Origin of the sequence: Salinirubrum litoreum, from assembly GCF_020567425.1 — an archaeon.
In the GTDB taxonomy this organism is placed as follows: domain Archaea; phylum Halobacteriota; class Halobacteria; order Halobacteriales; family Haloferacaceae; genus Salinirubrum; species Salinirubrum litoreum.
Genome location: NZ_JAJCVJ010000002.1, coordinates 392,641 through 449,918, shown reverse-complemented (window position 1 = coordinate 449,918; position 57,278 = coordinate 392,641). Strand labels below are relative to the sequence as shown.

The window sequence follows — 57,278 nt, the reverse complement described above, 5'->3', positions numbered from 1 at the left end:
CGGATCTCTTCTGCCAACTCGGCGAGGTCGGCACGCTCGTCGCCCGTCAGGCGACTCTCGGTCACGCTCGCCAGTCGTTTGGCAGAGCTCTCGGCGTTCCGGCGGGAGTTGACGAAGACGAGCGACGACCCGCGATTCCCCTCGTCGTCCGTCTCGTCCAGTGCGTCGGCGACGAGCGCAGATTCGGCCTTCTCGCTTCGGTCGGTCTGGACCTCACGCTGGCTCCCGTCGCCGAAGTTGACCGCGTTGCGGAAGTGGACGCCCATCTTCAGGTCGATGGGTCGCCAGTCCGACTGGACGAGTTCGGCGTCCAGCCACTCGGCCACGGTGTCGGCGTTGCCGACCGTCGCCGAGAGCGCGACGGTCTGGAGTCCCGCGTTGATCCGCCGGAGTTTGGCGAGGGTGACTTCGAGGGTCGGGCCCCGGTTCCGGTCGTCCACGAGGTGGACTTCGTCGGCGACCACGCAGGTCAGATCGTCGATCCACGGCGCGTTGTTCCGGATCAGCGAGTCCACCTTCTCCGAGGTGGCGACGATGATGTCGCGGGTCGCCAGCCACTCGCCGTCCGACTCGTAGTTGCCGGTCGAGACGCCGACCGTGACCCCGAACTCCTCCCAGCGCTCGAACTCGGCTTTCTTCTCGGAGGCGAGCGCCCGCAGGGGGACGATGTAGAGCGCCTTCCCGCCGCGCTGGACCGCCGAGAGCATCGCCAGTTCCGCGATGAGCGTCTTCCCGCTGGCGGTCGGCACGCTGGCGACGACGCTGTCGCCGTCGGTCACGCCCGCCTCGACTGCCGCGGCCTGCGGGGGGTACAACTCCGCGATGCCCTCGTCGCAGAGCGCCTCGGGGACCCCCTCGGGCAGGCCGGTCAGGTCCTCGGTTCGCATCTACCCGGAGTTGGCGCGTGCCGTGGTTTAAACTGTCGGGACGCGGGCGGCGGCCCGGACAGGCGGGCGGCAGGACCGAGCGCGACGTTTTTGCGCCTGCCGTCCGTCTCTCCCGACGTGCGCGAGTACGCCTTCGAGTTGGCGCTGTGTGCCCACCTCGAAGAGACGACGGACTGGCTCCCGGCCCGACAACTGGGTGGCGCGGTCGCCTCGCCGGGGAGTCGGATCGTGGACGTCTGCGGCGTGGTGCCGGGGTTCGACTTCGACGCTCGCGCCCGGATCACCAGCGAGACGATTCCCGCACTCGCCGTCGAGAGCGACGTGGGCACCGGGCAGGCAGTGTCCGCACGGTCGGCACTCGACTGTCACCCGGACCACGCCCGCGACGTGGTCGAGACCGCTTGCGAGGTCGGCTTCTTCGAGCGCGAACGCCGGGGGAACCGGGACTACGTCCGCCGGGCGACGCGCTACCCCGAGAACTGGTTCGCCGAACTCGTCGCAATCGAGAACAAACCCGACCTCGGCACGCCCGGCGACCTCGACCGGCAACTCCGGATCGACACCGCACTCGGCCTGTTCGATCGGGTGATCCTCGCCACCGAGAGCTACGTCACGCGGGCACACCTGAACCGGCTTCCGGACGCGGTCGGCGTCTGGCGGTTCGATCCCGAGTCGGGCGACAAGGAGATAATCCGAGAGCCGACTCCCTTCGATCCGACCGACCCGGGCGTCGAACCGGTCGCAGAACACCCACTTCGGACCGACGTCGAACTCGTCTCACCCGCCGAGAAGGCTCGAAAGCGCCGACGAATCGCGGAGAAGGCCTACGGAAAGGGGTGGCGACCGGACGAGTATCCGGCCTGTGCGAACGCCGGTGTCACCGACACCGGACTCCCCTTCTGCGACCACTTCGACCGCGTGGTCGATCCGGCGAGCGACTGCGGGGCGGACTGCCCGGCCCACGAGTCCGCCGACCCGCCGGCCGCCGACACCGACCGACTGCGCGCCGAGCGAACGCGGTGGGTCGCCGACCCGCCCGGTGTCGCCCGGCGGCAGAGCGGGCTGGACCGCTGGCGGTGACGGGAGTGATGGCGTCGTTCAATCGTCGGCCGCGTCCGGCGTGGACGGCGACTCGTCGGACTCCCGCAGATCCGCAGGCGGGACCGACTCGTGGTCGACGATAGCGTCGACGTGATCCAGCGGCCGCCGGTTCTCGCTCGTGATCCCGCGAACCGGCCGCTCCCGGAGGTGTTGGTCGACGAACTCGCGGGCGACGAGGACGCCGCGTGCGTCCCCGTCTGCCAGTCCCGTACTCGCCGACTCGACGAGCAGACTCCCAGCCGTTACGTCGTACAACAGTTCGACGAGTTCCTTCGCCTGCGTCTGGGCGTAGTCGCGGTCGGCGGTCGCCAGCGTCCCGAGTGCGGTCCGGCAGTCGTCGCGCGCGGCCGCGACGGCCGCGACCGTGTCGGCTAGCAGTGGGTCGTCGGCCGCGTCGAGGCGGGCACTCACGTCCGCGAGCAGTGGTTCGTGTGCGCCTTCGCGGGCGAGGACGCGGAGCGTCTCCAGTGCGAGGACGTTCGTCGCCCCTTCCCAGATGGGCAGCACCTGCGCGTCCCGGAGCAGTCGGTGGGTGACGAACTCGTCGACGTAGCCGTTCCCGCCGAGAACTTCCATCGCGTAACTGGCGTGATCGACCGCCAGTCGACCGGTGCGGTTCTTGACTACCGGGACGAGCAGGCGGACCAGTCGCCGGGCACGGTCGGCGTCGGTCGTCGGGGCCGCTTCGCTCGTTTCGGTGGTGCCCGCGACGCCGCGCTCGAAGGCGTCGAACTGCCGGCCCGCCTCGAACGTCGTGGCGACTGCGGCCTCGTGGTCGACCGTCAGTTCGACCAGGTCACGCGCCATCAGGGGATGCTCGTCCAACGTCCGGCCGAACGCCTCGCGGTCGGCGGCGTGGGTCCGTGCTTCGAGCAGACACCGGCCCATCAGGCCGACTGCGGCGGCCGCGTTGGCGAGGCGTTCGAGGTTCACCATCCGGGTCATCTGCGCGAAGCCGGCGTCCAGATCACCGACCGGGTGTGCGAGCGCGCCGTCGAGTTCGAGTTCGCCGGTCGGCACCGACTTCGTGCCGAGTTTGTCCTTCAGGCGGCGGTAGTAGACGCCCTCGTCGGGGTCGGAGTCGCGCTGTGAGAGGAGGAACAGCGAGAGGCCCTCGGTGCCCTCGGGGGCGTCGGGTCGCCGAGCGAGCACGAGCGGTGCCCCGGCGTCGATATTCGAGCAGAACCACTTCTCGCCGGTGAGCCGCCAGTCCCCGTCGGCATCCCGTTCGGCGGTCGTCTCGTTTTTCCCGACGTCGCTCCCGCCCTGTTTCTCGGTCATGAACATCGCGCCCTGGATCCAGTCGTCGGGGTCGCGGGCGACCAGTCGGTCGCGGAACTCGCTCAGACTCCCGTCGTCGAACGTGTCGAGGACGAGCGCCACGCCGGAGGTCATGGCGACCGGGCAGGTCAGGCCCACGTCGGCGTAGGTCAACAGGGCCAGCATCCCGAGGTGGTGGGTGAAGGGGAGTGGCTCGTCGCGGCCCTCGGGTGCGGTGAAGCTGTCGGCCACCACGCCGTGTTCGACCACGAGTCGTTCGTTCTCGGCCTGCGCGGGGTGGTACTCGACCTCGTTCACCACCTCGCCGTGGGCGTCGTAGGTGTGCAGTGCCGGCGGGTGGCGGTCGATTGTGTCGCTGTTCGGTGCGATGGTCTCGGCGACCGCCCGGCCGAAGGCGGCGAGACGGGGTTCGCTGTCCGACCAGTCCGCCTCGGGGAGTGCGCGTTCAACTGCCTGCCGGAGGGCCGGGTCCGCATCCCAGTAGTTCGCGTCGGGGTCGCTGGCGTCGGCGGTGTCGTCGTCTGCGGTGCGCATGCGCGGGGTATTCGTGTGCAGGTGCATAACCTCGTGGGCGTGTGACACGTGAGCAACGCACGGTTCGTGTCGACTCGCTCTGGTCGTCACCCATCGCGGTGTCACTGGTCGTCACCCGGCGAGTCGTCGTAGAGTCGGAACCGGGTCGTCGCAGTCACTTCCCCTCACCTCCCCGCCTGCTGGCGTGTGATCGGGTCACGAGAGTTGCGTGCGCTTTCACCTCGAAACGGCGCGCGCGACTCCGACGCGCGCGAGGGAGGGGCGCGCTCTCGGGCGCGCCCCGAGGCTGGGGAGGACCGAGGTGCGTTGCTGTCGTTGTCGCGGATGCGGTCGCGGTTACTGTCGCGGTCGCGGATGCGGTCGCGGTTACTGTCGCGGTCGCGGATGCGGTCGCAGTGCCGTGCAGTCGTGGGGTCGTCAGAGTGTCCGGGCCAGCCAGAGTGTCCGGGCCAGCCAGAGTGTCCGGGTCAACCAGAGTCGCGACTCCAGTTCGCTCACGACCCACAGTCGGCCAGCAACGTTCGCCCGTGAGCGGCACTTTAAGCATACCGGGGAGCAAGCACCACGACATGAGCCAACAGGACCGACGAAAGGACCCCGATCTCCCGAGTTCGGAGGTCACCGAGGGGACCGAACGCGCCCCCCACCGGGCGATGTTCCGCGCGATGGGCTACGACGACGACGACCTCTCTGCCCCGATGGTCGGCGTCGCCAACCCCGCCGCCGACATCACGCCCTGCAACGTCCACCTCGACGACGTGGCCGACGCCGCGATCGAGGGCGTCGAGTCGGCCGAGGGGATGCCGATCGAGTTCGGGACGATCACCATCTCCGACGCCATCTCGATGGGCACCGAGGGGATGAAGGCCAGCCTCATCTCGCGTGAGGTCATCGCCGACTCGGTCGAACTCGTCGCCTTCGGCGAGCGCATGGACGCCCTCGTGACGGTCGCGGGCTGTGACAAGAACCTCCCCGGGATGATGATGGCCGCGATCCGGACCGATCTCCCCTCCGTGTTCCTCTACGGCGGGTCGATCATGCCCGGCGAACACGACGGGAGAGAAGTGACCATCCAGAACGTCTTCGAGGGCGTCGGCGCGGTCGCCTCGGGCGACATGAGCGAAGACGAACTGGACGACCTCGAACGCCACGCCTGCCCCGGTGCGGGCTCCTGTGGCGGGATGTTCACCGCGAACACGATGGCCTCCATCTCCGAGGTGCTGGGGCTCGCCCCCCTCGGCTCCGCCAGCCCGCCCGCCGAAGACGAGTCGCGCTACGCGGTCGCCCGCGAGGCCGGCGAACTCGCGCTCGAAGCGGTCCGCGAGGATCGCACCCCCTCCAGCATCCTCTCCAAGGAGTCCTTCGAGAACGCCATCGCCCTCCAAGTGGCAGTCGGTGGCTCGACGAACGGCGTGCTCCACCTGCTCGCACTCGCCGCCGAGGCCGGCATCGACCTCTCCATCGAGGAGTTCGACGACATCTCCCACCGGACGCCGAAGATCGCCAACCTCCAGCCCGGCGGGACGCGCGTGATGAACGACCTCCACGAGATCGGCGGCGTGCCGGTGGTCCTCCGCCGCCTGCTCGACGCCGGCCTGCTCCACGGCGACGCGGAGACGATCACCGGCCGGACCCTCGCCGAGGAGATCGAGCATCTCGAAGAGACGGGACAGCTTCCGCCGGACGAGGAGATCGAGGCCGACTTCCTCTCGCCGGTCGACGACCCGATCCACGAGGAGGGGGCGATCAAGATCCTCACCGGCAACCTCGCCCCGGACGGGAGCGTCCTGAAGGTGACCGGAGAAGACAACTTCCACCACCACGGGCCCGCCCGCATCTTCGAGGACGAGGAGACGGCGATGGCCTACGTGCAGGAGGGGAACCTCGAATCGGGCGACGTGCTCGTCATCCGCAACGAGGGACCGCAGGGCGGCCCGGGGATGCGCGAGATGCTCGGCGTGACGGCGGCGGTCGTCGGCCAGGGACACGAGGACGACGTGGCCCTGCTGACCGACGGGCGCTTCTCCGGCGCGACCAGAGGCCCGATGATCGGCCACGTCGCCCCGGAGGCGTTCGTCGGCGGCCCCATCGGCCTGCTGGAAGACGGCGACGAGATCACGGTCGACATCCCGAACCGGGAGCTGTCGGTCGATCTCTCGGACGAGGAACTGGACGCGCGCCGCGAGGCGTGGGAGCGCCCCGACCCGAACTACGCATCCGGCGTGCTGGCGAAGTACGGCGCGACGTTCGGATCGGCGGCGAACGGTGCGGTGACGAACCCCGGTGCGAAGCGGGACGACTGAACACCACTCGCGGTCTGCGTTCACGCGTCTCGTCGGGTTCGCACCCACAGTTGCTGGCCGACGATCAACAGCATCACTCCGAAGGCACCTGCCATCGACAGCACCCACGGACTCTGTTCGCCCGCGAGGATCCGGGCGAGCGTGGAGAATAACCCAGCACCGACGAGTACAGCGACGAGTACGAGTCGGCGCGTACTCGGTCCTCGAACGTCTGCCACCGGTCACTCCGCTCCGCGCCACGCATCCCGCAGAAGCCCGTACCGCAGGCTGTCGGTCCACTCGGCGTCCACGTAGGCCTCCGACTCGGGGCGTCCCTCCTCGCGGAAGCCGAGCGTGTCGAGCAGCGCCCGCGGGGGGTCGTGGAGCGCCGGGTCGAGGAAGTCGAGGTCGTCGGTCGTCGCCGGGTGCAGGATGAGACGGTCGGTGCGGAGGACGGGACTGCCGGGCATGACGTGGTGGTCGGCCGGCGTCGTCGTAGCGGTGACGGTCGTGGTGCGGGTGGCGGTCGCGGCGACACCTCACCAGCCGGTGCCGTCGTCGCTCGTCCCGTTCGTGTCGGTGCCGTCGCCGAGCGAACTGTTCCCGTCGCTCGAATCATCGATCGTGCTGTTGTCGTCGGTCGAGTTCCCGAACGTCGTGTTACCGCTGGTCGAGTTGCCGGACGTGCTGTTGCCGGCGACGGTCTCGCCCGTCTCGGCCGTGACGGTCGTGCTGGTGACCGTCTTCAGGGGCGCTTCGACGGTGTAGCTGGGCGTCTCGACCTGGACGACGCTGTCGGCGTCGACCTGCACGAACTTCAGTTCCATCTCGTAGGAGCCGTCGGACTCGATCTCGGTCGCCTCGACCTGGTCTGTCGGCGCGTGGATGGTCCACGCCGTCTCGCCGGCGTCGCTCGCGTCCGTCTGGCCTCGGACGGTGCGGACGGTGTAGTCGCGGTTCGTGTCGCTCCCGGCGAGGGGGTAGTTCCGGTCGAGCCACGCCTGGAACCCTTCGTCGATGGCGTACACCTGCTCGAAGCCGCTGTCGAGGAGGTCGGCCGCGCGGAGCGACGAGAGGTGGTGCGGGCAGTGACAGTAGGTGACGACGGGGGCCTGCTCGTCCCAGTCCGAGGGCGGGTCGGAACGTCGGCCGTCGGGGGCGGGCGAGAGCACGGAGCCGAAGACGTGCTGGACGTCGTAACCGGTCTCGCTCCGGGCGTCGACGAAGCGGGCTTCCCCCCGTGCGTACATGTAGTACGCGTCCTCGATGGGGATGAGCGGGACTTCGACAGTCGTGCCGTCGGTCGTCTCCCGAGAGAGCGTGTCGTAACTCTCGGGAGTCAGCGACCGCTGCTCGGGAACCTCGTCGAACTCGGGCGGGTAGCCGTCGTCCGGCTTCGGGTCCGGAGGGAGGTCGTCACCCTCGCGGGGACCACGCATCCGGTTCTCGGGTGCGGGCGTCGGCGAGTCGGTCCCGCCGGCAGTCGTGTCGTTCGCCGTCGCGTCGGTCGGTTCCGTCTGTCCGCCGTCGCTCGCACAGCCAGCGAGACCTGTCGTGACGGCGGCCCCGGCGACGCCGAGGAACCGCCTGCGCGTCGACTGGTTGTCTGACATCGACTCAGGCTCGGGTCGGTCGGCGGTTTATTATACGGACGATAAGGCGACGAGGGGGGCGTTCACTTCCGGACGAACTGTGACTCCCACTGGAGTCGTCTGTGGAGTCGTTCGCGGCCCGTCTCGGTGACGGCGTACTCGTTCGTCCGGCCGGTCTTGCTTCGCTTGTCGACGAGGCCCGTGTCAGCGAGGTCGTCGAGGTTGCTGTACACGTGCCCCGCGAGGACGGACCGGTCCTGCGTGGCCTCCAGTTCACTTTTGATAGCCTGTCCGGACGGGTCGTTCATCCCGTAGACGACGAACAGCAGGTCGCGCTGTATCGCCGAGAGTTCGTGGACTGTCACGTCGAGTCGCTCTCGGTACGGGTACAAGTACGGTCGACATCGTTCGCGACTCTAGTCACCGCCTATCCTCTGTCCCGCGATTTCTGGCCGTCCCGTCCGGTGACAACTGACCGGATCCCGGCCGACCACCCGGCTTACGGGGCACATAAGCAAGTGGCCGCGAGGTCACTCTCCGATGGATCGTCGGGACACGCCCTACCGTGTCGACGGCGACCACCGGCACAGCCGAGTCTGCCACCCACCATCCCATCGTCTGGGCCGCGACCCGTCTGCGCCGATCCACATCCCTGCTGTCCCTTTGCCCCGGGCCGGTCACCCGGCCCACCTGCTGTCACTGTCATCCAGCGGCGGAACACCGGTCGACCTGGCGTCGACTCTCTCGTCGGGCCGGTCACCCGCCGCTCTCTCGTGTACTGTGTCTCCCGGCGGGGACCCGACCCCCTTGCTGTCACGACCGTGCCGCGTCGGTTATCCGGTCTATAGTAAGGGGCACGCGCGAACTGCGACACTGTATGTTCGGAACCAGCGGCATCCGGGGACCCGTCGGGACGGAGATAACGGCGACGCTCGCCAGCGACGCGGGTCGGGCGCTCGCCAGCGACGGCTACGACCGCGTCGTCGTCGCACGGGACGCCCGCGAGAGCGGGCAGATGCTGGAGAACGCACTCGTCGCCGGCCTCCAGGAGTGTGGCGCGACCGCCGTCCGACTCGGCGTCCAGTCGACTCCGGCGCTGGCGCGGGCGGTGGGCTGGCTGGACGCCGACGCCGGTGTCGGCGTCACCGCCTCTCACAACCCCGAGACCGACAACGGCCTGAAGTTCTGGCTGCCGAGCGGTATCGCCTTCGGCCCCGAGGAACGTGACGCACTCGCTGACCGCATGGAGTCCGGCGAGTACGACCGGGCCGCCTGGGACGGCCTCGGCGACGACCGACGCCGTGACCTCGGTGACCGCCACCGGGCGGCGCTCCGCGAGCGACTCGCGGGCACGGACGGCCTCGACGGCCTCTCGGTGGTCGTCGACGTCGGCAACGGGACCGGCCGGGTGACCGCAGACGTCCTGGCCGACGTGGGCTCTGCGGTGACGACGCTCCACGGCCAGACGGACGGTCGGTTCCCCGGCCGCGAGAGCGAACCGACTGCGGAGACCTGCCGGGCGCTGCGCGACCACGTCGCCGCCACCGACGCCGACCTCGGGGTGGCCCACGACGGCGACGCCGACCGGACGATGGCCGTCACCGAGACGGGGTCGTTCGTCGCCGGCGACCAGTTGCTCGCGCTGTTCGGCCGCGAGGTGGCCGGCGAGGGGGACGCGGTCGCCGCACCGCTGAACACCAGCCTCGCCGTCGACGACGCCCTCGCGACCGTCGGGGCGGAGGTCGTCCGGACGAAGGTGGGCGACGTCTACGTGGCAGACGCCTGCCGCGACGACCGGGTCGTCTTCGGCGGGGAACCGAGTGGGGCCTGGATCTGGCCCGGACAGACGATGTGTCCCGACGGGCCGCTGGCCGCCTGCACGCTCGCCGGGATGGTCGCCGCAGGCGACACGCTGTCCGCGTTGCTCGCGGGCGTCGACACCTACCCCATCGAGCGCCGGAGCGTCGAGACGACGGCGAAGTCGGCGGTCGTCGAGACGGTCGCGGACCGCGTCCGCGAGCGGTACGACGACGTGCAGGAACTCGACGGCGTCCGCGTCGAGACGGACGACGGCTGGTTCCTCGTCCGGGCCAGCGGGACGCAACCGCTCGTCCGCATCACCGTCGAGGGGCGGTCGCGGGCACAGACGGAGGCGCTGTCGGCGACGGCCACCGAACTGGTAGACGAGGCACTGGCCGACGTCACGGCCTGAGTTCGCGCGGACCTCTGGAGAGTACCGTCGAAGACGGCGACCCTCGACGTGGCTGATATGCACTCGACGATCAATCAGTTGTATATTCGATTTAAGCTGTACGTAAGAGGTGATAAACGCTGCACATGTGAAGGGGACCGCTGAGCACCCCCAGGTGAGACTAGCTGGTATGGAAGCATCACGCCCCACAACCACGACGGCTCGCCGAACGTTCCTCGCTGGCGCTCTCGGTACGCTCGGTCTGCTCGCCGGGAGTAGACGGGTCAGCGCGGACTACGTCCCCGGCGTCGTCGCCACCGCACCGTCGCTGCCCGACCGGCAACACCCGACGATGGGGACCGACGAGTCGAACCCCACTGCCGTCGTCTTCCTCACCCTCTCTGACCCGGCGGCCCGGACGTTCGTTCGGGGTCGCCTCGAAGACGTCGTCGAGACCTACGTCCGACCCGGTCACCTCAACGTCGAACTCCGGTTCCTCGCGTACGATCCGGCCGACCCCGCGCGGGAACTCGACGGCGGCGCCGGCGAACTCGCGCTCTCCTCGCGGACGGCCGCCGGCGTCTGGGCACTGGAGCCGGGGAACTTCTGGCGATTCTTCGAGTACGCCTTCTGGAACTTCTCGACGTGGCCGTACACCGAGCGGCGACTCGAGTCCCTGCTGCGAGCGGGCGGCGTCCGCAACCACGTCAAGATTCCCTCGCTGGCCGGCGAGGGTCGGTGGGACGAGACGGTCCGGGCCGCCACCGAGGAGGCGCGCCGGTTCTCGCTCCGGGCACCCTACGTGCCGACGGTTCGCCTGCTGGCCGACACCACAGACGGACGCGACTCCGGGCTCCTCGACTGGCTCGCGGGCCGACTCGACCGCGTTGCCGAGGGGTCGGTGACCCGCCGGACCCTCCTCCCGGGCACGAAGTACGCGACGCCACTGCACGTGATCGACTCGGGTCGTCCCGGTCCGACCGCGCTCGTCGTCGGCGGCGTCCACGGCGACGAGGAGGCGGGTTTCGCGACCGCGAACCGTCTCACCGACCTTCGCCCCGCCACGGGCCGGGTCGTCGTCCTCCCCGAGGCGAACCGCCCCGCCATCGCCGCGGGACGCCGTGCGACCCGCGAGGGGGACCTCAACCGGCAGTTCCCGACCGGCCGGACGCCGACCTCGCGGCTGGCCCACGCGATCTGGGACGTCGTCGAGCGGTACGACCCCGACGTCGTCGTCGACTGTCACACAGCCCGCGGCATCTACAACCACGACTCCAGCGTCGGGCAGGCTATCTTCCCGACGGTCGCGGGTGCCGGCATCGCCGGCGACGCCTGTGACCGGGTGAACGACCTGTTCTTCGCCCACGACGACCGCCCGCACTACTACGACTTCGACCGCGGGAACCTGCTCGACGGCGACCGACCGATGCTGGTCCACAAGTGCTACGGCGACCGCCGCCTGCCGGCCTACATCGTCGAGACGACGCGGAAGCGAACCCGACTCGAAGAGCGCCTCGTCTGGGAGTTCACGGCGGTCGTCTCTCTGCTCGACGCGCACGGCGTCCGGTGCTGCTGAGCCGCCTGCGAGACCCCCGTCGAGGTGACCGCTAGGCTGGGGGTAAACCGGCGACACCGGGGCGACGTTCCGCTCCCTCCGTCGACTTACCGCACGGATAATAAGGGCGGTTCCCCGTCTCTGCGCAGCCATGCACGCGATCGTTCTCGCCGCCGGCGAAGGCACCAGGATGCGCCCGCTCACCGAGACCCGACCGAAGCCGATGCTCCCCGCCGGCGACCGGCCCATCGCGGGTCACACCGCCGCGGCCGCCGTCGCGGCCGGCGCGGAGCAACTCACCCTCGTCGTCGGCTACGGCGAGGAGTACGTCCGCGACTACTTCGGCGACGAGTTCGCCGGGGTGCCCGTCGAGTACGTCGTCCAGGAGTCACAGCGCGGGACGGCCGACGCCGTGCGGGCGGCCGCACCGCACCTCGACGGCCCCTTCGCCGTGCTGAACGGGGACAACCTCTACGACGCCGGGAGCCTCCGGGACCTGTTCGCGGCCGGCCCGAGCGTCGCGACCGTGCGGGTCGACGAGCCCTCCAACTACGGCGTCGTCGGCGTCGACGACGGCGTCGTCACGCAGATCGTCGAGAAGCCCGCCGATCCGCCGACGAACCGGGTCAACGCCGGGGCATACGTCTTCCCCGAGGCCGCGACCGAGTGGCTCGACGTCCCCGAGAGCGACCGCGGCGAGGCCGAGATAACCGACGTCCTCGCCCACGTCGTCGACGAACACGACGTGACGCCCGTCTCGCTGGACCGGTGGCTCGACGTCGGCCGGCCGTGGGAACTGCTCGCGGCCACGGAGTGGAAACTCGGTGCGCTCGACCGGCGTGTCGAGGGGGAGGTCAGCTCCGACGCCCGACTCGAAGGCGACGTGGTCGTCGAGGAGGGGGCGACCGTCCGCGCCGGGTCGGTCCTCGAGGGGCCGGTGCTCGTCGAGTCGGATGCGGACGTGGGGCCGAACGCCTACGTCCGGGGAGCCACCCGCATCGGCCCGGACGTCCACGTCGGCCACGCGGTCGAGGTGAAGAACAGCGTCCTGCTGGCCGGGGCCAGCGTCGGCCACCTCTCGTACGTCGGCGACAGCGTCCTCGGCCACGACGTGAACCTCGGGGCGGGGACGAAGGTGGCGAACCTGCGCCACGACGGCGCCGACGTGACGCTGACGGTGAAGGGCGACCGGGTCTCGACGGGCCGCCGGAAGTTCGGCGTCGTCCTCGGTGACGAGGTGAAGACGGGTATCGACACCTCGCTGGCCCCGGGCGTGAAGCTCTCCGGCGGCGTCTACACCGAGCCGAACGCGACGATTTCGCGCGACCGGTAAGCGAACCACTCGCGATACATCTCTCTCGGCTGTTCTGCCTCGGGTTTGGGATCGTCAGGAGTCGGTCGCCTCGGCGTCGACACTCGTCGTCGGATCGCTCCGGTGTGCGTTCAGCCCCCGCCGACACTGCTCACGGTGCCGAGTCAGGCACCGTCCCTCGACGGGACCGCGCAGGGAGAGAGAAGAGGCTTCGCGGCGATCACGACTCTATCTGCGGGCCGCCGCCGGGACAGAGAACGTCGTTCGCGGTGACGGTGCGGTGCTCGAACCGGTCGTCCATCCACGTCGCGATGTCGTTGACGCGGAGCTTCATCCTGACCGGCAACTCGTGGACGCTCGGGTAGCCGGGGAACAGTTTCGTGTCGAGCGACTCCGCCTCGTACTGCTCCGCGAGGTCGGGCCACGGTCGCTCGAACGTGTCGACGAACGGGAGTCGCGCCCGGAGGAACTTCTCGATCTGGTTCTTGCGGAAGGAGTCGTGTGGGCGGTTCGGTGGCCGGTGCCTGAAGATGTCGTCGTCGAGACGACGGAGCGCGGCCCGGAACGTCTCCGTCGAGCGTACGTCCGGAGGTGCCCGGCAGTGCCAGTCCAGCAGTTCCGTGTCGGCGGCGACGAACGACTCGATGAAGTTGTCGCTGAGGTGGTAGTGGAACGACAGCGTGGGTTGGTTCTGGATGCCGAGCAGGGCGATACTGTCGTAGACGTTCTCGTACCGGTCGTCCCACTTGTCGAGTTGCTCCTGAATCACGCCCTCTGTGAACTCGCGGCTGGTGCCGAACTCGCTGAAACACTCCGAGAGAACCCGGTCGCGGGTGGAGTGGTAGCCGAACTTCGAGGTGAGCGTGTCGGTGACGTCGGGGTCCGGTTCCAGCCCCTGTCGTGGCACGCTGTAGTCGAGCACGTCGACCGTCTTCCGCGGCAGGAAGTGGCCACGGAACAGCGTGTCGAAGAAGAGACAGTGGTAGACGGTGTCGGCGTCGACCCCGTCGAGACACCCCGCCTGGTGGATGTGGATGGACTCGTTGATACCCATCCCGTACTCTATCGTCTCGGCGTCGGTGTTGAGGTAGTCGTCTCCGAGCAGCAACGTCTCGTGGTCGACGCCGTACTGGGCCGCCACGTCGCCGGCGACGTCCACCTCGGGGTGCCCTTCGCGACCGAGCGTGTAGCAGACGTCGAGTTGCGGATGTTCGACGGCGACGACCCGGGAGTCGTACCCCGCGCTCAACATGAGTCCCTTCTTGCCGGGGTAGACGGTCCGCCGGCGGATAGCCCGCCGCAGTCGATCGGCCAGTTCGCCGACCCAGTCTACCTCCTCGCTTCCCGTGTGGTCGTAGACGAACCGGTCCAGTGTCCCCGTGCCGGTGCCGGTGAGGTAGCCGTCGAAGGGGGCCCGCGAGAGTTCCTCGAAGGCCGTCCGTTCGTCGAGCACGACGCTCAGGTGGACGAACTCCAGGACACCACGGGGGTCGATCGACGGCTCCTCGACGGTGTCGAGGACGTGCTTCGGGTCGGTGCCGAAGACGCGACCGTACGAGGTGTCGGCGTAGAAGCACTGCCACGTCCGGACGGGGTCCGTGGCGACGAGGGCCTCGCCGTCGTACTCGACGAACGCGAGGTACGACCCGTTCAGTTCGTCGAAGGCGTCCGTCCCGACCGCCGCGTAGCGGTCGAGTGTCCGCTCGGCGACCGGCGACGTCGCGCCGTCCGGCGGCAACACCTCGCCCCAGAGCAGACAGGCACCGCGCTCGTCCGCGTAGGCGGCCGTTCGTCCCGGGAGCCCGAGTGCGGGGTCTCTGACGGCGACCGTCGCCCGTTCACCCTCGTGGACCCAGTCGTAGCTCCCGGTCGCGGTGTGCTCGTCGAACACCGCTCTGTCGCCGAAGACGCCGAACAGTTCCTTGTTCATCGTGGTGGTGGATGTCCCGGGAGGACGGTCATTCGACAGTAACACTCTTGGCGAGGTTACGGGGTTTGTCGATTGCGCGACCCAGCGTCGCCGCACAGTGATACGACAGCAACTGGAGCTGTACGTTCGCGAGCAGGCTCCGACAGACGGGGTGGACGTCCGGGACCGACAGGTGGGCGTCGGCCTCCGAGACGGCCTCGTGGCCGGCGGGGGCGACGGCGACGATGGGGGCGCCCCGCGTCTGTGCCTCCATCGCGTTCTTCACCGTCCGCTCGCCGGATCGGGTACAGACCGCGACGATTGGCGTGTCCTCGGTGACGAGCGCGAGTGGTCCGTGTTTCAGTTCGCCCGACGCGAACCCCTCGGCGTGCTCGTAGGTGATCTCCTTGAACTTCAACGCGCCCTCCTTGGCGACCGAACAGCCGATGCCGCGGCCGATGAAGAAGAACGCGTCCTTGCCGAGGTAGTGCGTCGCGACCGCCTCGGCGTCGCTCGACGCCAGCACCTCCTCGACCGACTCCGGGAGCCGTTCGAGGTCCGTCATGAGTCGCTCGACGTCGTCGACGGTCGAGGCTCCGTCGGCGGCGTCCGCGACGACCTGACTCAGCAGGGTCAGCATCACGGCCTGTGAGGAGAACGTCTTCGTCGCTGCGACGCCGATTTCGGGGCCGGCCCGGATGTACAGCGGCGTCTCGGCGATGCGGGCGGCCGTGGACTGGACGACGTTCGTCACCGCGATGGTGTCGATACCGTTCCGCTTGGCCCGTCTGAGTGCGCCGAGCGTGTCCGCCGTCTCCCCGCTCTGGGTGACGGCGACGAACAGGGTGTTCGGCTCCGGGTCACCGGTGTTGACGTCGTACTCGCTGGCCCGGATCGCGCGGGCGCTGACGCCCGACTGGTTCAACAGCGCGGCACCGAACAGCGCGGCGTGGTACGACGTGCCACTGCCGACGAGTCGGACGCGCTCTACGTCGGCGAGCGTCGACGCGTCGATGTCCTCGAGTGCCGGCTCCGCCCCGCTGTCGATGCGCCCCTCGATGGTCTTCTTCAGCGAGGTCGGCTGGCTGAAGATCTCCTTCAGCATGAAGTGTTCGTACTGGCCCTTCCCGGTCTCCTCGGGTTGCCAGTCGACCCGTTCGACGTCGCGCTCGACGCGCTCACCGTCGCCGTTCTCGATCGTCACGTCGTCGGGTCGGACGGCCGCGAAGTCGCCGTCCTCGAGGTAACACACCTCGGCGGTGTGGTCGAGGAAGGCCGGGACGTCGCTGGCGAGGAAGTAGCGATCGTCGTCGATGCCCATCACGAGGGGCGACCCCTGACGGGCCGCGTAGACTGCCTCCTCGTCCTCGACGACGGCCGCGATGGCGTAGCTCCCTTCGAGTTCGTCGACACTCGCCTCGACCGCCGCACGGGGGTCGTACCCTTCGTCCAGGTAGGCGGCGACGAGGTGGGGGATGACCTCCGTGTCGGTGTCGCTGGTGAAGACGTGGCCACGGTCGCGGAGCGACTCCCGGAGTTCGTCGTAGTTCTCGACGATGCCGTTGTGGACGACGGCGACGCGGCCCTCCGAGTCGGTGTGGGGGTGGGCGTTCCTGTCGGTCGGCGGCCCGTGTGTACTCCAGCGGGTGTGGCCGATGCCGACGTTCGCGCTCGTCTCGACGTCGTCGACCGTCTCCTTCAGCTCCGACACCTCGCCGGAGCACTTCCAGACGTCGAGTCCGTGACCGTTCTGTACGGCGAGACCCGCCGAGTCGTAGCCGCGGTACTCGAGCTTCTCGAGGCCGGAGACGACCGGGTCGAGTGCCCGCCGATCGCCGACGTGGGCGATGATTCCACACATCAGCGGGCGCCCTCCGCTCGACTGGCGGCGTCGGGGTCGGACGAGGTGACGGCGGCTGTCGAGAGCGATGCGGAGGGCGTGTCGGTCGTGGTCTGTCGTAGCGTTCGTGTCATGGCTCAGAGGTGGGGGTCGTCGAACCGCGCGACCCTCCCGTGGCCCGGCCAAGTCGGTGTTGGCGCATTACTATAAGCGGGCTAAGGTCGCTTTCCCGCCACCCGTCCGCGGGAGACAACGGTCGTAACCGGCTTACAGGGTCGATAATAACGGGCGTGAGGCCGGTCTTCGAGGACACATGGATGCAGACGACCTCTCACGACGACAGTTGCTCTCGCTGGCCGGCGTCGCGACGACGACGAGCCTCGGGGGCTGTGCCAGTCTCGTCAGCCGAGCCGAGTCCGACGGACCGCCGACGACAGGTGGGCCGACGGCCGGCGGGACGACGACCGACGCGACACCGACCGGCGGGACGACGACCGACCGGGCGACAGACGCGGCACGGGAGACTGCCGAGCCACCCACCGTCACGGAACCGAACTTCGGTGTCTCGGAGGCCACCGTCCCGAACAGGGGAGCCGAGACACGGTACGCGACGATGGGCACCACCGCCGAGACGGTCACGCTCTACGGGAACTGGAAGTGTCCCTACACCCGCGAGTTCGTCGCCGGGCAGATGGGCACGCTCGTCGACGACTTCGTCGCGCCGGGCGAGGTCACCCTGGAGTACCGCGCCGTCGCCTACGAGAACGGCGAGCCGAGCCTCGGGCCGGACGCGCCGCGGGCGACGCGCGCCGGCCTCGCCGTCTGGGACGTCGACCCCGACGCCTACTGGTCGTACTTCGCGCACGTGTTCGAGAACCAGCCGCAGGATGCGGACGTGTGGGCGACGACCGACACGCTCGTCCGGTTCGCCCGCGCCGCCGACGTGGACGGCGTGGCGCAGGTCCGGAAGGCGATACAGTCCAAGAGCTACACGCTGCCCCTGCAGGCGACCGCCGACCGGGCCCCGCGCGTCGGCGTCACGACGTTCCCGCGCGTCGTCTACGACGACACGGTCACGGCACCGACGCTGAACCCGGAGGCGACCCGACGACAGTTCGAGCGCGCAGCAGACAGCGACTGACTCGGGAGAACAGACGGACCGTCCCGACTGGGAGAACAGACGGATCGTCCCGACTGGGAGAACAGACGGACCGTCCCGACCCGATTGACACTCCGCAGGGATCAGACGTGCCGGCTCACGAGTCCGCCCTCTTCTGTGTGTGAGATCGTCCACCGTCGGAGCGAGCGTCGCACGCGACGGAGCGGTCGGTGGGGCGACTCCGGCCGCCCCGAGTCGTGTACCTCTCGACCGAGTACTCCCGCAGTCTCAGTTCGGGAGCGTGCAGGCGGTGACCTGTCCGTTCGCGTAGACGTAGTTCGCGGCGGGCGGGCAGACTTCCTCTTTCGGTGGGTCGAGGTTCACAGGTCTGCCGGCCGTCTCACCCGTCGCGTTCGCCTCGAAGTACGAGGCGTGTTCGGACTGGTAGCTGCGGTAGACGGTGAACTCCTGTGGTATCACCCGGCCGTCGCGGGCCGGTAACGGCTCCGCCGGGTGGGTGTCGGTCCGCTCCCACACGGTGCCGTACGGGTCGTCGGTGTACAGTTCGCTCTCCGACCTGTCGGGCGGCTTCAGGTCGCCGACCGTCTCCAGTGCGGCGAGTTCCTGTTCGGTGTACGAGAGGCGCTCGTGCTGGCCCGGGAACACCGGGTTGTCCATCGCGCCGTCGTTCGAGAGCACCATCACGTTCGGGTAGACGGCGATCAACAGCAGCAGGACGGCGACGGCCACCGTCGTCGGCGTCCGGGCCGCGAGGTGGCGCAGGCCGAGGACCCCGACCACCGCGAGCGGAGCGTAGAGGAACGCGATCCAGCGGCCCGGGACGAAGTTCTCGATACCGAACAGCGGCAACCCGAGGACGACGAACAGCATCGCCGAGATGGCGACGACCAGCGCGTAGGTGGACTGACTCGCTCGCGCCCGGTTCAACAGGGCGAGACAGCCGACGAAGCCGGCGAAGATGAGCAACAGGAAGCCGAGTTCGGTGACGTACGCCGACACCGTCGCCAGTAGCTGCTGGCTCTCCTGTGCGCCGGCCTGACTCGCCCCGCCGGCACCGCTACTCACCCCGTCGAGGAAGCCCGCCTGCAGCAGGTTGATGTAGAGGTAGTTGAGCACGGTCTCCAGGAACGTGTCCCCCTTGTACGGCGTCAGCGACCAGGTGAACAGGATGAGTCCGAAGTCGAACGCGACCAGCCCCGCGATGTTCACCGGGCCGGCAGCGCCCCCGACGAAGGCCAGCGGTTCGGAGTCGTCTTCGAAGAGGTCGAACCGGAGCAGAACCTGCGCGACCAGCCCGCCACCCAGCAACACCAGCATGATGAACGACGAGAGCTGGTGGGTGAGGACGATGGCGGTGCTGAAGAAGGCGAGGAGGCCGAACCCCCGCCAGTGGTCGCTCGCGTGGGTCACGCGGACGAGACAGTAGAGACACGCGAGAAAGAACAGCAGGCCGAGACTCGTCGGGATGAGGTGGATACCCCAGCGGATGGCCTGATCGGCGACGGCGTACAGGACGCCCGCGGCGAGTGCCCACCGCGCCGGGACGAACAGGCGGGCGGTGCCGTAGACGAACAGCGGCGCGACCACCATCGCGACCCCCAGCGAGAGGTACAGCGCGTTCCGCACCGACAGTCCACCCATCGTCGCCGTCGCGACGGTGAGCAGGTGGTACAGCGGCGAGGCGTAGTACTTGCTCTCCTGGATGGCACCGAGCGCGTCGGCCGCGAGAATCTGCTCGACGAATGTCGTGTGCGACCAGACGTCGACCCCGATGTACCCCGGGGCGGTGTACGTCGCCGCGAACCGCAGGACGGCCGTGAACGCGAGCAGTTCCACGAGCACGACCGCCGGACTGAGGTGCCGTTCGTCGGCGAACAGCGTCTGTGCGAGCAGCGCGACCCCCACCACCCCGGCGAGGTCCATGAAGACGATGGTGCGCTCGCCGCCGAGTGCGGCCGCCGCGACCATCCCGCCGAGTCCGAGGAAGACGAGGCCGACCAGCCCGCGCTGTGCGGCCGGCGAGAGCTGCGGCAGTCCGTCGTTCGTCCCCGTGTGTCGGGCGGCGAGCAGGTACAGCACCGAGCCGGCCACCAGGACGATGGGGAGTGTGACGATGAATATCTGTGACGACAGCAACTGGAGCGGGAGCAGCGCGACTCCGAGCAGGAGCCCGGCCGCCGCCGCGAGAACGTCGAGGTCGAGACGCGACAGCCGGCCGGACAGCGACGTGGTGCGTGACATCGATACTGGCTCCGTCTCAGCGCTGTGTCGCCACCGACGGCGAGTGGTTGGTCTCGTCGACTCGCAACGTGACGGACGTCATCGGGTCGGGGGCGGTCGGCCCGCGCCCCGAGGCTGCCGCGAGCGCGACGCCGGGCGTGTTCACCCCGGCCTCCAGCGAGAGTCTGACACTGGCGTCCAGTCCCGGGACGACCCCGACCAGTCGCCGGGTGCCGTCCGGACCCGTCCCGAAGCGAGCGACGACGTTGTACTCGAGGTCTAGTTCGTCGGCGATAGCCGCGGTCGTCTCGAGCAACGCCTCGTCGGGTTCGGTGTGACGGACGACGTTCCCCTCGGACGTCTGGGAGACGGTCTGGGGAACGGCTGCGAGGAGATCACCGTCGCGGACGACCGCGTCGACGGCGTGGCGTGGCCCGGGGAGTGCCTCGGTCACCTGCATCCTCCGCGTGTCGGTGGTGGCCCTGAGAACGGCCGCGACGGTCTGGAGTCGCAGCGGCTCGTCCGGCAGGTCGTCGATGGTGACGTCCGGCAGGTCGTCGACGGCCGTCCTGTCGAGGCCGTCGGGGTCGAGAGCGATCCGTCGGCCGCCGGAGAGGCGGACGACGACGCTCCGCTCGGGGTAGCCGAGTGCGCGCGCTCCGCCGAGCAGTTCGTCCGCGTCGGTTACCTGTGCGAAGTCGGGGACTGGAGCTAGCTGTCGGGTCGTGAGCGCGTCGAGACACTGCTGGGCGTCGGCCGCCGTCAGCACCCCGTCGAGCGGGGCGACAACCGGCGTTATCCGGAGGTCCTCGAAGATCGGTCTCGCTCGCGCGACGGCCCGGCGAGCGGGACGACCGAGGGGGAAGACAGCGTCGACCGATTCCTCGTGGGCGACCTCGACCAGTTCGGAGACGAGGTCCTCGTGGTCCGCCGGTACCGTCGGGGTGAACGTGTCGAGGTCGGCGTAGACGCCGCCCGACGACTCGGCGGTTCCGACGAGTCGGACGTCGGTGTGCTCGCTCGCCCGGAGCGCCTGGCAGACGGTCGGGGCGTACGGCTCGTCGGCAGCGGCCACGAGGACCGTCGTGTCGGAGTCGGTCGCGTCTATCATTGGTGACGCTGCGGGCGGCTGCCTCCCTTATTATACGGGCGCTAAGGGACAGTTCGGCTCCCGAGACGGCCACACGACGAACGGATCGGCGACCGCCGGCCGGTCAGTCGTCGGCCCGTGCGGTCGCAGTCCGTGCCGTCCCGGTCGCCCCCACGTCGCCGAGGAGTCGCTCGACGACGACGTCGGTCGTGTCCACCTTCGCCGCGAGCAGTTGCTCCCGGTGGGCGTCCCAGTCGGTCGTGTCGGCCGCGTCGAGGAGTTCGAGGGCACGTTCGGCCCCCCGGGCGTTGCGGTCGTCGCCGTGGAACCCCCACAGGAGGCCGTAGTCTGCCAGTTCGTCGGTGTAGCCGAGTGGCTGGCTGTGGACGTAGACCGCCGGAGTCCCGAGAACGGCACTCTCGGTCGCCATCGTCGGACTCTCGCCGACGAAGAGGTCGGCGTAGGCGAGCAGGTGGTGGATCTCCGAGGGCTCGACCGTCAGTTCCCGGTCGGCGAGTGCGTCCGGCAGTTCGCCCTCGGCGGTGACGTACACCGACGCGCCCCGCGATTCGAGCTGTCGAACCAGCCCCGGGAGCCCGTCTAACCCGCTGTCGCCGATGTCGTGGACGGCGTCCCACCCGGTCAGTCGGAGGACGACGAACCGCTCGTCGGGGTCGACCCCGCGCCGTTCCAGCACCGCCGGGTCCGGCGTGAACCGGTCGGGGTGGAGGTAGGCGAGTTCGTGGAACCCGGGGTAGCGGTGGTGGTCCGCGCCCTCGTCGTGCCAGTAACAGTCGGGGGTCCAGACCTCGTCGGCGAACGGGAACGTGAGCCGGTTCGAGAGCCGGGCGTGTTCGGTGTCGGTGAAGACGACCGAGCGGATGCCGAGCGCGGCTCCGACGTGCGCGGCCGTGAGACCGCCGATGGCGGTGATCACGTCGGGGTCGAGTCGCCGGGCGAGCTGTACCAGTCGCGCCTCGATCGTCGCCTGCGACAGCGCCACCTGCACCAGCGAGCCACTCCGGGTGCCCAGAACGGTGTGGTCGATGTCGTAGGCGTCGAGCAGCGAGAGCGCCACGTCCTTGTCGAGCGCGGCGACGTGGACCTCGTGGCCACGGTCTTCGAGTTCTCCGATGGCGTGCCGGAAGAAGTGGACGTGTGCCGGGTGCTGGACGGTGACGAGTGCCTGCATCTCACAGCTCCCGGTAGTGGTAGCCGAGTGACTCGGCCCGGTCGGTGTCGAACACGTCGCCCACGTCGAGGACGACCGGGTCGGGGCCGAGGTCGTCGGCCACGGCTGCGAGGTCGATGTCGCGGTACTCCTCGTGGGCGGTGGCGACGACGACACCGTCGTAGTCGGCGAAGTCGGGGTCGTCGGTCACCGGCACGTCGAACACCTCGGCGCACGCCTCGTCGGGGGCGTGCGGGTCGTGGCCGGTGCAGTCGATGCCGTACTCGCGGAGTTCCTCGACGAGCGCGTCGACCTCCGAACTCCGGATGTCCCCGACGCCCGGCTTGTACGAGAGGCCGAGGACGAGCAGGTGACTGTCCCGGAGGACGCGCCCGGAGTCGTTCAGCGCCTTCACCGCCTGTCGGGCGGCGTGGACCGGCACGTACTCGTTCACCTCGCGCGCCTGCAAGACGAGTTTCGGCGAGAAGCCGTCCTGCTTCGACTGGTAGGTGAGGTAGAACGGGTCGACCGGGATGCAGTGTCCGCCGACCAGACCGGGGGAGTAGCCGTCGTGGAAGTTCCACTTCGTCCCGGCGGCCTCGAGCACCGCGTCGGTGTCGAGGTCCATGTGGTCACAGGCGATGGCGAGTTCGTTCACCAGCGCGATGTTGATGTCCCGCTGGACGTTCTCGACCACCTTCGAGGCCTCCGCCGTCGCCGTGTCCGGCGCGCGGTGGATGCCGGCGTCGACGATGCTCCCGTAGAGGTCCGCGAGGTCCTCCCGGACCGACTCGGTGTCCGCACCGACCACCTTCACCACGTCCCGCACGCCTCGCCCGGTGTCGCCCGGCGAGGCACGCTCGGGCGAGTAGCCGACGGAGAAGTCCTCGCCCCGCGTCAGGCCGGACTCGCGTTCGAGCGCCGGCACGAGCACCTGCTCGGTCGCGCCGGGGTAGACGGTCGACTCCAGCACGACGGTCGTGCCGGGTCGCATGTGTCTCCCGACCGTCTCGGCGGCCGACTCGACGAACCCGAGGTCGGGCGTCTGACTGCTGTCGACCGGCGTCGGGACGGTGACGACGACGTAGTCGGCGTCGCCGACGAGCGTCGGGTCGGTCGTGAACTGCACGCTGGACGTCGCGACGGCCTCGTCGCCGACCTCGTCGGTCGGGTCGACGCCGTCGGTGAAGCCGTCGACCTTCGCCTCGTCGACGTCGAAGCCGACGACGGCCTTCCCCGCGCGGTCGAACTGCACCGCGAGTGGCAGGCCGACGTAGCCGAGGCCGACGACACAGACCGTGTCAGTCATGGAGACCCACCCCCTCGTACCGCACCGACTCGTGGCCACGGTACTCGGTCAGCGCCTGCCGCCCGTCGACGAGGACGAGGCGGCCGTCGCCGGCCAGCGTCGGCACGTCGAGGTCGCGGAACTCCTCGTGTGCCGTGACCAGCACGACCGCGTCCGGGTCGGCGTCGGTCGGTGCGTCGACGACCGTCGCGCCCGCCACCGAGAACTCGCTCGTGTCGTCGAGGATCGGGTCGGTCGCTAGGACGGTCGCGCCCGCCTCCGCGAGTCGCTCGACGATCGGGAGTGCCGGCGTCTTGCGCGTCTCTGCGACGCCGGCACGGTAGGTCAACCCGGCGACGAGGACGGTCGCGTCCGCGGGGTCGACCCCCTCGTCGCGCAGGCCGGTCAGCGCCAGTTCCGCGGTGTACGTCGGCATCCCGTCGTTGACCGCCCGGGCCGTCTCCAGCAGGGGCGTCGGCACGTCGAACGGGTCGGTGAGGAAGTACGGGTAGTACGGGATGCAGTGGCCGCCGACGCCGGCACCGGGGGTGTGGATGTCACAGAACGGCTGGGTGTTGGCCGCGGCGATGGCCTCCGTCACGTCGATCTCCAGTGCGTCGGCGTGGGTGGCGAGTTCGTTCGCCAGCGCGATGTTGACGTCGCGGTAGAGCCCCTCGAACACCTTCACCGCCTCCGCCGTCGTCGTGTCCGAGACGGTCACGAGGTCGGTGTCGGCGAGTTCGTCGTACACGAGTTTCGCGGCCCGCGTGCTCTCGGCGTCCGCCCCGCCGACGACCTTCGGGTGTGCACCCCTGATGTCCTCGAGCGCGCGCCCGGAGTGGGTGCGCTCCGGGCAGAAGGCGAGACCGAACTCGCCGAGTTCGAGTCCGCTCTCGGCTTCGAGGACGGGCAGGAGTTCGTCCCGACAGGAGCGGGGCGGGAGCGTCGACTCGAAGACGACGAGGTCGCCCGCGTCCAGCCCCGCGCCGACGTCCTCGGCGACCGAGCGGACGATGGAGAGGTCGGGCGTCTTGTCGTCGACGAGCGTCGGGACGATGACGACGTGAACGCGCGCGTCCTCGGCCACTGCGGCCGGGTCGGTCTCCGCGGAGAGTGCCCCCGCCTCGACCGTCTCGCCGACGAGCGCGTCGAGCCCAGGTTCGCCGACGACGTGTGAGTGGCCGTCGTTGACACACTCGACGACGGCCGGGTCCACGTCGGCACCGGTGACGTTGCCCGTCGTCTCGGCGTAGACCGCCGCCAGCGGGAGGCCCATCTTGCCGAGACCGTAGACGCCGACGGGAATCCGGCCCGAGGTGAACGCCTCGCGCTGGTCCGCGACCGGTGCGACGCTCCCGTAGAGTGCCTCGACGGTCGTCTGGGTGCTCACAGCAGGTTCCCCCCTTCGAGCGTCGCCGGCAGTGGCCTGTGCTCGGCCGGCGTCCCCACCGCGAGCGTCTCTGGCGGCACGTCCTCGGTGACGGTGGCACCGGCGGCGACGAACGCCCCCTCGCCGACCGTCACGTCGGGGAGGACGGTCGCGTTGCCGCCGACGGAGGCGTCCCGTTCGAGCGTCGGCCCGGCGAGGTCGGCGTCCCGTCGGACCGGGTGCGGGTCGTTCGTCAGGACGGCACCGGGCCCGACGAACACCCGGTCCCCGACGGTCGTGTTCGTCGGCACGTACACCCGGCTCTGGAGGCTCACGTTCGAGCCGATGTCGGTGGTGCCGTCCACGACCGTCTTCGTCCCGAGCACCACCTCGTCGCCGACGCTGGTGTCCTCTCGGACCACCACGTCGTGGCCGGTGGTGAGGTCGTCGCCGATGTCGACGTCGCCGTAGACGACGGTACCGGAGCGGATACGGGCACGGTCGCCCACGACGGTCTGTCCGGCGTCGTCGCCGTAGCCGAGCGTCACGTCGTCGTCGATGTCGCAGTCGTGGCCGGTGACGTAGCGTATCATCGTGTCCGTCCGTCGGCTCTCTCGGTCGGTGCGTCCGGTTCGTCCGTCGAAGACCGGACGACGGCGATCAGTACGAGCGTCGCGGCGAGCAGTATCGTGAGTGATGTTCTGGTTCGCATCGTAGCCTCCTCGGAGCGAGAACTCCGGATCGGCCGGAGAGAGCCACCGCCCGGCCATTATTATCGGCCCGGTAACCGACGACCGCCGTCGCTGTGGGTGACACGGCCGACGACTCACCCCGTCTGGGGGTGACGCGGTCGACGACTCACCCCGTCGGTGGGGCCTCGCCCGGTCACGCCCGCGCTCGTCGTTCGAGTGTGATCGGCGTTTAGACGGGTGCTAAGACCGTTCACCGTCGTTCTTCGGCGACAACCGTCTCCACGTTTTTAGTGTCGGCCTCGGCAACGGAGCGTCGATGACCACCTCTCCACGTCGCTGGAAGACGGACCTCTTCCTCGTCGTCGCGGCCGCGGTCGCAGCACTCGCGGGGACGCTCGCCCCACTCCCGTTCGCGCCGCTCCGGGCGGCCCTCGTCGTCCCACTCGTCGTCCTCCTCCCAGGCTACGCACTCGTCGCCGCGTTGTTCCCCGAGCGCCGGTCGCCGCCCGACTCGGACGACATGGCGCGCTCGACGACGGTCACCGACCGATCTGCGAACGCGACCGGGTTGCTGTTCTCCGTCCGGATCGCGCTGTCGGTCGCAGCGAGCGTCACGCTCGTCGCCGGGGTCGCGTTCGTCGTCACCGTCGTGGGCCTCCCGCTCGACGGCCCGTTCGTGGCGCTCGGCGTCTTCGCCCTGACGCTCCTCGGGACGGCCGTCGCGTTCACCCGCCGTGCACTGTCCGACCCCGGCGAACGGGCCGGTCTCCCGTCGCTGTCCGTCGCGTGGCCGTCCGACCCCCGGACCGGCGGGACGATGCTCGGCGACAGCGGCGCCGACGACACGATCCCGTTTGCAGCCAACGCGCTCGTCGTCGTCGGCCTCGTCGTCTTCGCCAGCAGCCTCGGCCTCGCGGCCGTGACGACCCAGGCCGGCGGCCCCTCGTTCACCGAAGTCGCCGTCGTCACCGAGACCGCTGACGGCGAGTACGTCGCCGACGACTACCCGCGGACGCTCGACGGCGGGACCTCCACCCCCGTCACGGTCGCGCTGGAGAACCACGAGGGGCAGGACCACCGGTACACCGTCGTCGCCACGCTCGCGCGTCTCGACCGGACGCCGAACGGGACCGAGGTGACGGACCGGGCCGTCCTCTCCCGGACGACGACGACCGTCGCCGCGGGGGAGACCGGGCACGTCGAGCCTCAGGTCCGCCCTGCGGTCTCCGGGTCACAGCGTCGCCTCTCGTTTCTGGTCTACCGCGGTGACGCGCCCGCCGACCCGACCCGCGACAACGCCTACCGCGTCGTCCACCTGACCCTCGGCACCGGCAGCGGGAGCGAGTCGCTCGACGCCCCGGTGGTGACAGACTGATGTGGCCCTGGGAACACCTCGCCTTCGGCTACCTCTGGTACTCGGTCCTGACTCGGCTGGCCGGCGACCACCGGGTCGGTGACGCCGAAGCGGTCGCACTCGGGGTCGGTACGGTCCTCCCCGACCTCGTCGACAAACCACTGTCGTGGTCCCTCGGGGTCACGGCTACCGGCTACGGCCCGGCCCACTCCCTGTTCGTCGGTGCCCCGCTGGTGGCGGCGCTGGCCGCCCTCGCGTGGCGGCGCGGACACGGGCCGCCCGGCGCGGCGTTCGCCGTCGGCTACGCCTCACACCTGCTCGGCGACGTGCTCGCCTTCCGGGCCGACGGTCCCGTGCTCTCGAAACTCCTGTGGCCCGCCGCCGCCCAGGAGCCCTACACGGTCGACCGGTCGCTGCTGGGTCGCGCCGGGTCGTACTTCGGGGAGTTCCTCGCGACCGCGACACAGCCGGACCACCTCGCGCTCGCGCTCGGGTACGCCGGCGTCCTCGTCGCCGTCGTCCTGCTGTGGGCGGCCGACGGCGCGCCCGGCGTCCACTGGCTCCGCGGCGACGTCGACGGCCGGCGTTGAGTCGCAGGGTCTGACAGCGGAACATCATTCTACACCGCGAAAATGCTTGTAAATGGGCCCGGGGAAGAGACGAACCGATGGACGAGACACCACGACGGCGGACGGTATCGAGACGCGCCGCGCTCGGCGCGATCGTGACCACGCTCGGGGTCGCCGGGACGGCACGCGGGTCCGGGGACTGGCTTCGGGTGACCGACTACGGCGTCGACAACACGGGGACAGAGCCGGTCTCGGACGCACTCGACGAGATTCCGGTCGACGACGGCGACTCGCTCGCATTCCCGCCGGGCCGGTATCTCTTCGACGACTGGTACCGACACACCGGGTTCGACGACTTCGAACTCCGTGGCGACGACGCCACCGTCGTCCCGACGGCGGACTACCCCCGCAACTGCCTGTTCAAACTCGGGGTCCCCGACGACCCCGGCGGCCGCCTGTTCGTCGAGGGGTTCGACTTCGACTACACCGCACCAGACACGGGACTGCGCGCGCTCCAGGCGCACGTCGACGACCGACTCCGGGTCTGGGACGTCGACGTCCTCGGCCCCCACGACAGCGGCCGTCTCGGCCCGTTCCTCTTCGACGTGACCGACCCCGACGGCGACGGGGAGATTCGGAACGTGAACGCGCCCGACGGCGGGGCCTTCTCGGTCGACACGCCGGGTGACATCTGGGTCGGGCCGACCGGCCTCATCGTCTCGCCGTACCACGTCGGCGACCTCGTCGTCCGCGACTGCACGCTGGGGGCGTTCCCCGACAACGGGCTCTACGTCTCGAGCGACACCGGACGGGTGGTGGTGCGAGGCGGCTACTACGAGAACAGTAACGTCGCCAGCATCCGCCTCTCGGGCGACGGCTCGGCGGTCCTCGACGCGACTGTCGTCGTCGACGAGGCCCGCCCGCTCGACGAGGCTCAGCGCGCCATCCGCCTCGACGGCGACGGGTACAACCGCGTCGCGAACACGACGGTCTACCTCGACGAACCGAACGACTGGGGTCTCTCCGTGCAGTCGGCCGTCGACCACGCCCGTATCGAGGACTGCCGGATCGTCGTCCGCGGCGACGAGGCCGCTCGCGGTGTCTCCATCGACCGGGACGCCGGTCGGGTCGACGTGCTCGACACCGAGATTCAGTTCGACGCTCCCGGGCAGGCCATCTACGTCGCCGGGCCTAGCGGCCCGGACGCCGACCAAGTGTGGCTGCTCAGGACCACGGTGACCGGCACGGGCGACGGCTCCGTCGGCCGCCACGCCGTCCGCGTCGAGCGCGGCAACACCACGGTCGACCGCCTCGACGTCCAGCAGAGCGGCGGCGCGTCCCGCCGAGCGCTGAAGATTCTGGGCGAGGAGTGTTACGTCAAGTGGGGCGAGTACGAGACCGAGCACGTCCCGGTGGTGAACGACGCCGACGGCACCCGGTTCGAGGGCATCACCAGCCGCTCGACCACGGGTGCGCCCGGACTGAAACTCGCCGCCGGCACCGCCGACACGGAGGTCCTCGAATCGACGCTCTACGGCGGGTACACCGGCCGCGGTATCGACGGTTCGGTCTTCTCGGGGAACCGCTACCCCGAGGCCTGACGCCGGTCACTGACGCAGGAGAGCCCGACGAGTGTCGCCGTGGTCGTTTACTGACGCAGGAGAGCCCGACGAGTGCCACCGTGGTCGATCACTGAAGCAAAAGCTGTTCCACCAGCGCCGCCGTCGCTCGACGGAGCCGCTGTGAGACCCCGGACCGGGAGAGGCCGAGTCGCTCGGCGAGTTCACTCTGCGTGGCGTTGCGGGGCACGTCGAAGTAGCCCGCCTCGTAGGCGATCGTCAGCGTCTCCCGGTGGACCGGGGACAGCGTGACACTCGGCGCGCCGCGTGTCGTGCGGGCGTCGTGGAGACGCTTGATGCGGAACGACACCCCGTTGTCGTGGTAGTGTCGCCGGAGCGCCTCGAGTACGCTCCGGTCGGGACAGTGCAACCGGAGTCGCCACGCGCCGTTCTCGGTGCCGGCGTGGAGCACCCGGATCCCGCGGTCGGTCGCGTCCGGCGGCAGGAGGGGAACGCAGTCGCCGACGGTGATGCGGTAGACGAGTTGGGAGTCGATGAGACCGAGCAGCAACACCTCGCCAACCGTGGGATCGTCGTCCAGCGCCGCTCTCACGGTTTTCGAGTCGGTTCCCACGACGGTGAGGAAGCCGCCGGTCAGCGCCGCCGTCGCGGGCTGGAACTCGAACTCGAGCGTGGTCGCCGGCAGCGTCTCCATCAGGTCGGCGAGCGGCAGGTCGGGGTGGGACACTTCCAGTTCGACGTAGATGGGTCGGACGGCGTCCTCGGTGGCTGGACTCACTCGTGTCCCCGACGTCCCGCCCGCGCCGGCGTTATTATGACGGAGGTAAGGAGCCGACGCCGCCCGACCGCGTCCGAGAGTGAATCCCCCCGCACTGCTACGTGCCGCATAATAACGACGCTGCTCGTGGACTGCCAGACACTGAACGATGTACAAGAACAACACGATCGGCGTCGTCGTCCCGGCGTACAACGAGGAGGGCTTCGTCGGCGAGGTGATCGACACGATCCCGGGGTTCGTCGACGTGGCGTACGTCGTCGACGACGGCTCGACGGACGGGACGTGGGAAGAGATCTGTGACCACGCCGCGGCGGTAAACGAAGGCCACGACTCCGAGGCGACCGGCTTCGACCGCCTCGTCGTCCCGGTCCAGCACGAGGAGAACCGCGGCGTCGGAGGGGCGCTGAAGACCGGCTACCTGCAGGCACTCGAAGACGGCGTCGACATCACGGCCGTTCTCGGCGGCGACGGGCAGATGGATCCGGACATCCTGACGAAGTACATCGACCCAATCGCCGAGGGCGACGCCGACTACACGAAGGGAAACCGGTTCATGCGGACGGATCAACTCGACGCCATGCCACGGTTCCGGCTCGTCGGGAACGCGGTCCTCTCGTATCTCACGAAGGTCGCGAGCGGGTACTGGAAGACGATGGACCCGCAGAACGGCTACACCGCCATCTCACGTGAGGCGCTGGAGACAGCGGACATCGAGAACATGTACGAGTACTACGGCTACTGCAACGACTTGCTCGTCAAGCTGAACGTCGAGAACCTTCGCGTGGCGGACGTCTCCCACTCGGCGGAGTACGTCTACGACGACGAGGACTGGAAGAGCCACATCAGCTACGACGAGTACGTCCCGCGCGTCTCGCTGATGCTGCTCCGGAACTTCCTGTGGCGACTGAAACAGAAGTACCTCCTGCGCGACTTCCACCCGCTCGCGGCCTTCTACCTCGTGGGGACGCTGCTGTCCGGTGTTGCGGCCGTCGGGACCGCCGTCGCGGGCCTCTCGCGGTCGGAGTCAGGTGGGACGGGCCGGTGGGTACTCGGCTTCGTCGTCGGACTCGCGTTCTTCCTCGCCGGGACGGTCCTCGACCTCGAGGACAACGAGGCACTGGAACTGCAGATCACGGGTGACACCTACGAGGACGGTCGCTGATCGTTCGTCGGATACGTCTCTTTTACGTACCAGATAGGATTCGGATATATACACTGTACATATGAAGCAGGAGGCTATCGGCGGTGCCGTGTCTCTCCTCCGATATGGATTCACAGCGCAGTTCACAGACGAGTCAGTCGTCGCCGCCGCCGACCACAGACGACCGCGACCGAGTCGGGACGACCCGCCGGGCGTATCTCGGCGGTCTCGCCGCCGTCGGCCTCGCGGGCGTGCTCGGGACGACCGGGTCGGCGACCGCTGACGTGACCGACGTCGACCTCCCGGAGGCGTACCTGGACCGATTCGGCACTGTCGTCGACATCGTCGACGCCGGTGCCGACCCGACCGGCGGCGAGAGCGTCCACGAGGTGCTCTACGACGTCGTCGACGACGACACGCTCGTCGTCTTCCCCGAGGGTCGGTACCGGATGGACCACCAGTTCCGCCACACCGGGTTCACCAACCTCGGCTTCTACGGCCCGAACGCCACTCTCTTCCACGGGCGCATCGACGCCGTCTCCGAGAGCACCGTCACCGAGGGCGAGTTCACCGAGAGCGCCCGGTTCTTCCGACTCGGCGTCATCTACAACCCGGGGACCGACCTGCTGTTCGAGGGGTTCACGTTCGACTTCACCGCCCCGGACACGGGACTCAGAGCTATCGAGACCTACGTCACGGACGGGCTGGAGGTCCGCGACGTCACCATCGCGGGCCAACACGACACCGGCACGCTCGGCCCCGCGCTGTTCTCCGTGACCCGCGCGGCCGGGACCGGAGTCGTCGAGCGGTTCCGCGCCCCCGACGGCGGTGCCTTCTCCGACGACACGATCGGCGACATCTGGACCGGACCGACCGGGATGCTCGTCGACCCGCGCCACGCAGGGACGCTCCGCGTCGTCGACTGTGAACTCGGCCCGTTCCCCGACAACGGCCTCTACATCTCCGGTGCCAACGGGACCGTCCACGTCGAGGGCGGGACCTACAAGAACAGCAACGTCGCCTCGATCCGGTTGATGGGCCACGGGAGTTCGATCCGGGGCGCGACCGTCGTTGTCGACGAGGCCATCGACGGAGCGAACCAGCGCGGCATCCGCATCGACGAGGGGTCCGACCTCCTCGTCGCCGACACGACCGTCGAACTCACCGACCCGAACGGCGCGGCCATCCGGGTCCTCGACGACGTGGAGACGGCGCGTATCGAGAACAGCAGTCTCTACCTCGGCCCGGCGACCCCGGAGCGGGGACTCCGCGTCTCGCGGGACGCCGGTCGCGTCGAGGTCGTCGGGACCGACGTCGAGACACACGGCGGGAGCAACGCCGTCTACGTCGAGGGGCGGAACACCGTCGACGACGCGACGGTCCTGCTACAGGACCTCCACATCACCGGCGACGCGCCCGGTGTGGGGGCCCGCGAGGCGATCCGCGTCGAGCGGGCCAACTGCCGGTTGGAGAACCTCACGGTCGACCAACCCGGCGACGAGTATCGCCGCTGTCTGGAGGTCATCGGCGACGACTGCCTGGTGAACGGCGGGACCTACACGTCCACGCACCACCCGATCATCAACGTCGGGAGCCGGACGTTCTACGACGGCATCACCGCCCGGTCGTACGACGGCTTCGAGGCGATGAAGCTGTACGCCGAGGGGACGGAGGTCGTCATCGACGACAGCGTCCTCTACGGTGGCTACAACGACAAGGGCGTCAACGGGCTGTTCGTCCACGAGACCTCGTTCCCACCGGCGTGAGCCGTCGGCCGGACCCCGCTCCCGGCTTACGCGACCGATAATAAGGGTCGTCCGTCGCCGACGACGAGGCAATGCCTCCCGACCGACTCGCGACGGCGGACCTGCTCGTCGTCGCCCACGAGTACAACCGATTCGTCAAGGCACAGGTCGACGTGCTGGCCGACCACGTCGGCTCCGTCCACGTGTTCGTCCGGTACAACCGCTTCGCCGACATCGCGGCCAGCCTCTCCGTCGAGGCGGCCGAACCGTACAGCGGCGCGGTGAAGGTCGACCGTTCGGACGTCCCCGCGAACGTCACCGTCCACGAGACGCCGTTGTGTTACCTCCCGCTCGACGTCCACCGCGAGCGACTGCTCGGCCGCCAGCACGCTCGCAAGGTGTCGGGTATCGTCGCAGACCTCGACGTGGAGTTCGACCTCGTCCACGCCCACATGACGTGGACGGCGGGGTACGTCGGCGCACGACTCAAGCGGGACCTCGGCGTGCCGTACCTGCTCACGGTCCACGCCAACCCCGAGTGGTACGAGGACCTCTTGACGGCAGACCACGACCGCATCGAGACGGCCTGGGAGGCGGCCGACCGGCTCATCCGGGTGAACCGCGAGGACCGCACCCGGCTGGACCCGTACAACGACGACGTGGTCTACGTCCCGAACGGCTACGACTCGGCCGCCTTCCGCCGCGTGCCGCGCGACGCGGCCCGGGAGCGACTCGGCGTCGACCCCGAGACGTCGCTGGTGTTCGGCCTCGGGACGCTCATCCCGCGGAAGGGGTACGACCACCTCGTCCGGGCACTCCCGAAACTGGTCGAGGCGGTCCCGGACGTACAGGTCGTCGTCGGCGGTCACGGCGGGATGCGCGAGGACCTGGAGTCGCTCGCCGCCGACCTCGGCGTCGCGGACCACGTCACCTTCCTCGGCTACGTCGAAGAGGAGGCACTGAACGACTGGATGAACGCGGCCGACGTGTTCGCCCACCCGAGTCGGAGCGAGAGCTTCGGTGTGGTGCAACTGGAGGCGATGGCCTGCCGGACGCCGGTCGTCGCCGCGCGGAACGGTGGGAGCGAGGAGGTCGTCGCCGACGAGGAGTACGGCGTCCTCGTCGACGATCCGAGCGACCACGACCGCTTCGCGGACACGCTCGCGACCGCGCTCGCGGCCGACTGGGACCGCGCGGCAATCGCCGCCTACGCGGATCGATTCACGTGGGAAACGGTCTGTGAGGACATCGCCGACCTCTACCGCGACGTGCTCGACGAGACCGAGCGCCAAGTGACGTCGGCCCCCTGATCGACGCGACCCTCTCCTCTCCCGATTCGCTCCGAGCCGACGACATTCTCGTTTTCCTCGTCTCGATTCGACTGCCCCCGTCCGGTCTGCCGCCGGCTAGCCCTCCTACTCGCCCGTCACTCGACCCGTCGCTCACCGGTGGAGGCGTCGAATCGGTGGGGCTCACCTCTCCGAGCTAGCCGAGACGGACTGACTGTGACGGGTCGGCCCGTCACCCCCGAGCGCGTGCCACGAGGAGACCGACCGCTCCGAGGAAGAAGATGTGGATACCCAGCGGGTTCCGCGTCGGCAGAACGAGTCCGGTCAGGCTCCCGAGGACGTACTCGGTTCCGCCCACTGCCGTGGTCGACGTCGTCTGGTCTCCGGTCGAGGTGTTCAGTTCTGTGGTGTTCGTCGCGGTCGGGGTCGTCGTAGTCGTGCTGGTGCCCGTCGGGGTAGCAGTGCCGGTGCTCGTCGTCGCTGTCGGTGTGGCGGTCTCGGTCGGTGTCGCCGTCTCGGTCGGCGTTGTGGTCGGGGTGGCGGTCTCGGTCGGAGTCGCCGTCTCGGTCGGTGTCACCGTCCTATTCGGCGTTGTGGTCGGCGTGGCGGTTTCGGTCGGTGTCGCTGTCGGTGTGGCGGTTTCGGTCGGAGTTGCTGTCGGCGTGGCGGTTTCGGTCGGAGTCGTTGTCGGCGTGGTGGTCTCGGTCGGAGTCGGTGCCGGAGTCGCAGTCGGAGTCGCCGTCTCCGTGGGCGTCCGACGCTCGGTTTCCGTGGGCGTCCGGGTCCCGGTGTCCGTCTCCGTCGCCGTACTCGTCTCCGAGGGCGGCGGCGTGTCGGTCGTCGTGGTCACGTTCGGCGTGGCGGTCGGCGTCGTCTCCGTCTCGGTCGGCGAGGCCGTCGAAGTCGTCCCCGTCCCGTTCGGCGTGGCGGTCGGTCCGCCCGGCGTCGTCGGGGCCGGGGTCGCCGTCCCGTTCGGGGTCGGGACCTGCGGGTCGACGTCGATTGTCGGGACGCCCGGAATCCCGATCGCCAGCGCGACGCCGGAGATCGAGAGCAGGACGCCGAACACGAGGAGGAGACGCTGGAGCGTGTCGCGGTTCCGCCCCGCCCAGTGGACGACTCCACCGCCGGACGTGCCGGTCGCGGCGCTCTGGACCGGGCCTCCCGTCGTCGTTACCGTCCCCTGTCCCTCGCGGAGGCTGGTCGCCCGCGACCCGATCGGGTCCGGGAGCGAGGTGAGTACGTCGAGTGTCTCGTCTACGTCCATCGCGCCGGTGACGAACGCCATCGTGACGTAGACGAGGAAGCCGACCGGCGGGACGACAGCCAGCGCCAGCAGACTCGACTCGATGGTCGAGGCCAACAGCACGATGGGCACCGCCGCGATCAGAGCCGTCACCAGCACCCGGAGCGGGCGCGCGTCCGCGAACGGTCGATAGCCGAGATACCGCGCGGTGACAGTGTGTGTCACCGGGAGCGAGGCGTAGCCGACGGTCGTCGCCGCGGCCGCCCCGACGAGGCCGAACCGCGGGATGAGCAGCAGGTTGAGTCCGAAGTTCGCCAGCGCCGAGACGCCGGTCGCGGCGATGAGCGGCTTCGTGTCGCCCTTCGCGTGGCTGATGGCGACGATGGGGCGTGCGGCCGCGAAGGCGACCGTCCCCGGGAGCAACACCAGCAGGGGCGCGACGACCGGCGTGGCGTCCGCGCCGAGGTACAGCGGCACGAAGTCGGTCGCGAGCGCCCCGACACCGATGGCGAGCAACACCACCACCAGCATTGCGTACCGCGTCACCCGCGAGGCGATCTGGGTGATCTGTTCGTACCGCTCGTCGGCCCAGAGACTCGAGGTCGACTGCATCATGATCGACTGCACCGACCGCGGGACGAACCAGAGGAACTGGCTGACGACGAGAGCCGACTTGTAGTGGCCCACGCCGACCTCGCCGACGGCGTTCGTGGCCGCGAGCAACAGCACGTCGACGTGGTACATCGTCGTGAGCAGGAAGAAGTAGACGATAGAGAGGTGGTTGAAGCTGAACAGCTCCCGGGTGGGGAAGCCGTCGGGGGTCCGACTGAGCACCGCCGACAGCGACAGGTGGTTGCGGAGGAACCACAGCGCCAGCAGCGCGACGACGAGGTTCACCGCGGCCAGTCCGGCCATCATCCCGGCGATGCCGAAGCCGAGCGCGACGATACCGATGAGGACGACGCGGGCACCCACTCGGACGAGCGCCCGGAGCGGCTCCGACCGGTGTTCCAGCTTCAGCCCCATCAGCGAGCGTCGGGAGAACTCCCGGAACTGCACCGCGATGGTCACCCCCGCGAGGCCGTAGACGCCGGCGACGTACCCCTCGCCGAGTGTCTGCGCGACGAGCCCCGTCTCCGCCGCGACGACGAACGCCGCCGCGGTGAGGAGTGCCAGGACCGTCCCGAGTCGGAAGTAGTAGCCGAAGACGTGGTCCTTCCACTCGTCGTAGTCGCGCTCCTCGCCGAGGAACTTCCGGGTCCCGCTGTTGATGCCCGAACTCATGAAGATGGTCGCGAGGCTGAACATCGCCATCAGCGTCCCGTACCGGCCGTACAGTTCGAAGCCGAGGACGTTGATGAACACCGGCGTCAACACGAGCGACGCCCCCAGCACGACCAGCCGACTGCTGGCCGTCGAGAGGAACGCCGTCACCATGTTCCGGTTCACGGCTGCCCCCTTCCTGGCGGCGTCCGTTCGCCGGATGCCGCGGCTCCCGATACCCTCTCGATCGCTGCGCCGGCCCGACGGTGACGGTTCATGCGTTCCCAGTGGGCCTCGTCAGTCGTCGGTGTCGACGACGACCGTCACCGAGTCGCCGTCTTTCAGGTAGTGGTCCGTCGCGTCGACCGGCTCCCCGTTGACGAGTATCTCGGCGGCGGCGTCGTCGGTGCCGTACCGGTAGGTCTCGTTGTCGTAGGTGACGGTGTCAGCGGTGACGTCGATACCCTCCAGCGTCGAGAGTCCGTAGGCCAGCGTCACGTGCGCCGAGTGGGCGTGCCAGGGGTTCGCGTGGCCGCCCTCGAAGTGGAAGTGGTCGTTGTGGCCGGCCTGCTGGTACTTTTCGCGGCTGAAGTCGACCCGCTCGCCGTCGACGGTGAACTCGATGTCGCCGTGGACGTGGAGTCGCTCGGGCGGGATGTAGTCGCCGGGCGTGTCGACGGTGCCACCGTTCTCGACGACGACGACCCACACCTCGTCACCGGGGTCGAGTTGCGCCTCGCCGGGGGCGACCGGTTCGCCGTTGACGCGATAGACGACCTCGGTCCCGCTCGTCGCGTCGCGATAGGTCTCCCCGTCGTAGCTGAGCGCCGAGGCGTTCGCCTCGATGTCGGCGGCCGACAGCGCGGCCTGCAGGGTCACGTCGCCGTCGACGTGGTAGGTGTCGCGCCGGTCGTCGTCCATCCGGATGGCCTCGCGGTCGGCGAACTCGCCGGAGAGGTCGACCCGTTCCCCGGCGACGACGACGGCGATCCTGCCGGCGTTCTCTGCCGTCGCGTTGCTCGCGGACTCGTTGTCGTGGCTGTGGTCGTGGTTCCCGTGTCCGCTATCGGCCGCGGTCGACGACGGATGCTCCGTCGGCGAGGGTGTCTCTGTCTGCGCGGCCGTCGTCGCGTCGGTCGGTTGCCCGTCGCTCCCGGCGAGCGACGAACAGCCTGCCGTCACGACGAGCAGCCCGACGAGGAGTACGATGCTGAATCTCCGGAGCGTAGCTGACTCGTTCATCTAGGTCTGGTATCCGGTTCCGGCGTCCCCCGCATTATTATCGGCCGCGTAGCAGCGGCTTATCCTCCCGATAATAAGGCGGCGTGCGCGCCCTCGGACGGAATGACAATGAGATACAGCAGCCCGACGACACGCCTGCGCTACCGGAGGAGATGACCGTGACTGCCGACCGACTGCTCACCGTCGCCGTCGCACTCGTCTGCCTGTTCGCCGTCGGGTCGGGAGCGGCCTCTCTCGACTCGGCGGTCGACGCCTCGCCGGGCGAGGCCATCGACGTCGACTACGCCTCGCTCCCCATCGAGTCCGACGACGCCGGTCAGTTGAAACAGCAGTACAACGACGCGAAGAACGACGCCACCGAACAGACCGGGGGTGGTTCGGGGTCGGCAGACGACCCGCCGGACGGCGGACAGGGTGACCCACCGCCCGGCGGCGAGAACGGTGACGAACCCGAGGACGCGTCGTTCATCGGAGACGACCCGCCACCCGGCGGGGGCGAGGGACAGAACGACGACGGTCGCGGGCCGGGGACCGGCTCCGACGACCCGCTCGACAGCCTCCTGTCTGCACTGGGTGCGCTCCTCTCCGCGCTGGTGACGGTCCTCGCCGGCCTGCTCCTGCTCGTCGGGGCCGCGCTCGCCGTCCGCCACCGTGACCGACTTCGAGCACGGCTGCGGGCACTGCTCGACAGACTCGGCGTCGGTGGCTCAGAGAACGACCCACGGGAGCACCACGACGCTCCGCGGGGTGTCCCGGACCCACAGAACCCGGTGTCGCGGGCCTGGGTCGAGACGATGGAGCGAGTCGGTGTCGACGCTGAGCGCGCACTGACGCCGCGGGAGCGGGCGGCGCTGGCGACCGACCGGGGTGCAGACCCCGAGGCGATCTGGTCACTGACGGCGCTGTTCGAGGAGGTCACCTACGGCGGTGCGCCGGTGACGGAGCAACGCCGGGAACGAGCGACACACCACCTGTCGCGACTCCGCGAGGGGGGTGACGACTCGTGAAACGCCGACAGCTACTCTCGGCCGGTACGGGCCTCGTCGTGCTCGCAGTCGGGCTCGTTGTCGGCGGCGTCGAGGGGACCGTCGACGCGCTCGCGACGACACTGGGCGGCGACTACTTCGTGCTCGTCGCGCTCGGAGGCGCGGCACTGCTCGCCGCGGCACCCGTCGTCGTCTCCGCCCGCAGCGCCACGCTCCGACAGGCAGAGACGCCAGCCCCGGAGACGACGGTCGACCGACCGGCGGCCGGCGACGGATTCGACGAGGCGGTCTCGGCGTGGCGGTTCCGGCTCCCGGTCGTCGGCGACGCGGCCCGCGACTCGGTCCGGGAACGGCTTCGCGAGGCCGCCGTCGGCACGCTCGTCCGGACCCGCGACTGTGACCGGGCGCAGGCGACCCGACTCGTCGCCGAGGGGCAGTGGACCGACGACCGCGAGGCGGCCACGTTCCTCGCCGCGGACGCCTCCCGTGCGTCGACCGTGGTGACGGCCGTCGACGCCGCGGCCCGCCTGCAGACGCCCGTGGAGTACCGCGCCCGGGCGGCGGCCCGTGCCGTCGCTCGCCTCGACGAACAGGGGGGCCGATGACGCCGACCCGAACCCGTCGCTGGCGGGGGGTCGTCGCCGTCGCGCTCGTCCTCGCAGCGGCCGGACTGCTGGCGAAGCGACAGGCGCTCCTCTCGCTGGCCACCGTCGGTATCGTCTTCGCCGCGTACCACCGGCTCACGCCGCCCCCGTCGGCGTCGCTCGCCGTCGACCGGGCGGTCTCGGACTCGTCGCCCAGCGACGGCGACCGGGTCGAGGTGACGGTGACGCTGCGTAACGAGGGGAGCGACACCCTCTTCGACTGCCGGGTGGTCGACGGCGTCCCGCCGGCACTGGCCGTCGTCGAGGACACCGCCCGGCACGCGACGGTGTTGCGTCCCGGCGCGTCGACGACGTTCGGCTACACCGTCGTCGCCCGGCACGGCACCCACACCTTCGAGCCCACGACCGTCGTGGCCCGCGACGTCGCCGGTAACTGGACGTTGACCGACGAAGTGGCGGCCGGCGACTCGATCGAACTCGACTGCACGACCCCGATGTCGGACTCGCCGCTCAGGCCCCAGACGCTCGACGCCGTCGGCGAGTTGACCGCGTCGGCGAGCGGGGAGGGACTGGAGTTCGCACAGGTCCGCGAGTACCGCCGTGGAGACGCGCCCGGCCGCATCGACTGGAACCGGTACGCCGCGACCGGCGACCTCACGACCGTCGAGTTCCGCGAACAGCGGTCGGCCGCGGTCCTCGTCCTCGTCGACGCCCGCGCTTGCGCCTGCCGGAGCCCGCCGGACGGGACCCACGCCGTCGACGCCGCCGTCTCCGCGACGGAGCAACTCGTCGACCGCCTCCAGCGCGACCGCAACCACGTCGGCGTCGCCTCACTCGGACCGGACCCGTGCTACGTCGCCCCCGGCGTGGGGCGGGACCACCGGCTCCACCTGCTGGACACGCTCGCGACCCACCCCAGCTTCGTCGCCACGCCGACGGGCGAGGACCCACCGGTGGACGACCAGTTCGACCATCTGCTGGAACGGCTCGGCGACGAGACACAGGTGGTCGTCGTCTCCCCGGCGACCGACGACGCGGTCGTGGCTGGCGTCCGACGACTGGAGGCCCACGGACACCTCGCCACCGTGATATCGCCCGACGTGACCGCAGACGGGACGGCAGGCGAGCGGCTGGCGGCCGCCGAGCGTCGGAGCCGGCTCTACCGCCTCCGGAAACTCGGTATCCCCGTCGTGGCGTGGTCGCTGGACGATCCGCTGGCGCTCGCGGTCGCAGACACACGGGAGGTGGGCGTGTGAGTCACGCCGTCGTGGTGCCGGAGCGGCCCGCCTGGGTCGGCTCGCTGGTCACCGTCGCCGTCGCCGCGGGCGTCGTCGCGCTGCTCGTCCCGTCGGCACTCCCCGGCGCACTGCTGCAGGCGGTCGGTCTCGCCTCGCTGGCCGGCGGCGTGCACCGCGTCCGAGCGGCGGACGACCCGCTCCTCGGATCGCTCGGGGTCGTCCTCGGCGTCCTGGGGGCGCTGGCCGGCAGTGCCGTCGCCGTCACCGCAGTCGCCGGCGTCCCTTCGGTGGCGACCGTCGGCCTCGGCACGGCCGGCGTCACCGTCGTCGGACTCGGCGTCCTGCCGGTGTACGGGACGGGCTCACATCTGCTGGTGAAGGTCGGCACCGCGCTGCTGCTGCTCGCAGTCGTCGCTACCGGGCTGTTTCAGGCGGCAGGACTGGGTGCGCTGCTCGTCGCGGCCGTCGGCGTCGTCGTGACGTGGGACGCCGCGGAGAACGCGATCGGTCTCGGTGAACAGCTCGGCCGGTCGACCGGCACGTGGCGCGTGGAGGCGACCCACCTCGGGGGTACCGCGCTCGCGGGGGCGGTCGCCGTCGGTGCCGGCCTGGTCGCGGCCGACGTCGGCACGTCGGGTCTCGATCTTCACTCGGTCGCCCTGCTCCTCGTCGCGGCGACGCTGCTCACGGTGGCGCTGCACGAGTGACGGTCGGGACCGTCACGGACGCCACCACCTCGTCGACGAGTTCCGTCCGACTCACGTCGTCGACCGTCGCCTCCGCCGTCGGGACGACCCGGTGGGCCAGCACCTCGTGAGCGACCGTCTTCACGTCGTCCGGCAGCGCGAAGCTCCGCCCGTGGACCGCCGCAGTGGCACGCACACACTCGAACAGTCGCTGGAGCCCCCGCGGCGAGACGCCGACCGCGATACGTTCGTGGCCCCGGGTCGCCCGCACCACGTCGACCATGTACTGCTTCAGTTCGTCGTCGACCCGGACCGTCTCCGGCACCCGCTGCATCTCCCTGACCTGCTCTGGCGTCAGCACCTGCTGTGCGGACGGCGTCGGCACGTCGCGGGCGTCCCGGCGGTCGAGTAGTTCGAGTTCACCCTCCGCCTCGGGGTAGCCGAGACTCCCCTTCACCAGGAAGCGGTCCTTCTGTGCCTCCGGCAACGGGAACGTCCCCTCGCCCTGCTCGACCGGGTTCTGCGTCGCGATGACGACGAACGGCTCCGGCAGCGAGTGGGTGACGCCGTCGACGGTGACCTGTCCTTCGCCCATCGCCTCCAGGAGTGCCGCCTGCGTCTTCGGCGAGGCGCGGTTGATCTCGTCGGCCAGTACGACGTTTGCGAAGATGGGGCCCTCGGAGAACTCGAACGACCGGTCCGCCTCGTCGAACACGTAGGTCCCCGTCACGTCCGCCGGCAGCAGGTCGGGGGTGAACTGGATGCGCGAGAACGACAGCCCGAGTGCGGTCGCGAAGCTTCTCGCGGTCAGCGTCTTGCCGGTCCCGGGGACGTCCTCGAGCAGGACGTGTCCCCGCGAGAGTGCGCCCGTGAGCACAGTCTGCAGTGTCGTTCTGTCGACCACGACGACCTTCGCCACCTCGTCGAGGACGCGCTCGCTTCTGTCGTGTAGTTCCGCGATGTCCATACCCGGCCGTGCCGGCGACCGGCCATTATTATCCGACCGGTAAGCGGTGTCCCGACGGCGGGCCGGGTCACTCCGACGTGGCGGGCAGTGCGGCACACTGGCTTAGCCGGCCGGTAATAAAGCCCGTCGGGCGGCGACTACCGGCCGACAGATGGTACTCGTCAGCGTCGTCATCCCGACGTACAACCGGGCAGACGTGCTCCCGCGAGCGGTCGAGACCGCACTCGACCAGACGCTCACCGACATCGAGGTCATCGTCGTGGACGACGCGTCCACCGACGAGACGCTCGCGGTTCTCGAAGAGTACGACGACCCCCGGTTGACGGTCCTCGAACACGAGACGAACAGCGGCGCGAGCGCGGCCCGAAACACCGGCATCGCGGTTGCCGAGGGCGACTACGTCGCCCTCCTCGACTCCGACGACGAGTGGGCCCCCGAGAAACTCGAACGGCAGGTCGAGACGGTGGCGACACGCTCGGACGAGTGGGTCGCCGCCTACTGCGGAACCACCGTCGTCACCGACGAGTCGGCACACCCGGTCGTCCAGCGCCTCACCGACTTGCTGGGCCGACAGGGGAACGCCGACCGCGTCGAGGGCGGCGAGAAACTCGTCCGCGAGGTGCTCTGTCAGCGGCTCCACACCAGCGCCGGGTCGACCCTGCTGGTCGATGCGGACGTGGTCGACCGCATCGGCGGCTTCGACGAGTCGTTCGACCGCTATCAGGACACGGAGTTCCTCATTCGCGTGCTGAAGGAGGGGAAACTGGCCTACGTCGACGAGCCACTCCTGCGGCGCTACCCCTCCGGCGGTCCGGCGGCGGCGGCCGTCCGCGATGCGAACTGCCACCTGCTCAAGACGTTCGCCGAAGACGTCGTCGAGTACGAGACCCGCGGCCACGACGTGACGGGGGCGAACCAGTACACGCTGGCCAGACTGTTCTTCGCAGAGGGGAAGTTCAGCGAGGGAATCGACCACCTCAAGGCGGGGACGGTTCCGGAACCGCGACAGCTTCCCGGCCTCGCGTACACCGTCTACAGTGGACTGAAGGCCTGACGACTCAGTCTCCGAACGGCGACTCCAGCCCCTCGGGCACCGACCCCGACTCGGCGATCACGTTCTGCCGGCCGACGGTTATCTTCTGGATCCGGTCCGACTCCTCCATGGACGACAGCATACGGCTCACCTTCGACTTCGACCAGTCGCGTGCCTCGACGATCTCGCTCTGATAGAGCCAGCCGTCGTTGTCCCGCAGTAGGCGAATGATGACCTCCTCGTCGCTGATGACCGGCTTCGGTCGGTCGGCGGGGACCGTCTCCCGGTCGGGAGAGGCCGTCTCCGAGTCGGGCGGCTGTCCGTCGGCCGTCGTTGTTTCGGTCGGCCCCTCGGTGTCGTCTCCGGCGCTCGACGTCGATCGTAACCGAGCGCTCGCGGCCACCACACCGGCGAGCGCGCGACCGATCACTCCCCGGATGTTCGAGAGGACGACGAACCCCGACCCGGCGATGACGCCGACGACGACCAGCACGGAGGCCACGAGCATCTGTCGGTTGTTCGCCCGCGTCGGGTCCGTCCCGATCCGAGTCTCCAGCGAATCGTCGAGGCCGTCGTCGTCGGTGTCGCTGCTGAGCGGGTCGGTGTCCATCTCCAGTTCCTGTGCGTCGGTGAGGCCGTCGTCGTCGGTGTCCGAGCGGAGCGGCGAGGTCTCGTAGTTCTTCACCTCACTCCCGTCGCTGAGACTGTCGCGGTCGGTGTCGGAGCGGTACATCGAGGTCCCGTTGTCCAGTTCGGCGCGGTTCGTCAGTTGGTCGTTGTCGAGGTCGCCGTCCTTGGCGATGACGACGGGGTCGACCCGCGTACTGTCGGCGAGCACCAGTTTCCCCTCGACGCGCTGGTGGAGTTCGACGGTCAGGTTCCGCTCTTTCACGGCGCTGAGATTCTCGAAGGAGACGTTCACGGACACGGTCTTGACCGGTCCGACGCGCTCGCTGGTACACGTGGGGTCGGCGTCGCTCCCCTCCGGGTGGACGCACACCTCGTAGTAGTCGCTCTCCTCGGTGGTCTCGAAGGTCGTCTTCAGCGTGTTCGACTCGGACTCCCAGACGTGGGGGTGGTCGGGTCCCTCGACCACCCCGACGGTGTCCGCGAACTCCGCACGCACGAGCGTCCCGTCCGCCGCGGCGGTCGCGCCACCCGCGGCTGCGAGAGAAACGACGAACGCAACCACGATTAGCGACGGTACTCGGGTGCTCATGGTGGGCCTGTGAGGCATTCTGGGGGGATCGACACGCTCCGCCGGCGAGTCAGGTCGGCGGTTGTCCTGGCTTGATGCAGAGCAACTTATTTTATAGGTCTTTCCGTTCGAAACTGTTGTCTGAAGATCATCTCGCTTCACTGGTACGTCAGCAACGGTGGCCAGACACGTACGTGAGACCACTACGCGCCCGTTATCGCCGAGCAGACAGTACTCGTTCTGGACGTTCGTGAAACGAATACAGTCACGTTCGGGACCCGTCGGCGCTCCCGTTAAATACTGTCTCAGTCGCCGTCGGCGACGCCGTCGTCGGAGAGAACGTGTGCGACCGAGATCCCACCGTACAGCAACACGACGCCGAGTGCGACCGGCAACGCTGCGGCGGCCGTGAAGGCGGCGACCTCGAACGTCGTGAGGGCCAGTGCGACCGTGCTGACGCCCGCAGCGCCGAGGTAGTACTGCTCCCACTCGCGGTCGTCGTCGTTCGACTCGTCGTCGGTCGGGTCCTCGAGGTAGTGCATCAGGCGACTCGCGAGCGGCGTCTTCTCCACGATGCCCCGGCTCTGGTTGTAGTCGATGACGCCCGCCTCGTCGAGTGCGGGCAGGTGCGCCTGATAGAGCGCGATGTAGACACGCTGCCGCTGGTCGGACATGAGCGCCTGTACCGTCGTGTCGTGCTCCCAGGCGGCGACCTGTTCGGCGACGTCCCGCATCTGCACCGGCCCCTCGCAGTCCCGCAGATACCGCAGTGCCTGTCGTCGTCGCTCGTTTTTCAGCAGATGGTGGACCTTGTCTTTGTCGAGCGTGGACGGCGTCGCCGCCGTCTCCTCCTCGTTCAGAACCGCACTCGGCTCGTCTGCCTGGATGGTCATGTGCAGGTCAATCGAATAGCTCGGAGGGTAGTAAACGTCTGAGTCTGTCCCGGACGGTTCTGACTGTTGCAGCCGGCTCCCGCCGACTGAAACGATTGCAACTCGGCTCCCGACTGTTGCAGACCGTGTTATCCCGGTGTTAATCGCCAGCAGGCGGCGGCCTGCCGACGGCTGGCCGCACCGTCAGTCGAGCGTCAGACGCGCCTATATAGCGACACGCGCTCGTCCCTGCGGTGTACGTGACCGTGACACACCCTCGACGCTGGGGTGTGCGGCGCGACGTTTTCACCCCAGTGCGACGGCCTGGATTAGTGTCCCACAGGGCCTCTCGACGGTCGCCCGCACGTCGAGTCGCTCGTCCCTACACCGATCGCCGCGTTCGCAGCAGTGGTCGCCACGTCGGCGCTCGCGCGGTCGCACCGGCTGTCGGCGTCAGTCCGTGGAGACCGGGTGACCACCTGCGGCCGTCTGCTGGGCGGCCTCGTCGAGGGCGAGTGTCAACTCCAGCACCGACAGCGCCTGTTCGCCGGTGACGACGGGACCGCTCCGCGTTCGGGCCGCCTCGACGAACGACGCGAGTTCGTTCTGTAGCGGTTCGGTGCGCTCGACCGTCAGTTGCTCCACGACGTTCTCGTGGCGGTGGCGGATGGTGCCCTCGTCGTGAATGTACGACGGCACCGACGACCGGTGGATCTCGATGCTCTGGTCGAGGTAGTCGACCTTCACCCGGCAGTCGGCCGCGGAGATGGTGAGGCTGCGCACCTTCTCCTGTGTCACCCGACTCGCCGTGAGGTTCGCCGTGACGCCGGAGTCGAACCGGAGGTTGGCGTTCGCGTACCGGCAGTCCTCGGTCCCGACCGCGCCGTACTGCTCGACCGACCCGTCGACGACGTCCAGTACGACGTCGAGGTCGTGGATCATGATGTCAAGCACGACCGAGTCGTCTATCTCGCGATCCAGCGGCGGCCCGAGGCGCTCGGTGCTCACCGCGTGGATGTCGAGTTCCGTCACGATGTCGCGGAGCGTCCGGACCGCCGGATTGAATCGCTCTACGTGGCCGACCTGCAACACGCGGTCGCGCCGGTCGGCGAGGTCGATCAGTTCGCGTCCCTTCGCCGGGTCCGCGACGAACGGCTTCTCGACGAGGACGTCCGTGTCGGCCGTCAGTGCCGCCCGGGCCGTCTCGTAGTGGAACTGCGTCGGAACCGCCACCGAGACGACGTCGGCCGCGGCCAGCAGGTCATCGCGCGACCGGGCGGCGGTGTCGTGTTGCTCGGCGACCCGCTCGGCCGCCTGCTCGTCGACGTCGGTCACGCCGACCAGGTCGACCCCGTCGAGGTCGGCGTAGACGCGGGCGTGGTTCCGGCCCATGCTGCCGACGCCGACGACGCCGGCCGCGACCGTGTCGTCGGTCATCGGGACGCGACACCTCCCTGCTCGACGCCGGTCGGTGCCGGCGGTGCCGCGACCCCGCTCTCGGCGAGGACGCGGCCGACTCGTCTCACGTCGGAGTCGGACAGCGCGGGGTGGACCGGCAGCGAGAGCACCTGCTCTGTCAACCGCCGCGCGACCGGCACGTCGGCCGAGACGTCGCCGTACGCCGGCTGGTCGGGGATGGTCCGCGGGTAGTAGACGCCCGTCCCGACGCCGGCCGCTTCGAGTTCGTCCGCGACTGCGTCGCGGTTGCCCACCCGCACCGTGTACTGGTGATAGGCGTGGCGTGCCGGCGCGGGTTCGAGCGGCGTGACGGCCGCCGTGTCCGCCAGCACATCGTCGAGGAGCGCCGCGTGTCGCCGCCGCGCGTCGAGGAAGTCGGGGAGCCGGTCGAGCTGTGCGCGGCCCATCGCGGCCGCGATACTCGTCATCCGGAAGTTGTGGCCGAGTCTCACGTGTCGGTAGCCGTCCTCTGCCCGGCCGTGGTTGACGAAGCTCCGGGCGTGTGCGGCCACCGCGTCGTCGTCGGTGACGACCATCCCGCCCTCGCCGGTGGTCATGTTCTTCGTCGGATAGAAGGAGAAGCAGGCGGCGTCGCCCAGCGACCCGACGGGCGTCCCGCGGTAGGTCGCACCGTGGGCCTGCGCGGCGTCCTCGACGAGTGCCACGTCGTGTTCGTCGGCCAGTGCTCGGAGTTCGTCCATCGGTGCCGGCAAGCCGTAGAGGTGGACGGCGACGATTGCGCTCACGTCGTCGAGCGACTCGAGTTGCTCGGCGACTGCGTCGGGGTCGAGGTTGAACGTCGCCGGGTCGACGTCCGCGAACACCGGCTCCGCGCCGGCGAAGCGGACGGCGTTCCCGGTCGCCACGAAGGAGAAGGGCGTCGTCAGTACCCGGTCGCCGGGGCGGACGCCGACGGCCTCCAGTGCCGTCTGCAGCGCGGTCGTGCCGTTCGAGGTGGCGACGCCGTGGGCGGCGTCACAGTAGTCGGCGAACTCGGCCTCGAACGTCCGAACCTCGGGACCGTCGGCGACCATCCCGGAGTCGATGACGTCGGCGACGCGCTCCTTCTCCGGGTCACCGAGGACTGGGTCGGCGATGCCGATACCGTCGCTCATCGCTCACCCCCCGGGCTGGTCGGTCGGTGCGGACACGTACTGTCGTCGCTGCGGTGGTTCCGTATCATGCGTATCTGCGGGTCTCGCTGCCGCTATCGACAGACTCGCCTCCTCGGTGCATTATTATGAGTCGGGTAAACGACGATCCCCGACACTTATTGAGGGCGCATCGATAGGCATCGACCATGCTGCCCGTTCCAGGGCCGGACGAGGGCGAGAGGACGACGCTGTCCGGCCGCACACTCGACGACCGACCGGGCTTCGGCGGCGTCAGCGAGGCCGACCGACGGGCACGGATCGTCTCGCTCGTGACCGAACGAACCGGTCGTGAACACACGGTCGGGGACCTGGCCGCCGCGATGGTCGCCTGGCTCGACGAGTCTAACGACGGGATGACACCGACCGAGACGGAGGTCCACGAGACGCTCTACGAGGTCGACCTCCCGGCGCTCGAGCGACAGGGGAAACTGGTGTTCGACCCGGAGACGGGGCGGGTCACCGTCCCCGGCGACGACCGGCGGGTCGTCGGTGCCGCCGACGACGGGGTCGGGGCCCGGTTCCCGACGAGCGTCAGGTGGCTCGCGCTCGTCGCCGCGACCGCTCTCGGGGTCGGCGTGGCGGCGACCGGCGTCGGGCCCCTCCGTCCGGTTCACGCGCTCGTCCCGGTCGCCGGCTTGCTGGCGGCGACGGCCGTCCGTGTCCTGCGTCGTCGGTAGTCGAGTCCGGTGAGAGCGGATCACAGTCGACGCACGTCCAGTTTTCAGTCCCGTTCGAGCGAGGGGTCGACGCTCTCGTCTACCAGAAACACCGTCTTCCCGTCCGTGAAGCGTCGGCGCTCGACGAGCCCACGGGACTCCATATTGCCGAGTCGTCGGCTGACGGTCGAACTGGTCCACCGCGTCCGCTCGACGATCTCCGACTGGGGGATGCGGCCTCCCTCCGAGAGCAGGAGCTGCACGATCCGTTGCTCCGGATCGAGGAGTTCCGGGTCGACGGCGAGAAGCGAGTGGTCCGTCTGCTCGGCCGGGGGTCCGTCACCGACCCGGCCGAGTGGCTCCTGCTCGCCGGTCTGCTCGTCTCGACGACCGTCACGTCCTGCGATGCCGGTCAGCAGGTCGCGGACCGACGCGAGTAGCCGCGCCAGTCGGCCGCCACCGTCGATCTCCGTGGTCTCGCTCGTCGCCTGTTCTCGGTCCGTCGTGGGGGTGTCGTCGTCCTGTCGCTCGTCCATCCTCGCCTCCCGTCGTCGGTGACGGCCTCGCCCGTCCGGTGTCGCCCTCGCTGCGCGCGTCGGGTACCGCGCGGCCGGCACCGCCGAGCGCGCGGGTGCACAGCCCATCGACTCGACAGCGTATCGGTAGCCGGCACGCTCCGCGCCTGTCGCCGACCGACGCGGGGTCGGGAGCGTCGCCTGGACGCGGTCGCTCCGCTCCGAGTCGCTCGGCGGGGACGTGGCGTGTCGTCCGTCTGCTCACGCAGACAGGGTCACCGGACGCACCCGTTATTATACGGCTCGTAAGCACTACTCACGGTCGGCGACAGCGAGGCCGAGTGCCGCACTCCCGAGGCCGAGCAGGAGACCGGCGAGGACGTCGAGCGCCCAGTGGATCCCGAGGTACATCGTGGCGACTGCGACGGCGGCCGCCAGCGGCAGGGCGACGACACACCAGCCGGGGTAGTGGTCGCGAGAGCGCCACGCGAGGGCGGCGACCGTGACCGACAGCGAGGTGTGTAGCGACGGAAAGACGTTGGTGTTGACGTTGACCGCGCCCGTGAGAATCTGGGTCCGGGGGTAGGTGACGTACAGCAACGACTCCACCTGGCCCGGCAGCAGGTTCCGCGGCCCGTACGAGACGAACAGGACGTAACAGCAGACGCCGACAGCGTAGTTGACCGCGTACGCGAGGCTCGTCGCCTTCAGCAGTCGCTGGTCGTCCAGCGCGAGGTAGGCGACGAACGGGAAGACGAGCAGGAAGACGTAGCCGACGAGGTAGACGGTCGAGAACAGCGCCGTCAGCGCCGGCGTGGCGACCGACTGGACGAGCGCGACGAACTCCCGCTCGACCGCGTAGATGAGCCCCGTCACGTTCCAGCCGATGGCCCACGAGATCTCCGGACCGTAGTCACGGGCGACCGTGTTCACGAGCAGGACGCCGCCCAGCAGCACGAGGTAGGGCCACGTCTCGCGGAGTCGCCCCCGGAGAGACCCACGGCAGGCCCGGAGTCGAGCGGGGCCGACGAGGGTGGCCGCGCCGACCACGAGCAGGAGGGCCGCGCCGCCGAGGACGGACAGGAGCAACTCCGCGAGCGGCGAGAGCGTCGCCGTCATCGCTGGACGACGAGGCGACCGTCTTCGGCGTAGCTGTACCCCGCCTCGCGGAACAGGTCGCGGGCCCGCTCGACGTCGAGCGAGCCGTCGTCACCGACGAACGGGAGTCGCGCCCCGCCCTCCGTCCACGCGAGGTCGGCCGGTTCGAAGTCGGTCGTCGCGAGCGGCGTCACCGCCGGCGTCGCGTACCCGCCGAACACCGACTCGACGAGGTGCTCGCGGTCGAGCAGTCGCGCGACGGTCCGCCGGAAGTGCGGGTTGGTGAAGGGTGGTCGCCGGAGGTTGTAGCCGACGTGGTAGACCCACGACCCGCCGGTCAGTCGGACGTCGAGCGCGTCCGTCGCGGCGACGTCCCGGACGGCGTCGGCCCCGAGCGGGGTGGCGGTGGCGTCGAGTCGACCGTCCGCCGCGAGGTCGACCGCAGCGCCGTCGGAGGGGACGACGACGACCCGGAGGCGGTCGAACGAGACCCCCCCGACGAACGGCCTCAGGTGGTCGTCGACGGGGGTCCGGGTGAGGAAGTGGTCGGGGTTCGCCGCGAGGTCGACCGACGCCTTCAACGCCGTGTCGGTCACGCGGAGCGGCCCGCTTCCGACCGGTTCGAGGTTGTTCCGGACCAGCGCGTCCGTCGTCGGCCCGCGCTCGATGCCGGCGACCTCGGCGGGCCGTGCGGCCGCCCGCCAGACGTGCTCGGGGAGGACCGGGACGGTCAGCGCAGTCGTCGCTGCCGGCGCTCCGGCGTCGCCGAGATCGAGACGGACGGTCCGGTCGTCGACTGCCTCGACGCCGTCGACGAGCGAGATTCGAGCCCGGTAGGCGGGCGACGTGACGGGTTCCTCCGTCCGCCCGAGCGCGGTGTCACGCAGGAACCGGTAGGTGAACGCGACGTCGCCGGCGGTGAGCGACGCGCCGTCGTGCCACGTCAGGTCCTCGCGGAGTCGCACCTTGACGGTGGTGCCGTCGTCACGCTCGACCGACCACGACTCGGCGAGCCACGGCCGGACGGTACCGTCGAGGCGGCGTCCCAGCGAGTCGTAGACGAGGTGGAGGAGGACCCGTCCGCGGCGGAACGGGACCGACAGCGGGTTCAGATTCTTCGTCACGCGGCTGTCGGTGGTGGCGACACGGAGGGTCGTCGGGTCCGTCGCCGGCGTGGACGTCGGCGTCTCGTCCGCCGTCGTCGTCCGGTCCCCGCGCGTCGAGGCCGCCGACGCGTTCGTGCTCTCGGGCGTCTCCGACGCCGCCGGGCCGGCGGGCTCCGCGGCGAGGTAGCCCGCGACGCTGTGGAGGCGGTCGCCCCGCCACCGGACCCGGTCGCGGCGCGTCGCCCGCACCGCGTCGGGGACGGCGAGGACGGTGAACGGCTGGTCTCTGACGACCCGGCGCTGGACTGCCGCGACCGTCTCGCGGCGGTGCTGGCCGGACTGGCGGGCCTGTGCGGTCAGTCGCTCGTCGAGTTCCAGCGCGCCGTAGCCGAAGGGGTTGGCCCAGCCCTGCGCCGTCGCGAACCGCGAGTGGAGCAGCGGGCGGAGCCAGTCGGGGTCCGCCGGCAGCGGTAGTCGACCGACGTAGAGGTCGAAGTCGTGGTTGAGCAGGACGCTCCGGCGCAGGTGTTCCCGGCTCATCGGGACGACACTGGCGTCGACGCCGACGCGCTGAAGGGCGGCGGCGAGTCTGCGCGCGACGCGAGTGGCCCGCTCGTCGGCGTCCGCGGGGAGCGTCTTCACCGTGACCGACAGTTGGGTGTGGTCGTCGCGCGTGACGACCGACCCGTACTGCCGGAGACAGCCGCCGGTGAAGCTGCTCGCGGCCAGCGCGAGCAGAGAACGTCGACCGATCGAAGGGGAAGTCGCTGTCATCGTGAGTCTGCAGTCGTCTCCGCCTCCCGCTCCGGGACCGTTATTATCCCCACACTAAGCGGTTCCATCGGTCACAGAGAGCCGACGAGCGGCCACGCGAGCAGTGCGAGCCACGCACCGACGGCCAGCGTCCGGCCCGCCCGTCCCGGCCCGTCGGGGTGACGACGGCCCCACCCCGCCGCCGCGAGTGCTCCGAGCGTGACTACCACGAGCGCACGGTGGACGACGAGCGTCACGGGGAGCGTCGTCACGCCGATGCCGAGCAGGTCGACGACGAGGCCGACGCCGTACGCGCCGACCGCCGCCACGGCCCACGGCTCCGGCGTCATCCGCCGCGGGACCGTCAGCGCCAGCGTCGGCGGGCCGAACGCGAAGACCGGGTACAACAGGGCGGCGACCACCTTCGGCTGACGCGGCAGCACGGCCTCCAGCGCGAGACTCGTCGCCCTGATGAGCGACGGCAGACACAGGAGCGCGACCGCGAAGGCGGCGAGCAGGTGGACCCGCCGGTCGGCCACCCGCGACCACCGGAGCCGTTCGAGGGTCGCACCCCCACGCGCTCGGAGTCGTGCACTGAGTGCACCTCCCAGCGTCGAGTATCGTCCGGCCGGCGACGTCGACCCGGCGCTCCCGAGTCGACGGGCGACGACTGCCGCCCCCACCAGCGAGACGACGGCGAGGGCGGCCGCCAGGAGCCGTGGACTCGTCCCTGGGTCGCCCTCGGTCCCGTCGGTCGCCCGCAGAGCGTCCGGTGTGCCCACACCGGGACCGCCCTGTCCGGCGAGCGGGCCGTGCCGCCGCACCTGTCGCTGCTCGCGGAGCGCGACGACCGTCACCCAGCCGTCCGCGTCGCGGATGCCGCCGTTGGCGAACCGCTCGCGGGTGACGCCGACGACTGCCTGCCGCCCGCGGAGTTGCCGCTCGACGGTGTGTTGCGGCCCGGCGAGACTCGTGACGGTGTGGCGGAGGCGGAACCAGTCCCAGTAGTCGCGGTGGGCCTGTATCGCGGTCCACCGACCGGCCCCCGGCGGCGCGCCGTACAACCGGAGGTGGTGTCGACTGCCGAAGTAGGTGCCGTCGTGGAGTTGGAGCGTCTCGTCGAGCCAGCGCCCGCCGGGACCGGGCGTGTCGACGTAGACGTAGCGGACCGCGCCGGTCGCGCTCCGCCACGGCAGATCGTCGTCGGCCGGCACGGCGGCGGCCCGCTCGGGGGCGACACCCTGCCACTCGGCCTGCTCCGGGCCCCAGCGGGCGTCCCGGCCGGTGACGAGCAACGCCCTGACCCTTCCCGGGTCGCCCTCGACGACGACGTTGACGGGGAGCGTCAGCGAGTCGAACGCCCGCTCGCGGCCGGTGAACGGCCAGAGCCGCGACTCCTCGTCCGCGCCGACCGGAACCAGTCGGACGGAGTCGGCGTCCCGCGGACTGGACCGCGCGTCGCCCTCCGGTGGGACGACGGCGGCGGTGACGAGCGAGACGGTCGCGGCGAGCACGACGGCGACCACGAGACGGCGCTGTCGCGTCCGCATCGTCCCCGTAGACCGCCACCGCGTGCCTAACTATGCAGGGGCTAAGCCGGCTCTCTCGGCGGCACCCCGGTCGGCTTAGTCGGGGCATAGTAAGGGCGCTGGTCGCCGACGGACCGGCGATGCGTTCACGAACGGTGGCCCGCGTCTGTCTCGCGTTGCTCCTCGTCGGCAGTCTCCTCGTCGTCGGCCACGCCTACACGACCCGCTCGCCGACAGTGAGCGCCGAAGGTCCCGAGACGACGGCTGTCGAACCCCGGGAGGGGATGACCGTCGTCGCGACCGACTCGAACACGTGGCTCGGGCAGGCGGGTGACGGTCCTCGGGCGAACGCCGAGTTGCTCGCCGTCGCACCGAACGGGAGCGTCGCGTACTACGACGACGTACACACCCGGTACTGGGACGTCGACCCGGTCCCCAACACCACCCGGACGGTCGAGTACGTCTACGCCGACCACCTGAACGCCAGCGAGTGTGGCGGCGAGTCGGTCTGCACGCGAAACGGGATCGAGCGCGTCAACCTCACGTCCGGCGAGGTGACGCCGATATACAGCCGCGTCACCCCCGGCAAGCACTCCACGCGGTGGCACGACGCCGACCGCCTCTCGCCGACGCGCTACGTCGTCGCCGACATCGCGCAGGACCGCGTCGTCGTCGTGAACACGACCACCGGCGTCGTCGAGTGGGCGTGGGACGCGCAGGCTGCCTTCGACCCCCGGACCTCCGGCGGCCCCTACCCCGAGGACTGGACCCACCTGAACGACGTGGAGGTGCTCCCCGACGGCCGCATCCAGGTCAGCCTACGGAACCACGACCGGGTCGTCTACCTCGACCGCGAGACGGGCCTGCTCGACGCCCAGACGCTCGGAAACGGCTCCCACGACGTCCTCTACGAACAGCACAACCCCGACTACCTGGCGAACGGGACCGGCCCGCCCTCGACGCTCGTCGCCGACTCGGAGAACAACCGCGTCGTCGAGTACCGGCGGACCGACGACGGCTGGCGGCGCTCGTGGACGTGGGCGGACGACCGCCTGCAGTGGCCTCGCGACGCCGATCGCCTGCCGAACGGCCACACGCTCGTCACCGACTCGAACGGCGACCGCGTCGTCGAAGTCGACGAGGACGGCGCGGTCGTCTGGAGCCTCCCGGTCGCGTTCCCCTACGAGGCCGAACGGCTCGGCACCGGCGACGAGAGCACCGGCGGCCCACCCGCCGGCGAGGTCGGCCTCGCGGGTCGGGCCGGTGAGGGAGGCACCGACACCGAGGCGGACTCGGGACGCGAGAGCACTCCCGACGACAGCCTCGCCGGGCCGCTCGCCAACAGCGTCTTCTACGTCCTCCCGGCGTGGATGGGGCTCCCGGCGGCGGTAGCGACGGTCGTCGGCGTCCCTGTCGCGCTCGGCTGGCTCCTCGCCGAGTGGCGCTGGAGTCGGTACCGCCTCCTGCTCCGGTCGCCGGTCTCGTTCGGGAGGGACGACCGGTGACCGGCGCGGACACGGAGGCGGCCGACCGCCACGCCTCGGCGACCGCCCGATCCGAGCGGTCGGGCGACGGCCTGCCGGCCGCCCTGACACGCTCGCTGGGGCCGGCCGGACACGGCTGGTTCGCGGTCGCGCTCGTCGCGGGGGTGGTGGTGTCCGCGACGTACCTGTTCACACACCCCTACCCGGCGTACGGGGCAGGACTGTATCTCGACATCGCAGAGCAGATTCGCAGCAACGGGTTCCGGCTCCCGGCGCGCGTCCCGCACTACGCCGAGGGACTCCCGCTGGCGTACCCGCCGCTCCAGTTCTACGTCGTCGCCGTCCTCCTGGAACTCGGGGTCTCGGGGCTTGCCGTCAGTCGTGTCGTGCCCGCGGTCGTCACCGTCCTCGTGCTCGTCCCCTTCTACGGCGTCGGGCTGGAACTGCTCGCCACACGCCGACAGGCGGGGGTCGCGGCGACGATACTGGCGGTCGCGCCGCCGACCTTGCAGTGGCACCTCTCTGCCGGCGGCATCGTCCGCGGGTCGGCGTTCCTGCTCACCCTGTGTGGCATCTACGCCGGCTGTCGGCTGTTCGGGCGGGGAACCCGACGGTGGGCTGTCGCCGGGACCGTCCTGTTCACCCTGACCCTGCTGTCGCACCCGGTGTACACGGTCTACTTCGGCCTTAGCTGGCTGGTGCTGTACGCCGGGCTCGACCGGTCACTTCGGGGGCTGGTCGAGGGTGCTGTCGTCGCAGCGGGGGGCGTCCTCCTGGCCGCGCCGTGGTGGCTCACGGTCGCGAGCCGTCACGGCGTCGGCGTGTTCACCGGGGCGGCCGGGAGTCACAGCGGCCTCGCCGGGGGCGTCGGACGGCTCCTCGACCAGTTCGTCTACCCGCTGGACCCGACCGTCGTCTCGCTGTTCTTCCTCGGCGTGTTCGCGGCGACGCTCGTCGCCGTCGCACGCGGTCGGTACCTCCTCCCCGCGTGGCTCGTGGTCGGTGCGTACGTCGTCGGCAAGGAGCGGTTCCAGTTCGTCCCCGGCGCACTCCTGCTCGGCAGCGTCCTGTGTGGGGTCGCCGTCCCGCGGGCCGCCCGGTGGTGGCCGGCACTCGACCGGCGGCCGAGACTCGACCGACAGCAGGTGGCGGTGGCGACGCTCGCGGTCGTGCTGCTCGTCGCCGGCGGTGTCGGCACACTCTACGCGGCCAGCGCGCTGCCGGCGGCCCACCACGGCAGTGCCAGCCTCCCGGCGTTCGTCGACGACGACGACCGCGAGGCGATGGACTGGGTGGCCACTCACACGGCGGCCGACGAGTCCTTCGTCGTCCTCGGGGACGCCGCCGAGTGGTTCCCCTACTACGCCGAGCGCCCCCTCCTCGTCGGCCCGTGGGGGGTCGAGTGGGAGTCGCCGGACCAGTACTACACGCAGATAGAACGGTTCGAGCGGGCGAGCGAGTGTGCCGACGCCGCCTGTCTCGACGGCGTTCTCGCGGCCGACGACAACCCGCCCGACTACGTGTACGTCCCCCGCGGCCACTACACCGTCCGCGGACTGGAACACGAGGGGACCGCGGCGCTCCGCCACACGATGGTCGCCAGCAGTCGGTACGAGCGCGTCTACCGCAACGAGGGCGTCGTCGTCTTCCGAGTCACGCCGCGAACCTCGCGGTCGACGGCCACCACGGTACTCACCCGTCGTCGCGCAGTCGGGCCACGGTGACCCGACCGGCCCCGGCCACGAGGACCGAGACGGCGTACGACGCCAGCAGGAAGGGAGCCCAGTAGACCCACAGCGCGTAGTTCGGCAGGAGCGCGTTGCCGACGGCACTCCCGACCGTGTAGACGAGGTAGCCAGGCAGTGCCAGCGGGGATGCGAACCGCGGCGAGACCCATGTCGCGGCGAACGGGAGGACCAGCAGTGCCCCGACGACCCCGACGTCGCGGCCGACCAGTGTTCGCCGGAGTCGCTCGTCGTCGGTCACGCCCCGTCACCCCCGGTCGCGTCGTCGCCAGCCCGGTCGATACCGTGTTGGGCCAGCAGGTGCTCGACGAGGGTGACGGTCCAGTCGGTCCGGGTCCGCAGGTCGGTGACGAACCGCGTTGTCTCGACGAGATAGCTCGCCACCCCATGGACGACGGCCCGGTGGGCCAGCAGTGGGTCGTCGCCGGACAGTAGGTTGCCTCGCTCGAACTCGTGGAACGGCATCGACCACGGCACCACCGCCTCGTTCGTCGCCGCGACGGCGCGGTCGGCCCGCTGTGGCGATCGCCCGTCCGCCGCTGGGAACACCGCTT

49 protein-coding genes (2 of these 49 only partly in view) are annotated in these 57,278 nt (G+C 69.9%); 20 read left to right on the top strand and 29 right to left on the bottom strand.

Annotated features, from left to right (window positions below; translation table 11 throughout):
* A protein-coding gene (locus LI337_RS10885; RefSeq protein ID WP_227229869.1) for an ATP-dependent DNA helicase crosses the window boundary here: on the bottom strand, positions 1-887 show its beginning. Its footprint begins 1,546 nt before the window's first position; the window shows 887 of its 2,433 coding nt (coding positions 1-887); the start codon lies at positions 885-887; its stop codon lies off the left edge, out of view.
* A gap of 117 nt (positions 888-1,004) precedes the next feature.
* Between LI337_RS10885 and LI337_RS10880 the strand changes: the two genes are divergently transcribed.
* Positions 1,005-1,967 carry a DUF5787 family protein gene (locus tag LI337_RS10880; RefSeq protein WP_227229868.1) on the top strand — a complete coding sequence of 321 codons (963 nt, stop codon included), beginning with the start codon at positions 1,005-1,007 and terminating at the stop codon, positions 1,965-1,967.
* 18 nt (positions 1,968-1,985) lie between these two features.
* Here LI337_RS10880 and LI337_RS10875 read toward each other — a convergent pair whose 3' ends face one another.
* On the bottom strand, positions 1,986-3,803 hold the full coding sequence (locus LI337_RS10875) for an acyl-CoA dehydrogenase family protein (protein WP_227229867.1): 1,818 nt from the start codon (positions 3,801-3,803) through the stop codon (positions 1,986-1,988).
* Between the two features lie 569 nt (positions 3,804-4,372).
* Here LI337_RS10875 and ilvD point away from each other — a divergent pair.
* Positions 4,373-6,106 (top strand): dihydroxy-acid dehydratase, encoded by a 1,734-nt coding sequence (gene ilvD / locus LI337_RS10870; RefSeq protein WP_227229866.1) that lies wholly within the window; start codon positions 4,373-4,375, stop codon positions 6,104-6,106.
* Positions 6,107-6,126: 20 nt separating this feature from the next.
* Here the strand turns inward: ilvD and LI337_RS10865 are convergent, their stop codons facing one another.
* The 4 genes from LI337_RS10865 to LI337_RS10850 all read right to left on the bottom strand — a co-directional run bounded on the left by LI337_RS10865 (position 6,127) and on the right by LI337_RS10850 (position 8,042).
* The gene (locus tag LI337_RS10865; RefSeq protein ID WP_227229865.1) at positions 6,127-6,324 is read right to left on the bottom strand and encodes a hypothetical protein; all 198 of its coding nucleotides are present in this window, start codon (positions 6,322-6,324) and stop codon (positions 6,127-6,129) included.
* 3 nt (positions 6,325-6,327) lie between these two features.
* Complete coding sequence (locus tag LI337_RS10860; RefSeq protein ID WP_227229864.1) at positions 6,328-6,555, bottom strand: GNAT family N-acetyltransferase; 228 nt, start codon at positions 6,553-6,555, stop codon at positions 6,328-6,330.
* 69 nt (positions 6,556-6,624) lie between these two features.
* Positions 6,625-7,698 (bottom strand): rhodanese-like domain-containing protein, encoded by a 1,074-nt coding sequence (locus LI337_RS10855; RefSeq protein ID WP_227229863.1) that lies wholly within the window; start codon positions 7,696-7,698, stop codon positions 6,625-6,627.
* Between the two features lie 62 nt (positions 7,699-7,760).
* Positions 7,761-8,042: a helix-turn-helix transcriptional regulator gene (locus LI337_RS10850; RefSeq protein WP_227229862.1), complete on the bottom strand. Its 282-nt coding sequence runs from the start codon at positions 8,040-8,042 to the stop codon at positions 7,761-7,763.
* Positions 8,043-8,554: 512 nt separating this feature from the next.
* Here LI337_RS10850 and glmM point away from each other — a divergent pair.
* The 3 genes from glmM (at position 8,555) to glmU (ending at position 12,756) form a co-directional block, all read left to right on the top strand.
* On the top strand, positions 8,555-9,889 hold the full coding sequence (glmM, locus tag LI337_RS10845) for a phosphoglucosamine mutase (RefSeq protein ID WP_227229861.1): 1,335 nt from the start codon (positions 8,555-8,557) through the stop codon (positions 9,887-9,889).
* 169 nt (positions 9,890-10,058) lie between these two features.
* Positions 10,059-11,444 (top strand): succinylglutamate desuccinylase/aspartoacylase family protein, encoded by a 1,386-nt coding sequence (locus LI337_RS10840; protein ID WP_227229860.1) that lies wholly within the window; start codon positions 10,059-10,061, stop codon positions 11,442-11,444.
* A gap of 130 nt (positions 11,445-11,574) precedes the next feature.
* Positions 11,575-12,756, top strand: a complete 1,182-nt coding sequence (glmU, locus tag LI337_RS10835; protein ID WP_227229859.1) for a bifunctional sugar-1-phosphate nucleotidylyltransferase/acetyltransferase — start codon at positions 11,575-11,577, stop codon at positions 12,754-12,756.
* Between the two features lie 199 nt (positions 12,757-12,955).
* Here the strand turns inward: glmU and LI337_RS10830 are convergent, their stop codons facing one another.
* Both LI337_RS10830 and glmS read right to left on the bottom strand, forming a co-directional pair.
* Entirely contained in the window at positions 12,956-14,665 is a 1,710-nt protein-coding gene (locus tag LI337_RS10830) for an asparagine synthase-related protein (RefSeq protein WP_227229858.1), read from the bottom strand.
* 28 nt (positions 14,666-14,693) lie between these two features.
* Complete coding sequence (glmS, locus tag LI337_RS10825) at positions 14,694-16,505, bottom strand: glutamine--fructose-6-phosphate transaminase (isomerizing) (RefSeq protein ID WP_227229857.1); 1,812 nt, start codon at positions 16,503-16,505, stop codon at positions 14,694-14,696.
* 292 nt (positions 16,506-16,797) lie between these two features.
* Between glmS and LI337_RS10820 the strand changes: the two genes are divergently transcribed.
* Positions 16,798-17,625, top strand: coding sequence for a DsbA family protein (locus LI337_RS10820; RefSeq protein WP_227229856.1), 828 nt, complete (start codon positions 16,798-16,800; stop codon positions 17,623-17,625).
* A gap of 246 nt (positions 17,626-17,871) precedes the next feature.
* Here LI337_RS10820 and LI337_RS10815 read toward each other — a convergent pair whose 3' ends face one another.
* The 7 genes from LI337_RS10815 to LI337_RS19915 all read right to left on the bottom strand — a co-directional run bounded on the left by LI337_RS10815 (position 17,872) and on the right by LI337_RS19915 (position 25,454).
* The gene (locus LI337_RS10815; protein ID WP_227229855.1) at positions 17,872-19,845 is read right to left on the bottom strand and encodes an ArnT family glycosyltransferase; all 1,974 of its coding nucleotides are present in this window, start codon (positions 19,843-19,845) and stop codon (positions 17,872-17,874) included.
* Between the two features lie 16 nt (positions 19,846-19,861).
* Positions 19,862-20,935 (bottom strand): ATP-grasp domain-containing protein, encoded by a 1,074-nt coding sequence (locus LI337_RS10810; protein ID WP_227229854.1) that lies wholly within the window; start codon positions 20,933-20,935, stop codon positions 19,862-19,864.
* A 103-nt stretch (positions 20,936-21,038) separates the two neighbouring features.
* Positions 21,039-22,106 (bottom strand): DUF354 domain-containing protein, encoded by a 1,068-nt coding sequence (locus LI337_RS10805; protein WP_227229853.1) that lies wholly within the window; start codon positions 22,104-22,106, stop codon positions 21,039-21,041.
* Between the two features lies 1 nt (position 22,107).
* Entirely contained in the window at positions 22,108-23,394 is a 1,287-nt protein-coding gene (locus tag LI337_RS10800; protein WP_227229852.1) for a nucleotide sugar dehydrogenase, read from the bottom strand.
* Positions 23,387-24,763, bottom strand: a complete 1,377-nt coding sequence (locus tag LI337_RS10795; protein ID WP_227229851.1) for a nucleotide sugar dehydrogenase — start codon at positions 24,761-24,763, stop codon at positions 23,387-23,389. Before LI337_RS10795 ends, LI337_RS10800 begins: the two co-directional genes overlap by 8 nt.
* The gene (locus LI337_RS10790) at positions 24,760-25,335 is read right to left on the bottom strand and encodes an acyltransferase (protein ID WP_227229850.1); all 576 of its coding nucleotides are present in this window, start codon (positions 25,333-25,335) and stop codon (positions 24,760-24,762) included. The genes LI337_RS10795 and LI337_RS10790 overlap by 4 nt, the downstream gene beginning before the upstream one ends.
* Positions 25,332-25,454, bottom strand: coding sequence for a hypothetical protein (locus LI337_RS19915; RefSeq protein ID WP_264474995.1), 123 nt, complete (start codon positions 25,452-25,454; stop codon positions 25,332-25,334). The genes LI337_RS10790 and LI337_RS19915 overlap by 4 nt, the downstream gene beginning before the upstream one ends.
* Positions 25,455-25,750: 296 nt before the next feature.
* Between LI337_RS19915 and LI337_RS10785 the strand changes: the two genes are divergently transcribed.
* The 3 genes from LI337_RS10785 to LI337_RS10775 all read left to right on the top strand — a co-directional run bounded on the left by LI337_RS10785 (position 25,751) and on the right by LI337_RS10775 (position 28,958).
* Positions 25,751-26,809, top strand: coding sequence for a DUF1616 domain-containing protein (locus LI337_RS10785; protein ID WP_227229849.1), 1,059 nt, complete (start codon positions 25,751-25,753; stop codon positions 26,807-26,809).
* Positions 26,809-27,378: a metal-dependent hydrolase gene (locus LI337_RS10780; RefSeq protein ID WP_227229848.1), complete on the top strand. Its 570-nt coding sequence runs from the start codon at positions 26,809-26,811 to the stop codon at positions 27,376-27,378. Before LI337_RS10785 ends, LI337_RS10780 begins: the two co-directional genes overlap by 1 nt.
* A 77-nt stretch (positions 27,379-27,455) precedes the next feature.
* Positions 27,456-28,958, top strand: coding sequence for a hypothetical protein (locus tag LI337_RS10775; protein WP_227229847.1), 1,503 nt, complete (start codon positions 27,456-27,458; stop codon positions 28,956-28,958).
* A gap of 88 nt (positions 28,959-29,046) precedes the next feature.
* On the opposite strand, the gene LI337_RS10770 is transcribed toward LI337_RS10775, so the two are convergent.
* A complete protein-coding gene (locus tag LI337_RS10770; protein ID WP_227229846.1) occupies positions 29,047-29,715 on the bottom strand; it encodes a helix-turn-helix domain-containing protein in 669 nt (222 codons plus the stop codon).
* A gap of 148 nt (positions 29,716-29,863) precedes the next feature.
* Here LI337_RS10770 and LI337_RS10765 point away from each other — a divergent pair, with 148 nt between their 5' ends.
* From LI337_RS10765 to LI337_RS10755, 3 genes are all read left to right on the top strand, one after another.
* Entirely contained in the window at positions 29,864-30,877 is a 1,014-nt protein-coding gene (locus tag LI337_RS10765; RefSeq protein ID WP_227229845.1) for a glycosyltransferase family 2 protein, read from the top strand.
* A gap of 104 nt (positions 30,878-30,981) precedes the next feature.
* Complete coding sequence (locus LI337_RS10760; protein ID WP_227229844.1) at positions 30,982-32,622, top strand: hypothetical protein; 1,641 nt, start codon at positions 30,982-30,984, stop codon at positions 32,620-32,622.
* Between the two features lie 71 nt (positions 32,623-32,693).
* Entirely contained in the window at positions 32,694-33,911 is a 1,218-nt protein-coding gene (locus tag LI337_RS10755; RefSeq protein ID WP_227229843.1) for a glycosyltransferase, read from the top strand.
* Positions 33,912-34,122: 211 nt separating this feature from the next.
* On the opposite strand, the gene LI337_RS10750 is transcribed toward LI337_RS10755, so the two are convergent.
* The gene (locus tag LI337_RS10750) at positions 34,123-36,585 is read right to left on the bottom strand and encodes a lipopolysaccharide biosynthesis protein (RefSeq protein ID WP_227229842.1); all 2,463 of its coding nucleotides are present in this window, start codon (positions 36,583-36,585) and stop codon (positions 34,123-34,125) included.
* Between the two features lie 111 nt (positions 36,586-36,696).
* A complete protein-coding gene (locus tag LI337_RS10745; RefSeq protein ID WP_227229841.1) occupies positions 36,697-37,641 on the bottom strand; it encodes a hypothetical protein in 945 nt (314 codons plus the stop codon).
* A gap of 152 nt (positions 37,642-37,793) precedes the next feature.
* On the opposite strand from LI337_RS10745, the gene LI337_RS10740 reads away from it, so the two are divergent.
* Genes LI337_RS10740 through LI337_RS10725 form a run of 4 tightly spaced genes read left to right on the top strand, consistent with a single transcriptional unit; the run spans position 37,794 to position 41,177 of the window.
* A complete protein-coding gene (locus LI337_RS10740; protein WP_227229840.1) occupies positions 37,794-38,648 on the top strand; it encodes a DUF4129 domain-containing protein in 855 nt (284 codons plus the stop codon).
* Positions 38,645-39,232, top strand: a complete 588-nt coding sequence (locus LI337_RS10735; RefSeq protein ID WP_227229839.1) for a DUF7269 family protein — start codon at positions 38,645-38,647, stop codon at positions 39,230-39,232. Before LI337_RS10740 ends, LI337_RS10735 begins: the two co-directional genes overlap by 4 nt.
* On the top strand, positions 39,229-40,488 hold the full coding sequence (locus LI337_RS10730; protein ID WP_227229838.1) for a DUF58 domain-containing protein: 1,260 nt from the start codon (positions 39,229-39,231) through the stop codon (positions 40,486-40,488). The genes LI337_RS10735 and LI337_RS10730 overlap by 4 nt, the downstream gene beginning before the upstream one ends.
* On the top strand, positions 40,485-41,177 hold the full coding sequence (locus LI337_RS10725) for a DUF7519 family protein (RefSeq protein ID WP_227229837.1): 693 nt from the start codon (positions 40,485-40,487) through the stop codon (positions 41,175-41,177). Before LI337_RS10730 ends, LI337_RS10725 begins: the two co-directional genes overlap by 4 nt.
* Here the strand turns inward: LI337_RS10725 and LI337_RS10720 are convergent.
* Positions 41,155-42,123 (bottom strand): AAA family ATPase, encoded by a 969-nt coding sequence (locus LI337_RS10720; protein WP_227229836.1) that lies wholly within the window; start codon positions 42,121-42,123, stop codon positions 41,155-41,157. The genes LI337_RS10725 and LI337_RS10720 overlap by 23 nt on opposite strands.
* Positions 42,124-42,274: 151 nt before the next feature.
* On the opposite strand from LI337_RS10720, the gene LI337_RS10715 reads away from it, so the two are divergent.
* Entirely contained in the window at positions 42,275-43,177 is a 903-nt protein-coding gene (locus tag LI337_RS10715) for a glycosyltransferase family 2 protein (RefSeq protein WP_227229835.1), read from the top strand.
* A gap of 4 nt (positions 43,178-43,181) precedes the next feature.
* On the opposite strand, the gene LI337_RS10710 is transcribed toward LI337_RS10715, so the two are convergent.
* The 4 genes from LI337_RS10710 to LI337_RS10695 all read right to left on the bottom strand — a co-directional run bounded on the left by LI337_RS10710 (position 43,182) and on the right by LI337_RS10695 (position 47,799).
* The gene (locus LI337_RS10710) at positions 43,182-44,348 is read right to left on the bottom strand and encodes a helix-turn-helix transcriptional regulator (protein WP_227229834.1); all 1,167 of its coding nucleotides are present in this window, start codon (positions 44,346-44,348) and stop codon (positions 43,182-43,184) included.
* Between the two features lie 311 nt (positions 44,349-44,659).
* A complete protein-coding gene (locus tag LI337_RS10705; protein ID WP_227229833.1) occupies positions 44,660-45,247 on the bottom strand; it encodes a DUF7344 domain-containing protein in 588 nt (195 codons plus the stop codon).
* A gap of 432 nt (positions 45,248-45,679) precedes the next feature.
* Positions 45,680-46,663, bottom strand: a complete 984-nt coding sequence (locus LI337_RS10700) for a Gfo/Idh/MocA family protein (protein ID WP_227229832.1) — start codon at positions 46,661-46,663, stop codon at positions 45,680-45,682.
* A complete protein-coding gene (locus LI337_RS10695) occupies positions 46,660-47,799 on the bottom strand; it encodes a DegT/DnrJ/EryC1/StrS family aminotransferase (RefSeq protein ID WP_227229831.1) in 1,140 nt (379 codons plus the stop codon). The genes LI337_RS10700 and LI337_RS10695 overlap by 4 nt, the downstream gene beginning before the upstream one ends.
* A gap of 185 nt (positions 47,800-47,984) precedes the next feature.
* On the opposite strand from LI337_RS10695, the gene LI337_RS10690 reads away from it, so the two are divergent.
* Positions 47,985-48,515 (top strand): DUF7344 domain-containing protein, encoded by a 531-nt coding sequence (locus LI337_RS10690; protein WP_227229830.1) that lies wholly within the window; start codon positions 47,985-47,987, stop codon positions 48,513-48,515.
* 44 nt (positions 48,516-48,559) lie between these two features.
* Here the strand turns inward: LI337_RS10690 and LI337_RS10685 are convergent, their stop codons facing one another.
* From LI337_RS10685 to LI337_RS10670, 4 genes are all read right to left on the bottom strand, one after another.
* Positions 48,560-49,030, bottom strand: a complete 471-nt coding sequence (locus LI337_RS10685) for a helix-turn-helix transcriptional regulator (protein WP_227229829.1) — start codon at positions 49,028-49,030, stop codon at positions 48,560-48,562.
* A gap of 291 nt (positions 49,031-49,321) precedes the next feature.
* Positions 49,322-50,128 carry a phosphatase PAP2 family protein gene (locus tag LI337_RS10680; protein WP_227229828.1) on the bottom strand — a complete coding sequence of 269 codons (807 nt, stop codon included), beginning with the start codon at positions 50,126-50,128 and terminating at the stop codon, positions 49,322-49,324.
* Entirely contained in the window at positions 50,125-51,987 is a 1,863-nt protein-coding gene (locus tag LI337_RS10675) for an ABC transporter substrate-binding protein (RefSeq protein ID WP_227229827.1), read from the bottom strand. Before LI337_RS10675 ends, LI337_RS10680 begins: the two co-directional genes overlap by 4 nt.
* Before the next feature lie 71 nt (positions 51,988-52,058).
* On the bottom strand, positions 52,059-53,516 hold the full coding sequence (locus tag LI337_RS10670; protein WP_227229826.1) for a hypothetical protein: 1,458 nt from the start codon (positions 53,514-53,516) through the stop codon (positions 52,059-52,061).
* 119 nt (positions 53,517-53,635) lie between these two features.
* Here LI337_RS10670 and LI337_RS10665 point away from each other — a divergent pair, with 119 nt between their 5' ends.
* Both LI337_RS10665 and LI337_RS10660 read left to right on the top strand, forming a co-directional pair.
* Positions 53,636-55,000, top strand: a complete 1,365-nt coding sequence (locus LI337_RS10665) for an aryl-sulfate sulfotransferase (protein WP_227229825.1) — start codon at positions 53,636-53,638, stop codon at positions 54,998-55,000.
* Positions 54,997-56,703 (top strand): hypothetical protein, encoded by a 1,707-nt coding sequence (locus LI337_RS10660; protein WP_227229824.1) that lies wholly within the window; start codon positions 54,997-54,999, stop codon positions 56,701-56,703. The genes LI337_RS10665 and LI337_RS10660 overlap by 4 nt, the downstream gene beginning before the upstream one ends.
* Here the strand turns inward: LI337_RS10660 and LI337_RS10655 are convergent.
* Together LI337_RS10655 and LI337_RS10650 are read right to left on the bottom strand one after the other, a co-directional pair.
* A complete protein-coding gene (locus tag LI337_RS10655; RefSeq protein WP_227229823.1) occupies positions 56,672-56,965 on the bottom strand; it encodes a hypothetical protein in 294 nt (97 codons plus the stop codon). The genes LI337_RS10660 and LI337_RS10655 overlap by 32 nt on opposite strands.
* Positions 56,962-57,278: the final stretch of a succinylglutamate desuccinylase/aspartoacylase family protein gene (locus LI337_RS10650; protein ID WP_227229822.1), read on the bottom strand. It continues 496 nt past the right edge of the window; only the last 317 of its 813 coding nucleotides appear in the window; the start codon falls outside the window, past its right edge; its stop codon occupies positions 56,962-56,964. Before LI337_RS10650 ends, LI337_RS10655 begins: the two co-directional genes overlap by 4 nt.

Coding starts and splice junctions, on each gene's coding strand:
- LI337_RS10875 (WP_227229867.1), bottom strand. CDS start 3,803: ATGCGCACCGCAGACGACGACACCGCCGACGCCAGCGACCCCGACGCG.
- ilvD (WP_227229866.1), top strand. CDS start 4,373: ATGAGCCAACAGGACCGACGAAAGGACCCCGATCTCCCGAGTTCGGAG.
- LI337_RS10860 (WP_227229864.1), bottom strand. CDS start 6,555: ATGCCCGGCAGTCCCGTCCTCCGCACCGACCGTCTCATCCTGCACCCG.
- LI337_RS10855 (WP_227229863.1), bottom strand. CDS start 7,698: ATGTCAGACAACCAGTCGACGCGCAGGCGGTTCCTCGGCGTCGCCGGG.
- glmM (WP_227229861.1), top strand. CDS start 8,555: ATGTTCGGAACCAGCGGCATCCGGGGACCCGTCGGGACGGAGATAACG.
- LI337_RS10840 (WP_227229860.1), top strand. CDS start 10,059: ATGGAAGCATCACGCCCCACAACCACGACGGCTCGCCGAACGTTCCTC.
- glmU (WP_227229859.1), top strand. CDS start 11,575: ATGCACGCGATCGTTCTCGCCGCCGGCGAAGGCACCAGGATGCGCCCG.
- LI337_RS10830 (WP_227229858.1), bottom strand. CDS start 14,665: ATGAACAAGGAACTGTTCGGCGTCTTCGGCGACAGAGCGGTGTTCGAC.
- glmS (WP_227229857.1), bottom strand. CDS start 16,505: ATGTGTGGAATCATCGCCCACGTCGGCGATCGGCGGGCACTCGACCCG.
- LI337_RS10820 (WP_227229856.1), top strand. CDS start 16,798: ATGGATGCAGACGACCTCTCACGACGACAGTTGCTCTCGCTGGCCGGC.
- LI337_RS10815 (WP_227229855.1), bottom strand. CDS start 19,845: ATGTCACGCACCACGTCGCTGTCCGGCCGGCTGTCGCGTCTCGACCTC.
- LI337_RS10810 (WP_227229854.1), bottom strand. CDS start 20,935: ATGATAGACGCGACCGACTCCGACACGACGGTCCTCGTGGCCGCTGCC.
- LI337_RS10805 (WP_227229853.1), bottom strand. CDS start 22,106: ATGCAGGCACTCGTCACCGTCCAGCACCCGGCACACGTCCACTTCTTC.
- LI337_RS10800 (WP_227229852.1), bottom strand. CDS start 23,394: ATGACTGACACGGTCTGTGTCGTCGGCCTCGGCTACGTCGGCCTGCCA.
- LI337_RS10790 (WP_227229850.1), bottom strand. CDS start 25,335: ATGATACGCTACGTCACCGGCCACGACTGCGACATCGACGACGACGTG.
- LI337_RS19915 (WP_264474995.1), bottom strand. CDS start 25,454: ATGCGAACCAGAACATCACTCACGATACTGCTCGCCGCGACGCTCGTA.
- LI337_RS10785 (WP_227229849.1), top strand. CDS start 25,751: ATGACCACCTCTCCACGTCGCTGGAAGACGGACCTCTTCCTCGTCGTC.
- LI337_RS10780 (WP_227229848.1), top strand. CDS start 26,809: ATGTGGCCCTGGGAACACCTCGCCTTCGGCTACCTCTGGTACTCGGTC.
- LI337_RS10775 (WP_227229847.1), top strand. CDS start 27,456: ATGGACGAGACACCACGACGGCGGACGGTATCGAGACGCGCCGCGCTC.
- LI337_RS10765 (WP_227229845.1), top strand. CDS start 29,864: ATGTACAAGAACAACACGATCGGCGTCGTCGTCCCGGCGTACAACGAG.
- LI337_RS10760 (WP_227229844.1), top strand. CDS start 30,982: ATGGATTCACAGCGCAGTTCACAGACGAGTCAGTCGTCGCCGCCGCCG.
- LI337_RS10755 (WP_227229843.1), top strand. CDS start 32,694: ATGCCTCCCGACCGACTCGCGACGGCGGACCTGCTCGTCGTCGCCCAC.
- LI337_RS10745 (WP_227229841.1), bottom strand. CDS start 37,641: ATGAACGAGTCAGCTACGCTCCGGAGATTCAGCATCGTACTCCTCGTC.
- LI337_RS10740 (WP_227229840.1), top strand. CDS start 37,794: ATGACCGTGACTGCCGACCGACTGCTCACCGTCGCCGTCGCACTCGTC.
- LI337_RS10730 (WP_227229838.1), top strand. CDS start 39,229: ATGACGCCGACCCGAACCCGTCGCTGGCGGGGGGTCGTCGCCGTCGCG.
- LI337_RS10720 (WP_227229836.1), bottom strand. CDS start 42,123: ATGGACATCGCGGAACTACACGACAGAAGCGAGCGCGTCCTCGACGAG.
- LI337_RS10715 (WP_227229835.1), top strand. CDS start 42,275: ATGGTACTCGTCAGCGTCGTCATCCCGACGTACAACCGGGCAGACGTG.
- LI337_RS10705 (WP_227229833.1), bottom strand. CDS start 45,247: ATGACCATCCAGGCAGACGAGCCGAGTGCGGTTCTGAACGAGGAGGAG.
- LI337_RS10700 (WP_227229832.1), bottom strand. CDS start 46,663: ATGACCGACGACACGGTCGCGGCCGGCGTCGTCGGCGTCGGCAGCATG.
- LI337_RS10695 (WP_227229831.1), bottom strand. CDS start 47,799: ATGAGCGACGGTATCGGCATCGCCGACCCAGTCCTCGGTGACCCGGAG.
- LI337_RS10690 (WP_227229830.1), top strand. CDS start 47,985: ATGCTGCCCGTTCCAGGGCCGGACGAGGGCGAGAGGACGACGCTGTCC.
- LI337_RS10685 (WP_227229829.1), bottom strand. CDS start 49,030: ATGGACGAGCGACAGGACGACGACACCCCCACGACGGACCGAGAACAG.
- LI337_RS10680 (WP_227229828.1), bottom strand. CDS start 50,128: ATGACGGCGACGCTCTCGCCGCTCGCGGAGTTGCTCCTGTCCGTCCTC.
- LI337_RS10675 (WP_227229827.1), bottom strand. CDS start 51,987: ATGACAGCGACTTCCCCTTCGATCGGTCGACGTTCTCTGCTCGCGCTG.
- LI337_RS10670 (WP_227229826.1), bottom strand. CDS start 53,516: ATGCGGACGCGACAGCGCCGTCTCGTGGTCGCCGTCGTGCTCGCCGCG.
- LI337_RS10665 (WP_227229825.1), top strand. CDS start 53,636: ATGCGTTCACGAACGGTGGCCCGCGTCTGTCTCGCGTTGCTCCTCGTC.